Here is a 57671-nt window from a genome sequence, read left to right as displayed (position 1 = left end):
CTTTTACCTTTATCAAATAAGTAAAATAATTATTCCCCTTCCAGATACCTTTTACTTCATAAATTATTTCTCCTTTTTTAGATCCAAGTTGGAATGAGTAACTTCCGTAGTTATTTAAATTGTGGTCATAAATGTATGCTTTTTTAGTCCCACTGTGCTCTAATATTTCCACATTTTCGGGTTGTTCTGAAAAATATATCTTTAGAAACTGTCCTTCGAATGCTGTAATAGCTACTTCTTCTTGAATATTTTTATATGTACCATTTGTTGATTGATCTTTATCTAATAATTTTCCCCAAGAATAATTTGCTATTTTATATGGAATTGTTTTATCTGCTAGCTCAAATTTAACTTTCGGTTTTTCATCATTAGACAAAATTGTTTGGTTAATAATGACCGAAATCGTAAAAATTGCCACTAAATATAAGATCCCTTTTTTAAACATCGAACTTCCGCTCCATATTTTTTCATTTAATAAGTTTAATGTAATCTATTTCTATTAAATTGTATATTGGGAAAATTCTGTACATTTTCAATAAATTCTACCAATTAATTTATAAGACCACCTTTTTTAAATTTTCAACATATTTTTCATAGAATTAACAAAAATTAAGGTAATATGATGGGAGAAGTAATAGAAAGGATTGATAAAATGTTTAACAATAATCCAGAATATTGGATTTCTAAACTTGGACTAGTAGCACATCCAGAAGGGGGATATTACAAATCTACCTATCAATCAAAGGAGCAAATATCTGATCGTGAATTAACGGTAAATTATGATGATCATAGATTGCTTTATACTAGTATCTATTTTTTGCTACAATCACATGATATTTCTCATTTTCACAGATTAAAGTCTGACGAATTATGGTATTTCCATGCAGGAAGTTCATTAACTGTTCATGTTATACATGAGAATGGTCAATACGAAGAAATAAAATTAGGACTTAATTTAGAAAATGGAGAAGTTCCTCAATATTTAGTACCGAAAAATTCAATATTCGGTTCATCAGTTATGGAAGAAAATACTTTTTCATTAGTAGGCTGTATGGTTTCACCTGGATTTGATTTTAAAGACTTTGAATTATTTACCCAAGAGCAATTACATAATAAATACCCAGAACATAAAGAGATTATTAATAAGTTAGCTTATAAGGAACTTCCTTATTAGGTCAAAAAAAGAAAGTGAGTTTTTAGCTCACTTTCTTCATGCTGTTGAAAAACAACCTTGTCAATCGAATCACCAAATTTTCGTAAAAGGAGTAGTGTGATGTTGATTTCCACTACAGGATGCTCGCTTTCCATGGGGCGAGATTCTTTAGCCTCCTCGGCAAGCCTGCGGGGTCTCAGCCTTCCCGCTAATCCCATAGGAGTCGAGCACCCCTCCGCTCCAATCAACTTGTTCATCAAAAAAAGTCTGCAATAAAATCCAAATCAAATAGCCTTTTACTTAGAGTAACTTAACAGTTGTATATTAATCAGATTGTAGATCAATTAATATCAAACTTTAATTAAACTAATCAACTGAATTTGTTTTTTTAATTAATATTTTTAATTTCTGAAAAAATCATTACTAGTGATTATTGGAATCAAGAAATTGCTGAAAATATTAACATTTAAATCCATTAATAAATCATCCAAAAAATGATTATTTCATCAGAATAAGCTCAATTTAATGTCCTCTTTCCCAATTGAACATTTTATATTTAACACACTGAAAGAAAGTGAGCTTTTAGCTCACTTTCTTTTTTTGGGGGGAATAGATTAATGAAACAACTAACTCAGAGTTAAGATAATCTTATTGATGGTATTTCACTAGATTACTTCATATTTAAATAACTAGTACTCACAAATCCTTTTTTACCATTGTAAGAAACAATTGCCCACTTATAATCGATTTGAGTTTTTCCTTCAGTTTGATAACCAAGGAAACTGACTTTTGCACCTTTTGGTATCACTGTTAGAACTTTATATTTCGTACTTGGACCTGTACGTAAATTTAAATTAGCTTTTGTTGTAACAGTAGTTGGTACTTTTTGTAAATATTTAGTATTTACATAAGCTATACCATTTTTAGTAGTTGTTGTTTTAATTTGTGCCCAGCTAGCATTATAGAATTTTACTATCTCAATTTGATCTTTCTTTCTTAAAGTGTCTACTACTTTTGAACTTGTATTTGGAGCACTTCGTACGTTTAATACACTTGCAGTTACCTCATATACACTAATCGGAGCATTTAAAACCGCAGCACTAACATGTGTCGGCCCGGCTGTTACACCATTTGAAACTAATAATGCGCCAGATAAGGCCATAGTTGATACAAAAGCTTTTAATAATTTTTTCTTCATTTTAAATTCCTCCTCTCACTTTACATCTCAATAATATTGAATCAATGTTTCAAAATTAGCCATAAAATGTATCCAAATTGTAAACTTTTCGGTTGTTTTGAGTCGATACACCTAATTGGAAAAATTTGCATATCGTTCCAAATTTATGGACATTCTAAATTTTGTATTTGTATGAATGGAGGAAAACTATGGATAATCAAGAGAATAATGAAGAAATATTGACTAATCGGCAAGGCCATCCAGTAACAGATAATCAAAACGTGAGAACCGTTGGGAATCGTGGACCAACAACTTTAGAAAACTATGACTTTCTTGAAAAAATCTCTCATTTTGATCGTGAACGAATTCCAGAACGTGTTGTGCATGCTCGTGGAGCCGGTGCACAAGGGTATTTCGAAGCCTATGGAAAAGTAGGTGATCACGCAATTTCTAAATATACTAGAGCAAAATTATTTCAAGAGAAGGGGAAAAAAACACCTGTGTATGTTCGATTTTCCACAGTTGTAGGTGGTGGACATTCTCCTGAAACTTTACGTGATCCACGTGGTTTCGCTACAAAGTTTTATACTGAAGATGGAAATTGGGATTTAGTCGGTAATAATTTAAAAATCTTTTTTATTCGTGATCCTTTAAAATTTCCAGATATGGTTCACTCATTTAAACCAGATCCAGTAACAAATCTTCCTGATCCTGAAAGAATGTTTGACTTTCTTCATCTAACACCAGAATCCACTCATATGGTTACATTTCTCTTTTCACCATGGGGAATTCCAGCTAACTATCGACAAATGCAAGGGTCCGGTGTTAATACATATAAGTGGGTAAACAAAGATGGCGAGGCAGTTCTTATTAAATACCACTGGGAACCGCTAAAACAGGAAATAAAAAATTTATCACAACGTGAAGCAGATGAAATCCAATCTACAAATTATAATCATGCAACTCAAGACCTTTACGAGGCGATTGAGAAAGGCGATTATCCAGAATGGGAATTATGTGTACAAATCATGAGTGATGATGAGCATCCAGAACTTGATTTTGATCCACTGGATCCTACAAAACTATGGGATCCAGAAAAGTTTCCTTTTTTACCAGTTGGAAAAATGGTATTAAACAAAAATCCAGAAAACTATTTTGCAGAAGTTGAACAAATTGCATTTGGGACTGGTGTTCTAGTTGACGGACTGGATTTTTCAGATGATAAATTACTTCAAGGTCGTACTTTTTCGTACTCAGATACACAACGATATCGAGTTGGAACAAATTACTTACAATTACCAGTTAATTCACCAAAAAATCATGTAGCAACAAATCAACGTGATGGGCAAATGGAATATAAAGTTGACGCAGCGCCAGGTCAAAACCCACATGTGAATTATGAACCTTCATCACTAGGTGGATTAAAAGAGGCGCCAAAGAATGGAAAAGATCATGAACCCGCGTACAATAATAAATTAGTACGACAAAAAATTGACCGACCTAATGACTTTATCCAAGCTGGTAATACTTACCGTGCTTTCGACGAAACTGAAAAAAGTGAACTAATTTCAAATTTAGTCGATGCACTAAAAATATGTAAGCCTCATATCCAAGAAACGATGGTTGGTTATTTTACAAAAGCGGATGAAGAATATGGACGCAGAGTGCGTGAAGGTTTAGAAAAAGCGAATAGTAATCAAACTGAACACACTAGCACTGAAGCAGCTGATGTCGCGTCTGACAAAGCTAAAAACATGGGTCATGAATCGGATCGATATTAAAAGTATCAATTGGGATAGGCAGACGCCTATCCTTTTTAGCGTAATCGTTTATTATTTTTATCAATATCTTACTAAATTTTATTTTTCCATTAAAATCAAAAGAGTATTATCTGAATATTACGACTCAATATTCACAATTAAGAGATAACAGTTTAAAATAAGTTTGTAAGGACAATGATGATACATATGAAATTAATTGAGAGTGGGCTGATACTTAAATGAATAATGTGACTAAGTTTAATATTTTCAAACCAGCAAAAGACATATTTGAGGCATTTGTTGATCCAACTAAAATAGGTAACTTTTGGTTTTCTTCTAGCTCTGAGCGATGGGAAGAAGGAAAAGTCATTACTCTAAAATACGATCTTTACAATGCAGAAGGTAAAATTAAAGTCATCGAGATTGAGTCAAATAAGAAGATTGTGTTTGCTTGGGGACCTACAGAAGAAGGAAATATCGTAACGATTACATTAAATGAACAAGATCAAAATAACACAATTATTGAAGTCGTGGAAGAAGGCTTTAATGAAAGCAACCCAGAATATGTTCATCATTTAATCGATAATAAAGAAGGCTGGGTATTTATGCTTAGCTGTTTAAAATGTTATTTAGAATTTGGCGTCACTAAGTTAAGAGGCGGATTGGTGAAATAATTTTAAAATAATACGATTGTATATGGGGCTGTCTCATAAGTCAGGTTAACTGACTCTTGGGTGCCCCTTTTTAATCGTAAATAGTTCAGAATTCTGTAGCCATAACTATGAGGGGGTATCTCTGGGGTACTTATCATTTGTAGTTGGACTGATTAATCTTTTTTATAGATGATTAGCAGATTTTTATTCGGTTTAGTTAGTAAATGAACAGTTCTGCTAGTTTACCATTAGAAAGATACTACTTTTACACGATTCCCAACTTATAATACCCCTACCAGTATGGGTAACATATAAGTTTATTTGCGGTTCCTTGGAATTTAATTGCAGTATTATTAATTTTTTGCGATTCTCTGTTTTTAATTGCAGTTTCTCCAATTTTAATTGCGATTTTCAGATTTTATTTGCAGATAGCAGTTTAATTGCAGCATTTCACCATTTATTTGCACTGTTGGACTCTTTATTTGATGTTCTATTAAACTTATTTGCCGCACCAGTAATTATTTGCGATTCTCAGATTTTATTTGCAGATAGCAGTTTAATTGCAGCATTTCACCATTTATTCGCACTGTTGGACTCGTTATTTTGCTGTTCTATTAGACTTATTTGCAGCACTAGAAATTATTTGCGATTCTCAGATTTTATATGTCCCTTTTTGTTCCAACAATAAAAGTGCAGCTAAACTCATTAATAGAATTTTAGCTACACTAAGAATTAACTAAACCTTTTCAACCCTTCTTCAAGAAGGCCCACAGCAAACTCTAATTCACTTTTAGTTACAATTAAAGGTGGATGCCATGTTATACAATTGCCTCCAGAAAGCTTAAATGAAAGTCCATTATTTAAACAATAATAAAGAATTTTTTCGGCTAATTCATCATTCTTTTCTTTTGTATCGCGAGACTTTACTAACTCAATTGAGATTAATAGACCCGCAATTCGAATATCACCGATTCTCTCATACTTTTCATAAAGTTCATCTAATTTTAACTTTACGTATTCGGATTGTATTCGGCAATTCTCTTCCAAGTTGTAGTCATCTATATACTCAATTGTTGAACAAATCGCTGCACAACCTAATGACGGTTTCTCATGTGTATAATGTCCAAGCGATATTTCTTCGGCAACATCGTATTTTGTACGAGCTAGTACAGCCGCTTGAGGTATTACCGCTCCACCTAAACCTTTTCCTAGAACTAGAATATCTGGCTCAATCTCAAATTTTTGATGAACATAAAATGTACCACTTCTCATTAGAGCTGTCGGAACTTCATCAAAAATTAATAGAATGCCATGTCGATCACACATCTCTCTTAGTCTCTTAAAATAAGATTTTGTTGGTATATGTGTATCAGTTGCCCGAATTGGTTCTAATAGAATTGCTCCAATTTCTCCTTCATGCTCAATCATATATTCAATATGGTCCAAGCAAAAATTCGCTATTTCTTCATGTGAGTCAGTTTTTAATAGATTACGATATCCATTAAAAGGAATCGCTTTTAATGTACCCGGCATAAGAGGGCCCATATCCTTTTTAAAGACGTATTCTCCACCAACTGAAATGGCATCTAAACCAGCTCCATGAAATGATTCCCACATCGAAATGACTTTATGACGTCCAGTCACCTTTCGCGCAATTTTTAGGGCTAGTCCGAAAGCTGCACTCCCAGATGGGGTAAATAGAACCTTGTAATCTTTTGAAGTTGTTTTATTTACTAATGCATTAGCTGCCTTAATGACAATCTCAGACGTAAACCTTCTTGGAATAAATGGGAGTTCATCAACTTGTCTTTTGATTGCTTCAACTACATATGGATTTTTATAGCCAACTTGATGTGAGCTATTTCCATGAAAATCTAAATATTTGTCTCCATTCACACCAATTAGATAACTTCCATTAGCATCGACAATTCCATTAAGACAAGGCGTAGACATTGATTGTCTTGCAAAAACCTTTGCATCCTCTTGAATGACTTCTCGACTAATTTGATTTAATTGATCCATCCATTCCGTGCGAAGAGGGCTTGAGTTAATATCGCCCTCTCTTTTCAAATGAGTATTTAACATGTTACTTTCTTACCTTCTACAATTAAATCATTAATTTTGTCAATTAACATAGGCAATTCACTCATTGATTTAATTGTAAAATCTGCACCATTTTTTCTAAATGATTGTTCAGTTTTTGATATGATTGCTTCTTTCTCACTATCTGTTAAGCTACTAAACTCTTCTAAACTAAGTCCCATTTCTGAACTTCCGATAATGACGCCGACAGACCAAACACCTGCATTAATACCTTCTTTAATATCTGAAATTGTATCGCCAACTTTCACGACTTTCCATGGAGCTGTTAACTTTAATGCTTCCATGTTACGGTAAATCATATATGGATACGGTCTACCAAATGAATTTGTTTCGTCAGGAGTAATATAGAAGTCTGGATAATAGCCTTTAATCTCAGCATTTGGAACGACTACATCCATCATTTTATTTGTGTATCCTGTTGTTGATCCTATTTTAAGACCTTTATTCCTTAATTCTTGCACTACTTCGATTACTCCAGGAATCGGATCTGCATAATCAGATAGTGAAGCCATTAAAGCTGGCTCAAAGTTTGCGTATAGTATATTCACATCTTGTTCATTAAATGGTCTCTCATATTTTTCAATCCAAAGCTTAGAAATTCTAGGCATTGAAAGCATTTCACGAATATGATCGATTTTTAACATCCCCATTGGTGCACGAGCTTCTTCCATTGTTACTTCAATTCCAGCATTTTTAAAAATATCGATAAACACATTTACTGGCGCAAAACATCCAAAGTCAACTGTAGTACCAGCCCAATCTAAAATAATTCCTTCTACTTTATTCATTTTGTCACCACTCCCATATATTCTTCAATAATATTACATAAACTTTGGATGTCTTCTTCATAAATTTCTCCAATATTTCCTACACGGAATGTATCAGCATCTGTTAGCTTACCAGGATAGATGACAAATCCTTTTTCTTTTATGAAATAATAGAAGTTTTCAAAGCTAAACTGTTCACTTGGAAATAAAAAGGTTGTAATAATTGGCGATTGATTTTCCTCAGAAATATAAGCGTTGATTCCCACTTCTTTCAGTCTCATTCTTAAAACGCGTTTATTATTCTTGTAGCGAGCATACCTAGCTGAAATGCCACCTTCTTCAATTAACTCATCAATCGCTTTTGAAAATGCCGCAACAACATGCGTTGGAGAAGTAAATCTCCATTTTCCATCCTTGTCCATTTCCTTCCATTGATCGAATAAATCTAAAGATACACTTCGAGCAATTCCCTCACACTGAACGAGCTTATTTAGTTTTGCTATAACAAATCCAAATCCTGGTACTCCTTGAATACATTTATTAGCACTACTAATTAAGTAATCAATCCCCAGTTTTTGAATATCAATTTCAATGCCACCAAAGCTACTCATTGCATCGATAATTAATGTTTTATTATATTCTTTTGAAAGATCGGCGACCATTTCAATTGGGTTTAAAATTCCAGTTGTTGTTTCGCAATGAACCATTACGATGTGAGTAATAGCTGAATCTTTTTCAATAATATCTCTTAACTCTTCTTCTTTAGGTAGCTCATCATATGCAATGCTATATTGAACGAAATTAAGCCCAATATACTTAGCCATTTTTACAATACGTTCACCATAAGCTCCATTCGTTACAATCAATACTTTGTCATTTTTTGAGATTGATGAACTTATAACTGATTCAACTGAAAATGTACCACTGCCTTGCATTAAAACAACTGTATAATCTTCTTCTGAAGCATTTGCCAACTCTAGAAGTTGTGTTCTAATTTTTTGTGTTATTTCTTTATAATCGTTATCCCAAGTACATCGGTCAAAGAGCATTTCTTCTTTGACCGTATTTGTAGTTGTTAATGGACCTGGTGTAAGTAATTTATAGTTTTTCATAACCTTCATCCCCTTAGTAATTATTTTGCTGCATTAAAGAACTGTTGGTGCTCTTCTAATAATTTAACTGTTAATGGTTGACTAAATTTCATAGAATGAGCTGGTTTATGCTCGTCGCTAACGGTTTCGCCTTTGTATAAAGCAACTGGGTAATTTTTAATTAAATCTTTACGAGCATCTTTAATAATTACTTCTGCCATTTTCATTGCTAATTCATTTGATTTCTTATCTTTTTTAACAACTGCAACTGATTCAGTTAGTGAGAAGTTTCCTTCTGTTGGATCTACGTAGTCAATTGGTAAACCTGAATTTTTATCTAACACTGCTTGGTGACGTAATCCGATACCTGCTGCAACTTCTCCAGCTTCTACCTTCTTAATTGGACCTGAACCTGAGCTCTCTAAATGTGGACCACAGTTTGCGATTAAATCATGTAAAATTGTTTTACCTTCTACTTCACCATACTGAGTAATAATCGCTTGAATTAATAACCATCCAGTTGAAGAATCCATGATATTTGGAATTGATACTAAACCTTTAAATTCTGGTTTTGCTAAATCTTTAATTGATGTTGGCATCGGTAAGCCTTTTTCTTTCATTACTTTTGTATTTACAAAAATTGATCCTGTGTTAGCTAAAATTGGTGTATAAAATGAAGGATATTTCTCTAAAGAATTTGTTTTAAATGTTAAGTCTTCAAACATATTGTGTTTTTCCTGAGCACTGTCTAAAAAGTATGAACTCATTGTTACTAAATTTGCCTCGATTTTATCGCCTTCAGCCATAAGTTTTCCACCTAATTCAGAAGTACCAAATGTTTGGAATACGTATTTTCCTTCATAACCTGCTTTTTTCAATGCACTTTCCATTGATGTAATGGCTTCTTCATCACCATTCGTATAAATAACAACTTTTCCTGAGGCATTTGTTTTAGAACTATTACATGCAGTTAATGAAAAAACTAAACATAATGCGAATAATGACAACACAATCCCTTTGAATTTCTTAAACATTTGAAATAACCTCTCTTATTTTAATTTTTTATAAATTATTGATTATCCCTGAATAACACTTTTCCGTTGAAAATAGTCGCAAATGAATTTAACGATTAAGTTCGTAAAAAAGATTAATAGCGATAATACAAATATTTCATCATATTTTTGGAAGTGCTGAAGTTCTTTTATTTTGCTTGCAACTAAAGAAGTTTCAGCTGTTATTAAGAATATGATCCCACTTACCGTTACCATTGAATTGATAAAATAGTAACTAATCATTTCAAAAACTGTTGACTTAGAGTTCGGTAAGACAACTCTGTAAATTGTTTTAAACCAGGAATCCCCCATTAATTCTCCAGTTGTCTCCCAACCAGGATTCATTTTAGATAATGAGTTTTTCGCTAATAAATATGGTGTAGTAAAGAAATGAACGATGTTGCAAAGAATGATAATTGCAAATGTTCCTTTTAAACTACTATTATTGAAAAATAGTAAATACGATAAACCTAAAACCATTCCTGGAACAGTGTTTGTTAGCATCGAAATTAAATCAATGACTAGCTTAGATTTACTTTTTATAGCTGTTCTCACATTTAATAGTGCCGAGCTATATGCAACAAGAGTTCCTAGAATTGCTGTTACTACTGAAACATATAACGAGTTTTTATAAACTCCAATTAAATCTGTAGATTGAAAAGCATCTACGAAATGTTGTAGCGAAAAAGTTAATTTAAATGGATAACTAATAAAAAATGGTATGATGAACATTACTGCAAATACTGAAAGAATACCAACTAAAATGATTGTAGAAATGATCCCGAAACAAATATCTCGAACCTTGTTGGAAATCATTTCAACGTTTGTAAACTTATCATAATGAAAATTGAATTTTTCAAGATAGTTTAGCAATAAAACACCAAATACAGCTGGAACTAGCATCAATACTGCAATAACTGCACCATTATTAAAATTAGGAATTGATCCAAGCATAACTTGATATAGCTGGGTAGCTACAACGTAATATGTACCACCCACAGAAGCCGGTATACCGTAATCTGTGAAGCTTAAAATAAAGGAAAGAACAAAAGCTCCACCAAGCGTTCCAAGTAATGGGCGAATAATTGTATTTTTGAAGCTTCTAAATGGTCCGTCACCCATCAATTCAGAAACAACCATAAATTTTTTATCAATATATTTAAAAGAATTATTAATTAATAGAAATGCAGCTGGTAATGTATAAATTACATATCCAATTAGTAATCCATTAAATCCATAAATTTCGAATAGATTTTTTCCTATTAATTTTGTAATTAAACCTTGTTGACCAAAGGAATAAATAATCGCAAATCCATATGTGATCGTTGGAAGTAACATTGGAATGAGAATAACGACTTTCATAAATCCTTTTAAAGGTCGAATCAATTTCGTACAGTTAATTGAATATGCCAGAATAAAAGCTAAGACTGTACTGATACAAGCAGTAATAGTAGAAACCTTAATACTATTTCCAATTGCTTGTACTAGGTTTTTATCTGACAGTATTGTTATATAATTATTAATTCCAAAACCATAATCCGTTTCGAATGAGCGATAAAATAATGTGATTAATGGTACTAATAGAAATGAGACAAATAATATGAATATTGCTAAATAAATAATTCGCATTTCCGGTTTAACTTTATGCATATTTCTCACCAAACAAGTTGTAAATATTATGTCTCTTAATTTGAAGTTGCTTTAATATAAACTCTTCAACAAATCGATTATTTGGTTCGTTTATGATTTCGCTTGGCGTACCAAATTGTGAAATTTTACCTTCATTAATAATTAAAATTTTATCTGATAATGTTAATGCTTCTTCTGGATCGTGAGTTACGATGATAGTTGTTAGTTTAAATTCTCTTGCAATCGATTTAATTCGTTCTTTAATTGATTCTTTTATGACGCCATCTAGCGCACTTAAAGGTTCATCTAATAGTAAAATTTTTGGCTTCGTTACTAATGTTCTAGCAAGAGCAACTCTTTGTTTCTGACCCCCAGATAACTCTCCTATTTTCTTATTTAAATGAGGCTTTAATTCTAAGAAATCAATATATTCCTGTAATTCTTGATCCGATACAAGACCTTTCTTATTCCTTAATCCATAAACAATATTTTCATAAGAATTCAAGTTAGGAAAAAGTGCATAATCTTGGAAAACAATATTGAATCCTCTATTTTTCATTGGCGTTTTAGTAATATCTGCATCATTGAATATTATTTGACCTTGATCCATTTGCGTTAGACCTAGGATTAGATTTAGTAAAGTTGTTTTTCCACTTCCACTTGGACCTAGTAATGACACGATTTCTCCGGTTTTTATGTCGAGATTTATATCAGATAATACGACTTTTTTATCAAACTGTTTGCTAACGTTTTGTAGTTTCAGCAAACTGTTCACCTCCTTAAGTACAACCTTAGTATAAAATTCATATGTAAATCCAATTAGCTTTTTAAGTAAATAATATGTAAATTATACGTAAGTTTTGCATAACTTGTGCACATATTTACATTTTTTTAATCAAACATTTGCATTTCTACTATTGAAAATGTGTATTCATTTCAATTAAACTGTAAGCAAATAACATTAAATTACTGAATGGGTGAGGTTATGTTTCCACTTGAAAGACAACAAAAAATAATCGATTTATTAAAGGTAAATAACGTATTAAAAATAACTGAGCTAACTGAAGCTCTAAATATATCAACTGATACTTTACGTAGAGATTTAAATTTACTTGAAAAGCAAGGCAAAATAGAGAAAATATATGGCGGTGCAAAAATAGCTGAATCGAAGTTTTTTGAATCATCAATGGAAGAAAGAATGGTAAGTCACTTAGAGGAAAAAGAAAAGATTGCTGTCAAATGCGCTGAACACATTGAAGATGGAGATTGTATTTATTTAGATAGTGGCTCTACTACACTACAAATTGCGAAATATATTAAAGATAAAAAGAATTTAACAGTCGTTACGAATTCGATTCCAATCATCAATGAGTTAATGAATAGTTCGATTGAATTGATCATAATCGGCGGTAAAATTAGACGAAATGAACAATCAGTCGTTACGTACGATTACTTATTTAATTTTAACGAATTAAATATTCTAAAGACGTTTATATGCGCAAGTGGAATTACAATTGAAAAAGGAATTTCCGATTATAATTTAGAAGAGGCATTTACAAGGAAGAAAATAATTGAGTTATCCAACCTTAATTATGTAGCAGCTGACAGCACAAAATTCGGTAAGAATGTCACTGTTCACATAGCACCGCTTGAAAAAATTGATTATATCATTACTGATTCTCATATAAATAAAAGTTTTATTTCTAAATTTAATAAGACAAATACAAATCTGGTAATTACAGAATAAATAAAAGCAGGAGGATTCATTTATTGGGACCCTCCTATTTTCATTTAAGAGATGAGTAGTGTTGAATAATATCAGAGCTGAAAGTGCAATTAAATTCCGGGAATCGCAATTTAATTTGACAAATCTGCAATTAAATTCTAAGTAATTCTAATTAAAATTAGCTAATCTGCAATTAAATTACAAGGAACCGCAATTAAAATAAAATAATAACTATACTAGTAAGGGTACTTTAACCTAAAACTTATAAAAACAGGTACCTTCAAAAATAGAAAACTGCCAATTTGCTATTAATCTTTCTATATTGAATAAAAAATTGATAGAACCCGCTAATTATCTATAGAAGTGAGGATAATTTGCTAAGATAGCCCACTATTAACAACTTTCAGATCTTAAAACTGTTCAAATAAAAAAAGGGCTACCATATGTCACCCTCTGTGACCAATGGAACCCCCATAAGCTTACTTTAATCTTAAATTCTTTTTCCTCATTAAAAGTAAAGCCTTTTTATTCTCTTCTATTCAATGGTTACATATTAAAATCCCACTCGTCACAAGAGTAATTTTAGATCATTATGTCTATCTCCGCTGTTTCGCCCCTCTTACATAAAGGATAATAATCGCAAAGATAATCATTCCACAAACAATAAAAGGCATTAAGCCTGAACTGTAAACCATATATACTCGAATATGACGTATTGCATTTACAACTATAAAAAGCACCATGCATAACCATAAAATTACAATAAGAGCCGCATTCTTATTTCTTCGCATAAACATCAGCCCCTTCCAATAAAGCAACTACAAAAAATACTGTTTGTTTTATTATATAGTCGAATAAGCGAATCAATGACCACACGTTTTTGAGTATTTGTAAAAGTTTTAAAAAATTAAAAGGATAGCCAGTCTATAATAACTAGAGCTATCCTATGTTTTTAGCTTTTATAAAAAGTATAAAACTACATTAAAAATCCTGGTTGTGCTTCCTTTATTGATATATCGAAAAATCTGTGATATTTGCATATGGTAGATCATTATTAATCTTATTTTCTAAATCAATAAGTGTATATTTTTGCCATTCCTCTAATCGATTCAAATCCCATTTTTGAACAAATAAATGGTACAAAAATATTTCTCTCAATTTAAGAAAAACTGGGATTTGTTTTACTATGTCATTATGAAGTAAGTTTTCTAGTTTATATCCTTTAAAAAAGCGCGTCAAAAAAGTCTTAATAAACTGTTCATTCATTTGGTTAAAAGAGTTCTGTTGCCAATATGCATGATAAAAAGCTGTAGCAATATCCTGTGCGAACCAATTAAATGCACAATCATCAAAATCGATTATAAAGGGCGTATTACCAACTAGAATTATATTCCCTTGATGAAAATCATTATGAATAAGCCCAAATGTATCGGATTTCACTTGAAATTGTAATAGCTTTTCCATGTGTTTATCATAAATCTCTTTCATAGTAGGAACTAACTGATCTCTAATCCCAAAAACATCAACACGATTAGGTGACCATACAGGACGATGTACTTCACTTAATTTATACTTCTTGACTAAAGAGTGCATCTTCCCCAATTCTTTACCCCATTGTTCAAACAGTTGTATGTTCCAATGATTAGGATTTGTAACATCAATTAGTTCGCCATTAATATACTCAAAATAAGTTATGACTCTTTCATCTTCTTTTCCTAGATTATGATCCACTCTTGGGACATTTACTTCTTGCATATGTAAAAAATTTATAAACTGAATTTCCTGTAACACCATTTCTTTTGTTCTTCCTAATTTAGACTTTCTAACCACCTTATTATATTCTTCATCAAAAAAAACATCATTTTGAAGCCCACCGCTTAAACGGACTTGATTACTACGCTTCTTATTCATTGATAGTCCCCATCTCTCTTATAGACTTTCATACAATCCCCTTTTTGTGTTCACAACCAAAATATATTAAGATATTTTTAAGTGTTTAATTCTTTCTATATTAAATATTATATCTATTCAATTTAAGGAGTTTTCAAAATATGAGTATGCCATTTGAATTTAATTGGTTAATTGTAACGAACGATCACGCCGTTAGACAAGAAAACAATCTATTCTCTTTAGAACTTAACGGGTACCATTTATTTCCTATTGATACACCAATCAATGTCTCCCGAAAGAATGATGAAAAACCTTTTGGAGTAGCTGTTATTCAAAGCATTGAATGGCGGAATAAGAATACTTATATGGTTTATGAACTAAAAGCAATTGATACAGTGAACTAAGAAGTTCAAGAAATTTTATTAGAGCCCCAAGCCTATTGCTTCTTTTCCAAAATAAAAAACGGATAGCTTAGCTATCCGTTCTAGTGTGTAGACAAAGTCCTAAAAATCTGATTTTCAGACTGATTGCAAGCGCTTGACTTTCGAGGCGCGAAGCCTGGTGAGGAGCGGAGTTACCTTTGACGGTAATGAGCACCACAGACAGGCGAAGCAACGAAGAAAGCGAGCGTTTGTCAACAGTCTGAAACGGATAGCCTTAGCTATCCGTTCTTTTTAGGCCTTAAACCATCATAACTCGATAATCGATTGATATGCCTGTTTTGCTAAAGCATTATGACCAAGTTCATTTGGATGAACGCCATCAGTACCTTCAAAAAACTCCGAGTTTAGATTCTTATGTTGTTGAAATGGAATTCGAAAATCAATGAGATTAAATTGATTCACTTTTACCATTTTCTCGATTCGATTAGCTAACTCTTGTGCCTTCAACACAAATGTATCAAAACCAGCAATCGGTTCCCACACTTCTTCATGATTGATATGATCTATATGGATTGGTGGATGGATTGCTAAAATAGGTTGAATACCATTGTGCATTGCTTGCTTTACCATCGAATAAATATTTGAAAGTATATAGTTTATTTCAACATCCCACCACAAATCATTTCCACCTGCACAAATAATAACGTGTGATGGATTATTTAATATGACATCATGGTAAAATCGTGACAGCATTCCAGTACTTGTATCTCCTGAAATCCCTTTATTAATAATCTCGACTGATAATTCATTTTGAAGAATAGTTGGCCATGCATCAACTTTCGAGATTCCTAAGCCTTCTGTAAGGCTATCACCGATACATATAATTTTCATCTTCTCACCATTGTTCCTTTATAGTTTCTTGTCTCACTCTTGGTCTTATTTTTATTAAATAAGTAATTCCACTAACTCCAAACATAAAGACAATATTAATCGTGAATGCAATAAATCCTGAATCAAAATCTTTCAAAAATTGAGGAGCATGAGGGAATATTGTTCCAAAAGTTGTATTTTTTATTGTTACGTATGCTACTGTAACTAGTCCAGATAGTATCCCTGCAACTGCTCCTATTTTTGTAACTGGATTACGTTTAAAGAACGTAACAATTAGTGCAGGGAATAATTGTAAGACGAAGCTATATGCCATTAATAAAAGAGAAAGCATTGTTTTTCCACCATAAAATGTAAAAAATAATGCGATTAAAGCAATGATCGGGACTAAAATTCTTGTAAGTCCTGCTAACTTTGCATCGCTTGTTTCCGGTTTTATTGCTTTATAAATATTTTTAGAAAGTAAGGTTGAGGCAGTTAATAATAACAACGAACTAGGAACTAAAGCTGCTAGTAAACCAGCCGAGCCAATTACACCAATAAACCAAGGCGGAAGTGTTGCTTTAGCAATTTCGAATAAAACTAAATCAGTACGTCCATCTGGTATATGTGGCATTTGTAAAAGTGCAGTAAAACCAATAAAAAGAATAAAAACCATCAAAATTTGATAAAGAGGTATAAGTGCCGCATTTTTACGTAATGTTTGTGAGTCCTTTGATGATAGACTTGCTCCGAAAACATGCGGCCACATATATTGACCGAGCGCAATAATTAAACAAACTGATACATACCATGAGATACTATAGCCAGACTTAGGTAATAATAGGAACCCGGGTTTAGCGGCATCTAATGTTCTAAACATCGGTTCTACACCACCGTAAAAATGGAAAGGTAAATAAATCCCTAAAAACAAAATTGTTATGAGCATCAAAATATCTTTTAATATAGCTGTAAATGCTGAACCATGAATTCCTGAAATATAAACAAAGATTGTTACAACAATTACACCAATCCACACTGCTAAATTTGGAGAAATAGCGCCGTAGGAAGCTTCAGATACTATTATTTTTATTCCATTTAGTTGGAGGACCATATATGGAACAATTGAAACAACTCCAACTAGTGCAACAAGTAGTCCTAATGATTTACTATTATATTTTTTAACAAAGAAATCTGGCTGTGTTAATAAATTATGTTTTTTTGCATAGCGCCAAATATGAGGTAAGATCCAAAATGGAATAATATAAGTAACAGCACAGAAAATATAGATTACTGGACCACCCATTGAATAAGATGCACTACTAGCTCCTAAGAAAATAAACGTTGTAAACATTTCACCTGCCATAAGGACGAACATGACAATACTACCAAAATTCCGATCCCCGACTACCCATGATTCCATATTCATTTCTCTTCCTCTTCGGGCACGGATACCTAAATAAAGAGCTATTAGAAACGTAATTCCAATTAATAGAATGCTCATTGATTTTCCTCCTGTTTCTCTAATATTGCATTACTAATAAAAAGGCAAACAGATGTGATTACTAACCAACTCGCAGACCAAAATACAATAAATGGTAATCCTAATATGTAAGGCTCCACTCGATTCACAACACTTAATGATCCTATGAAAGCAAAAATAGTTAAAAAAATTGCTAAATATTTCATTCCGTTTCCTCCTTGTCTTTAAGTTGATTATTTAAAAAATTCTGTTAATATTTTATAGACTTATGTTAAACTCGTTTTATAAAATAGTAAAATCTTACTCTCTTATTGTAAGCGCTTAATAAAGGAGCATAAATGATGAAAAGTTATTCTAATCTTTCAGAAATACTAGAATTTGATAAAGAAGTGTTGCTAAATATTTTAAACTATTCTTCAGATGAAATTTATATTTTAAACCGAAATCTTGAAATCATTTATGTTAATAAAATGTGCGAGCAACATTACGGTTTACGACAGAACGAAATTATAGGAAAACATAATGACATTTTTTTGGAAAAAGGGTATTGGACCCCTTCAATTATTCCAATAGTTTTAGAGAAAAATAATACCGTTACAATCAATCAGACTACACATACTGGTAAAGAATTAGTAACAACTGCCATTCCAATTTTCAATCCTATTAATAAAAAATTAGATTTCATTTTTATTACATCTCGCGAAAAGAATTATATTTCTATAATTCATAATAACACTTATGAAATGCTTGATTCGAGCAAACATTTTAATTCAAATGGATTTTTAACAATTGACGAAGAAATGACAAATATCATTGAATTTTGTAAAAAGATTGCTCCTGTTGATACAAATATTTTAATTCAAGGTGAATCGGGAACAGGAAAAGGTGTACTAGCAAAATATATTCATGATTTAAGTAATCGGAATGCCGGTCCTTTTCTCGCCATTAATTGTGCTGCCATTCCAGAAGATTTATTGGAATCTGAACTATTTGGCTATGCAACGGGCGCATTCACAGGAGCCTTAAAGAATGGTAAAATTGGCTTACTCGAAACTGCAAATAAGGGAACAATTTTTTTAGACGAAATCGGAGAAATTTCTTTGAAATTCCAAGCAAAATTACTCCAAGTATTACAAGATCGTAGCTTTTTTTCAGTAGGTGGCAGAGAATTAAAAAAGGTTGACGTTCGTATTATTACGGCGACGAACCGTAATCTATTAGAAATGGTAAAATCAAAACAGTTTAGAGAAGATCTATTTTACCGATTAAATGTAATTGATATTCAAATTCCTCCACTTAGAAATAGAAAAAAAGATATTCCTATATTAGCTGATCATTTCTTAACTAAATTCAATCATAAATACAAAGTGAACCGCACATTCTCAACAAATGTAAAAAATACTTTTGAAGCTTTTCAATGGCCAGGTAATATCAGACAACTTGAAAATATTATTGAAAGACTTGTTATTACTAGCGAATCAGTCATACGATTGTCTGATTTGCCGTCGCAATTAATTCCTGAAAATCATCCAGTTACAATCCAAGAGGATAATTCATTGGAAAATATTTTGGAAGAAACTGAGAAAAAAATGATTATCGAATCTTACAGGATTCATAAGAGCTCTCGAAAAGTTGCAAAGGATCTTGGTTTAAGTCAAACAAAAGCAAACAAATTAATCCAAAAGTATTGTAAAAACGAATAGATTTTGACTGATTAAACTAAAAGGGAGATACTTCTATAGTATTTCCCTTTTTTTGTGTAGACAAAGTACTAAAAACTTGCTTTTCAGACTGATTGCGAGCGCTTGTCTTTCGAGCCGCGAAGCCAGGTGAGGAGTGGAGTTACCTTTGACGGTAATGAGCACTGCGCTGAACAGGCGAAGCAACGAAGAAAGCGAGCGTTTAACAACAGTCTGAAATAATTAATTTTTTTGAGTCTGTAAAACATTCATATTAGAAGCTATCAATTCAACAATACAATCCCCTACTTCTGAAGTGGAAGATGAACCCCCTAAATCAGGCGTTAAGACATTTTTTTCAATTAATAATTGTTCAATCGCGGTAAGAATTACCTTACCATATTGTTCATACCCTAAATAATCGAGCAACTGGCTAGCTGACCAAATTGCTGCAAGTGGATTTGATAACTGTTTTCCAGCTATATCTGGAGCTGAACCATGAATTGGTTCAAACATCGATGGATATACTCTCTCGGGATTTATGTTTGCTCCAGCCGCAAGTCCCAAACCTCCTGCAATAGCCGCACCTAGATCGGTTAAAATATCACCAAATAAATTAGAAGTCACTACTACCTCAAATCGTTTTGGATCTTTAATCATGAGCATAGCAGCTGCATCAACAAGATAAGAATATGTTTTTACTGAAGGATATTCTTTACTCACTTCATCAAATAGTTGATCCCAAAATACCATTGAGTAATTTAGAGCATTACCTTTACTTATGCTTGTTAATGTTTTCCCTTGTTTTTGGGCTACTTCGAATGCATATCGAATGATTCGTTCAGTACCTTTACGTGAAAAGACGCTATTTTGTAAAACTACTTCATTCTCTTTTCCTCTATATAGCCAATCTCCTGCACCTGCATATTCACCTTCTGTATTCTCTCGGATGAATAACATATTTATATCTTCAGAATTGAAATTAACGAGAGGGCACGGTGCTCCTTTTAATAAAGTTATAGGACGTATATTCACGTATTGATCGAAGCTCTTACGAATTTTTAATAGCAAGTCCCACAATGAGATATGATCAGGTACACCAGGAAATCCAACAGCTCCTAAATAAATTGCTTCAAATTCTTTTAATCTTTCAATCCCATCATCATCCATCATTTTTCCGTATCGCGCATAGTACTCACAGCCCCAAGGGAAAGACGTAAATTCAAATTGAAAAGTATGATCGAGACTAGCTATTTTATTTAAAACTTTCACGCCTTCATTAATTACTTCCGGCCCTATTCCATCCCCTGGAATAACTGCTATTTTATGTGTTTTCATACCATATCTCCTACCTTACTTAATTCAGTTTTGATTCCAGACAATTAGCTTCATCTCTGTCATTTCTTCAACTGCAAACTTTATCCCTTCTCTTCCAGTTCCGCTTTCCTTCACACCACCATAAGGCATATTATCCACTCGGAACGTTGGAACATCATTAATGATTACCGCACCTACATGGAGCTCGTTTGAAGCAAGTAGTGCATTCGATACGCTATCCGTATAGATTCCAGCCTGTAGCCCATAGTGTGAATTGTTTACGTGGGAGATGGCTTCACGGATTGATTTCACCTTAGTAACCGTTACAATTGGAGCGAATACTTCCTGACAAGAAACCTTTAAACTAGGTGTACAATTAGCAATAATTGTTGGCTCTAGTATATTTCCTTGTGCTTTACCACCTGCTAGAATAGTTGCATTGCTTTGTTTAGCTTCTTCAATCCAGCTTAACGTTCGATCTAATTCATCTGGTGTTATTAATGAAGAAAGATATGTTTCATGGTCGAATGGATTACCAAGTTTTAATTGTTTAGCTGCCTTTACAAATTTATTAGTAAATTCTTCATAAATCTCTTCATGAACAAAAATTCTCTGTAAAGAAATACATACTTGACCTTGATTTGAAAAAGCACCCATTATACATCGATCAATAATTTTATCAATGTTAATATTTTTATCTATAATGACAGCAGCGTTTGATCCAAGTTCAAGCGTTGTTTTCTTTAGCTTTGCTTTATTTCTTATATTAATCCCAACACTAGTACTACCAGTAAATGTAATCATGTTTACTCGATCATCTTCAACAATCGTATCGCCAACTGTACGGCCAGGACCCGTTACAACGTTTAATACACCATCCGGTAAGCCAGCTTGTTTGAATAGCTTAGCTATAAATAGTGCCGAAAGCGGCGTTTGCGATGCCGGTTTTAAAACCACCGTATTTCCAGACGCAATCGCTGGACCAACTTTATGAGCCACTAGATTCATAGGAAAGTTAAATGGAGTAATCGCTCCAATTACACCAATCGGATTTCTTACTGTATATCCTACTCTTCCTATACCACCAGACGCAGCATCAAACGGAATTGTTTCTCCATGTATTCGCTTTGCTTCCTCTGCTGCAAATTTATATGTTTCAATTGTTCGCGTTACCTCTCCCAATGAAAATGTAATTGGTTTAGCAGTTTCCCTTGTAATAATTTCCGCTGCTTCATTAAAATTTTCTTTTAATAACTGTACGACATTTTCAAGAATTTGTGCTCTCAAAAATGCAGGCATTCTAGCAAACTCGTCTTTCGACTGATATGCTGCTTCAATAGCCTGTTCTGTTTGTTCTTTAGTTGCAACAGCAATCTCTGAAATTACTTCTCTAGTGTAAGGGGAATAGAGGTTTGAATACTCTTTTGTTTGTACCTCTTCTCCATTAATAAATAAATGCTTTTTTATCGGACTCACTTTGTTTATCATCATTCTTCCTCCAAAGCTCTTAGGACCGTTTCATGGAACTGTACAATTGCTTTCTCTGACGATGAATAAAAGCCTTTATTAAATGCTCGTGAACGGAATCCAACTTGTTCTAATTCAACTAGTTCAACATCTTCATTTCGTACCACTTCTGCAAATTCAACTAAGTCTTTTTCTTCTTGTGTTAAATTTTCATCTCTAAAATAGTAAGTATAGATTCCAAGTGTTGTCTCATGGTCGATAGGAACCATTTGGATCGTAGCAATATTTCCTGGGCCAGGATAAATGGTCATCATTAAATTTGGCCATAACCAATAGAAAGTACCACCTTGCATTTCTACTTCATTAAAATCTAATGATCCCATTTTCTTATTTGCTTTTACGACCGAACCTTGAACAGAATAATTTTGACATGTAATAATTTGATAGTCTTTCATATCTAGCGTAGCAACAAAGCTCGGATGCGCTACATGACAATGATCACACTCTAAATAATTATCAATGAATGCTTTCCAGTTTGCTTTAATTATTCTCGATTTACTGCTCGTTCTTTTTAATTCACTTAAAAAAGGAAATTTACTTAGCTTTTCAAAAAAGTCTCCATATGTCTCAATTAATGACGTAGCTTGATCATCTAAATTAACGAAAATAAATGACTCAGCAATTTCCATCCTTACAGATCGTAAACAAGCATTTGATACACAAGCTAAATCTTCCCCTCTAAAGTTAGGAGCTTTATTTAATTTACCATCTAAATGAAAAGTCCATCCATGGTAACCACATTGTAGAATTTTTTTATTTCCACTCTCATTTTTCTCTAGCTTAGTTGCTCGATGAGGACATACATTATAAAAAGCTTGAATAACCTCATTCTTGTCGCGAGTTACAATAATCGGTTCACCCGCTACCTCGGCAGTGAAGAAATCTCCAATATTTTCTAACTGACTAACATGCCCAACTAATTGCCAAGTCTTTGAAAAGATTTTTTCTTGTTCTTGTTCTAAAACCTTTGGATCAGTGTATAAATCATACGTTAAAGTTCTTTCGAAGATTTCAGTTGTTGCATTTTGTACTTTATTAAAAGTCATTTACAAAAACCCCTCTCATTTCCCTAATTTTTTCCCCTATATCTTTTACCTTGCAATAACCGTGCCAGGATTAAAGAACTCCAATAAATCAACATTTATTGAGTCTTAACGACTCAAATTAATAAAAAAAGTGAACTGAATACAACTCGATTGAGTTATTTTCAGTTCACTTTTTGAGTTGGATAAGAGCAATTAATAAATTCAATTACTTACAATGTGCATTATCTTGATTTAATACTTGAATTATATTAACAAGTTTCCTTAAAATTAAAAAACTCGCAATGATTTACGAGTTTTTCAACTTAATTTATCGGATTTAAATACTTTGAATATATTATAGGTACATTATTTTTATTAACCAATTCAATAATAGCAACCTTTTGTAACTTCCCAGCCAATGTGTCATTTCGATGTAAACAATAATTATACGCTTCTACTAGTTTGTTCGGTGACAATCTATTAGCTAATGTACAATGTGGTACCCACTTACCAGGCAAATACATAGAATTTGGATTATCATTAAATTGTTTAAAATAAGTATGATAATCTTCATGAAAATCAATCAACTCTCTTGAAACAATTGGTGAAAAAAACAATGTCCCAGTATTTAGAAATGAACCAACTGAATTAAGCGTAATATTTATCTCCGGCATATTCTCATAAAATTTATCAAATTGATCAAAGAAGTTTTTTCTATCTAAACTATGATAACTTGCTAAAGTAATATGCGGTTTACGATCTACTACTTCATCCGCATAGAAAGAAATCGATTTCTCTCTTAACTCTGACCAAATATCTTTAATAATTTGTTCGGTTTCTGCATCAAATAACGCGACAACTCCGTACATCAATCTTCCCTCTTTCTATACTTATACTAGATCCATATGCATAATAAAGAGCTCACCTTTTCTCCCCATTACTCTCTTTCCGCTATCAATAAATCCGCTTTTTAAATAAACATGCTGTGCAGCAGTATTTTTATGATTCACGCCCAAAATGATTTCATCTCGTTCAGGGAAATTCGCTTTTACAAAAGAAGGCAATAAATTTAAAGAGTGTTTTGCAATCCCTTTTCCTTGAAAATTTGTATCAACAGAATAAGCCCTTAATAGAATTGCATTTGTATTATCACTATATTGTCTAACTCCTTCCCAACCATGCAAAACAAAAAATCCTGCAACATCATTGTTACTCAAAATTAAAATCGCATGACGATCAGCCTCTATTACACATTTCTCTATATTATCAATAGGCAGACCAGTGAACTTTAGATGCTCATCAGCTAGAAAATAGTTTTTTAATTGATCATCATATTGATCATTATAAAATTGTAAAGAAATAGTATTTGTCGTCAATAAAGAATTAGACATGAAAATATCCCCCAATAAAAATAGAATTACAAGAATAGTACAACAATTATTATCGTATTTCCACATTGTTTTTTTAACTAATTTATTACGATTCTTAATCAACTATTTTGAATTCATGGAGGGTTAAATACTAATATGTACTCATTTTATAAACAAAAAACCACCTTTTTAGTGGTTTTTCCTCGACAGTTTTCTTTAAAACCTATTTTTGCTCAAATGGTTCTGGATATTTTTGCTGAAAATACGATAATAAATCGCTTTTTTTAAGAAGGAGATTTAAACAAATTTGCTGGCTGATTGCAGATTTAAATACAAGTTTATTGCAAAACTGACACTTTTCCTTTTCAATAAATGCATGTTTAATAGACAAAGGGAAAATCGTTTTTTGTTTTCCGGCTAATAATATGTAGCTTTGATGATTAACTGAAAAGCTTATTTTATAACCGTCGTATCCTCCAAGCTTACTAATTATTACGTTTTGAATATCTAAGTCTTGAATCACCATGTGTAATAGCACCTCCGTTTTCAACAAAATATATGACGAAATGCTATTTTTATGACTCATTATCGTTAAATATTTTCATAAAAAAATAAAAACTACCCAAAAAGTAGTTTTTTATCACGATTTCTTTATTAATTTATTATTTTACTTTGGTCGATGATTGTCAAAAGCCATTTTAAGTCTGTTTAAAATTGTTCAGAATAATGTTCTTGGAAATAAGTTAATAATTCTTTTCTTCTATTAAATAATGTTGGACAAACTTGTTGACTAATATTTGATGGTAAAACTAGTTTATTGCAAAGCTTACATGTACCTTTGTCATTAAAAGTATGAATTAGAGACAAAGGAAATAATATATTTGTTTTACCGACTAAAAGGACATAATGCTGTTGATCGATCGAAAATCTAATTTTATAGCCTTTATAATCCGTATGTTTTGTAATGAGTATGTTATGAATATCAAACTCAAGCTTTGTCACTATGGCTAGCACCTCCGATTAAAGGGTTGGATTAAGATTTTAATAGACTTTTTTACGCTTGTATTATCTATATTATTAGTTTAATTAACAAAACTTTCATAAAGCAATAATCTTATAGGTATTTACTGAAATAAAAAAACTATTACAGTTTTTTCACGTCGTTGAATAATGAGAATGCAATGTTTCTTTTTTGTTTTTTTTGTTAAATTTTGATTTAATTTTACTTTTTCGGAAAAATTTTACACTAAATAAGTGAAGCCACCCATGTTATTATGTTAGAATTTAAACTAAATGTGATCTCACATTGTAAATATTTTAATTACCAAATTCATGTAATCTAAGATTTGCCCTTACTATCAAATGAGGTAAGGGATTTTTCTTTGTTATTTCAGTTATTGGTTAGAGGGAAGGTTAGTAATGAAATCGAAATCAGCAAGTACCTTAATAAAGTTAAATTTGAAAGGAGAAAGAAATAAAAAAAGAGCATTAAACTCAATGGCATTAGTTGGACTTGCATCAACATTAACAATTCAAATTCCATATAACACTACTGCAGCTGCAGCCTCTATTGATTCCAAGAAAACTCTGCAATCTAGTAAACTTTATTCAAATAATAATATAAGTACATATAAATCAATCGGCAATGGTGTCCGTGTAAGATCTGGAGCTGGGACTTCTTATCAAATTTTAGGTAGTGTGAATAAAAATCAAAAATTAGATGTAATTTCATTATCTAATGGTTGGTATAAAATAAAATTTAATGGATCAACAGGATATATTAGTGCAACTTATGTTGGAAAAGTAATCGAATCGAATAATACTAATATTAATCAAGTGGTCAGTTCGGGGAACTACATTTCTACTGGTAATGGTGTCCGCATAAGATCTGGTGCTGGAACTTCTTATCAGATTCTAGGTAGTGTGAATAAAAATCAAAGACTAGATGTAATCTCATTGTCTAATGGTTGGTATAAAGTAAAATTTAATGGAACAACAGGATATATAAGTGCATCTTATGTTGGAAAAGTAACCGAGCCGAATAATAGTAATAATAATCAAGTAGTCAGTTCAGGAAACTACATTTCAACTGGTAATGGCGTCCACATAAGATCTGGGGCTGGAACTTCTTATCAGATTTTAGGTAGTGTGAATAAAAATCAAAGACTAGATATAATCTCATTAGCTAATGGTTGGTATAAGGTAAAATATAATGGGACAACTGGGTATATTAGTGCATCTTATGTTGGAAAAGAAACAGGTTCAAATCAGACAGATCCAAATAAGACTGATTCAAACAATGTGAATTCAAATCAGGTTGATTCAAATAACATTCAATCATTTGATGTACAAACTTTAATCACCATATCAAAAAAGTATTCAGGTGTACCATATGTTTGGGGTGGAGAAACTCCAACTGGATTTGACTGCAGTGGGTTTATCTCTTATGTATTCAAAGAATCTGGAATGTCACTTCCTAGAACAAACGTTGCAGGTTATTGGTACAATAATTCAAATTTAAAATCCGTAGATGACTTTCAACCTGGGGATTTAATCTTTTTCGAAAACACTTATACTTATGGACCGTCCCACATGGGTATCGTGATTAATAATAATGAGTTTATCCATGCAAGCAGTAGTTCAGGAGTAACTATTTCTAAAATAAACAATTCATATTGGAACCAACATTTTTTAGGATTTAAAAGATTTAAATAAGTTTTGCAAACATCTTACTTGAAAAACACCTATCATGGGTGTTTTTTTTTAGCTTGTCGACGTAAAACTTAATCTAACTTTCTCTTAGTGGGTTCATGAGTAACTATATTTGCAAATTATTGACTTTTACTTACTTATAGCGGGTTCATGAGTAACTATAATCCCAATATGTTGATTTTTACTTCCTCATAGCAGGTTCATGAGTAACTATAATCCCAATATGTTGATTTTTACTTCCTCATGGCGGGTTCATGAGTAAGTATAATTGCAAAACGATGATAATTACTACTCATTTTTCACCACACAAAAAAACACCTTTCACAGGTGTTTTTTTATTAATTACTCTCAATGATCTCTTTTAATTCTGACCAGCAAGTAATACGTGGGATGTCCAATCCTCGATTATATGAAGTATCTTTCACGTATGCCTTTAAAGTTAATTCTGAGAGTGTGTTCAATATTTCTGGTTTATCATCAAAATAGTAATCTAAACCTAATTCTTTTATTATATGAATTTTTTCTAAATCTTTCATTCCACAATAGAATCGATCTTGATGAACTGGAAATCCGTTTTTTATTAACCATTCTTTTGTTCGTTCACCATATTCTTTATTTCTTGCTGTCACATAATAAATTTCGTGTCCCTGCTTTTCTAATTCTTGTAATGTTTCAACTGCATATGGAAATGGAGGACAAGTCGTAAAGTATGTCTCTTCTAGATTACTCTTCCACATTTTGCTTCCTTCTTCTGCCGTTAAGCCAAAAGGTTCATGAATTTCAACAGTTTTTAATTCATTGTAAGCTTCTATAGGGATGTTTTTATTTAATTTTTTATTATAAATGTGAAAAGCATGTTGTCTTAAATCAATTAAAGTATCGTCAATATCGAAACCGAATTTCATTCTAAAAGTCCTTCCTCATGAAGTAGTATATTTTGGATAGCCTATGAATTTATAATCAGGACCAATTTTCGTTAATTCGATTTCTTCAAGTTCAATCGCTTGTCCCATTTTATCAATCCCAGTACCTTCTAAAAATGTAGGTGCATTTTTTCCTCCTATTAATTTAGGAGCTAAATAGACAATCACTTTATCAACTAAATTTTGATTCATAAAGGAAGCATTCACTTCCCCACCACCTTCTACTAATAAAGAAGAGATTGAATGTTCACCTAGAATTTTTAGCATTTCATTTAAATCAACTCGATTTAGATCGCTCGTAACAAATACTTTTACACCTAAATTTTCTAACTCTATTCTTTTCTGTTCAGAGTGTTTTTGACTTGTGAATATCCATGTTTCAGCTTGCTGATCTGATACTACTTTTGATTCTAAAGGAATTTTTAAAGTTGAATCGAGAATCACTCGTACTGGATTACGACCGTTTGGAATTCTAGTAGTTAATTCTGGATTATCTTTTAAAACTGTGTTAACGCCAACTAAAATCGCGCCAATTTCATTTCTTAATTGATGAACATCATTTCGAGCCTCCGCTGAAGTGATCCATTTACTATCAGAAGAATGGGTAGCAATCTTCCCATCTAATGTAGACGCTGATTTCATTACGACAAAAGGAATGTTTTTAACAATATATTTGTTAAATACTTCATTCATTTTGATCGATTGCTCTTCGCAAACTCCGATGGTTACTTCAATTCCCGCATCTTGAAGAATTTTTACTCCTCTTCCTGCAACTAGCGGATTTGGGTCAAGTGTAGCAACAACAACTTTTTTCAAGCCTGCACGTACAATCGCCTCTGCACATGGACCAGTTCGACCATGATGAGAGCATGGCTCAAGCGTTACATAAATTGTTCCACCTTCAGCTTTATCGCCTGCCATTCTAAGCGCATTAATTTCAGCATGAGGTTCACCGGCTTTTAAGTGAGCACCAATTCCAACAATCCGATTATCATTTACGATTACAGATCCTACTAATGGATTGGGGTCGGTTTGACCTTTCGTAGCTATGGCATTTTGAATAGCTAAATTCATATAAAATTCATGATTACTCACTTGTACGTCCTCCTTTAAAATGACCAGAACGAACAATTTTAGTCTCTAAATACTTTTCGTTATACTTTGATTTGTCTCCCCATAATTGAATTCTTCCAGATAAATTAGCTCCAGATTTTTGAAGGGCATCCAATTTTCTTGGGTTGTTTGTAATTAAAGTAACCTGCTTTGAGCGAAGTGTTTTTAATACTCGAATAGCATCTTCATAGTTTCGTGCATCATCTACAAAACCAAGCTCTTCATTTGCCTCAACAGTATCATATCCTTGCTCTTGAAGAACATATGCCATTGCTTTACTAAATAAACCGATTCCTCTTCCTTCATGGTTTGCTAAATAAAATAATGCACCTGATTCATTTGAAGAAATCATTTTCATTGCTTCTTTTAATTGGAATCCACAATCACAACGTTTACTTCCAAAAATATCACCTGTATGACAAATACTATGCATTCGAATTAGTGCATCCTCTGAATTTTCAAAGTCACCATAAACTAATACGCTTGATTGTTGCATTTCTGCTAAATTTGATGAAGCTAATTTACTAATAATTTTTTCAGTGTTATATGATCCATCGCTACAAAAATCTCCTTCAATATCCTCACAGCGTAGCCAACAATACCATTGAAAAATAACTGTTTCTCCATCTAAATTTACTGGAAGTTTAATTGGTCCAACTAAATAAATTGATTTATCATTATTTTTTATTACATTAATTTTCTCTTTTAATAGAGAAACTACTTTTTCATTGATCATGAGGCTTCCTCCTGTTTTCTTACACGATTTCATATTGATATAATAAAATTCTTAATTTTTACTTGTCCATTTTTAAACTTAAAAGGCATTCTTATCTAATCACATCAAAGTGATGTTTAAAAGTACTTTCCTGTGTTAGTTGTTGCTTTTGTAAGCTTTCAACTTCTTCTCGTCTTGCATGTTCAAATTTCTTTAACACTATTGTACTAGTATCTTTGTTTCGAATAGCATCTTGAATGATTTCTGCTAAAATATCTGCATCTTTCATTGCAATATTTACACCAAGTGCAGCAGTAGGACTCATCGTATGTGCCGCATCTCCCATTATAATTAAGCCGTCTTTTACCCATGTTTTGCTACGGCTACTTTGAACATTTAATAATACAAAATCGTTCCAAGATTTTATATTTTCCTGAACAGTTTCAGTCAGTTCTGGAAATGCTTCGATTAGCTGGTTTACAAAGGGATTGAAAGATTTATTTCTTAAGATTGGAAAAGAACCTTCTTCTATATTCCATCCAATTTGAATAAACCCTCCTGCTTGAGTAAACAAAGCCAATTGTTGTTTATTAATCAAGGTTAATCTAACTGTTGGATCCCAACTTGCTGGTCTTGGTACTTTAGCCCAAAGTAAATCATATCCATGTTTTATAATATCCGTTTGTATATTTGCTAATTTACGGATTGTTGAAAATCGACCGTCGGCACCAATTATAATCGAACTATTAATTGTTACTTCAGTACCATTCCTTATTGCTTTAACACCAATATAGCGACCATCTTGATCTTCTATTAATTTAGACACACGTGTGCCCATTAAAAGCTTAAAGTTTTCATATTTATTTGCTTCGTTTAAAATAACATTTAATAAATGATTTTGTGGAACATGCATACCAACATGTTTTGAACCTTGTGATGGAAAAATACTTTTTATTACTTTATTATGTTTCCAATATTCCACACGATCCATTAGCAGTAGTCCGTATTCTTTTACTTTTTCATAAAGATGATGTTTTTTTAATATTTGTTCACCATCAGAATTTAGATGTTCCCCTCTAAATTCTTTATCAATTCCGCTATGTCGTTCCACAAGGACTGTCGAAATATTATTTTTTGCAAGTAAATATGCTAATAGTGCACCACCTGGTCCTGCACCTACAATACATACATCTGTATTCATATTCATGTTGTTTTGCCACCTATTTATAGACATTTATTATTTTTCTAAAAAAATTATTTAGTTACTTTATGTAAGTAAGTTTAATTTAGTAATAAACTTACGTCAAGTAATAAATTTATGTATCGTAATCTTGTTATTAATACAAATTTAGTTATAATATGGATATAGGTGAGGTGGTTTTAAATGGATTTTTCTTTATTATGCCCTCGGTTTGAAAAAAGCGTAGAATTAATTAGTAAACGCTGGGCAATTCTTATAATTTTTCAACTTCTTTCTGGATCACAACGATTTTGTACAATCGAATCAACTTTGCCAATTAGTGGGCGCGTCCTTTCAGAAAGACTAAAGGATTTAGAACAAGCAGGTATTGTAAAACGAGATGTTTACCCAGAAACTCCAGTTCGAATCGAATATTCTTTGACAGAAAAAGGACTGGCTTTAGAACCAGTAATTAAGGAATTAATGAAATGGTCGCAAGATTGGACAACGATCGATTAATAATGGTTTTTGTTTTTGCTTCGCCTTTTAATAATTTTTTAGCATTCAAATACAAATAAAGGTGATGTCTCATCAGTTGGAATTTTAACTATGAGACATCCCTTTTTTATTACAATAAAAAGGCTGCCTCAAAAGTACTTTGACTAATGAGACAACCCTTATTAACAGTTAAATAAATTTCTTACTTTACTCAAAACTTGCTCGTTTATTGAATGCCTAATTCACTTTTAATCGTATCAATTGTCTTACCTTTTGAATTCTTCACTGGTTTTGGCGCATTATCTACAGCTGGGTTTTGCATTAAATAGTTCTTTTCTACAAATGCAAAGTCCTTTGCATCAACTGTTCCATCAAAGTTGATGTCAGCTGAACGTTTGTTAGTACCCCAGTATGTCTCAATTGCTAACGCGTCATTAAGATCGATTACATTATCTTTATTAATATCTCCTGCAGTTGCTTTGTCTACAGTTTCTGTACCGATTCTCTTACCAATTCCGTACATAAAACCATCCATCGTGTTGTAAACTCTGTCAAATTTACCGTACGTATTAAAGTGACCAGGAATATCTGTGATTACTGTAAATTCGTCCTTCGTAACCGGTAAGCCAGTAATATAGAACTGTCCAATGCTATCCATTGTACCTGTGTAAGATTTTCCTTTACTATCTACAATTGTTACATTTGCACCGATTTTTGTATAATCTGCTTTTTTCAGAGTTCCATCCGCATTTTGGAAGCTTTCAGGGTGAATATAACTAATTACGCTTGAGAAACTTGGCAAAATAGAGATTGGTGCAATATAAGTAAATGGTTTCGTTATTACATTATCAACACTTGTAAAAGTTGATGTAACTGTTCTAAAGCTAGAAGTAGTATATACATCCTTCATATCTGGTATTTTAATCGTCACGTCAACCATTGGTAGATCACCTGATACTTCTTTTGAACCATCAAACGTTACATTAACGTCAGATTTAACAGTTGTACTAGATGGATTTGTCGTTGTCACATTTAATTGTCCACCAAGTTTCGCCGCTGCAGGATTTAATGTAATACCCACGATATTTGTATCAGCAATATTCGTCGTAAAACTATATAGCGCTTGTTTTAATTTGCTTACATTATTAGCAGTAAGTGTAATTGTATTTGTCTCGCCAGGATGTGTAATAAGTTTATTTAATCTAGTTTTAGCATTTGGTTGGCCGTAAACATATTGCGTTCCTTCTTTTACGAAGTAATACTGTTTATCACCAAATGCATTTGATGCTAAGTCTCCTCCAATGAATCGAAGTGATGACGTTGCAAGACTTGGTACCATTTCAATTTCATCTTTGGCAGCATTTCCATTTTCGTCTAATTCAAGTTTTCCACCCATAAAAGGACTATTATAGAAATAACCAATTGTATTCGTAGATTGGTCTGCTTTTATGCCCGCTGCATTCATGATCTCAACTGACTTATCAGTGATTTTAGCAGTATACGGAATTGACTTTTGATCTTCTTTATACTCAATAAATGGACTTCCTTCTTTTTCACCTTCTACGTGTATATCGAATTGATTTGGCATTGTCGTATCAACTAATAAATCTTGTGAGATCGTATATGAATTTCCTGCATCATCATAGCCGATTAGTTTTACTTTGTATAATCCTTCTTTTGCTAAAGCTGCTTTTGAACTAATTGGATTATTTACATCATTTGTAAATGGATAGTAGACGCCTTGTCCAGCTGAAATTGTGTATTGTACACCTTCGTCAAATGAAACACCGTCGAATGTATTCATAATACCTAAATCCTGACCAGTTACTGCATCAGTTAAAACTACATCGATATATCTCATATGCGACTTTAATGAGAATTTAGCGCTTAAAAAAGGATTAAATAATGGACTATTTAAATTATTTCGATCAGTCGTCATAGCTTGACGAGTAATACTTAAGTCTTGGAATCCTTTTTCTACAAAATGTACACCAAATGGGACTCGATATGTTTCAGATGGATTATCTTTATTTGTATAAACTACATATCCTTCATAAATTCCTTTTTCAGCTGTTTTAGGAATATTTAATGTAATATTTGTTTTCTTTTGGCTAATTCCTTTTAACGTAACTGATGCTGGGGACTGTACTGTTACACCGTTTGCTACTGCATCTTTTGAACCGCGTAGATTCGATTGGAAATTAACTTTTACATCAAATGTTTTCGTCTTTTCGCCTCTGTTCATTAATGTGACAGAACGCGAATCTGAATAATCTTTTCCATCAAAAGCTACATTCCCAAAGCTTAGCGCTCCTGTATCTTCATTAATTTGTTTTTCTTTTCCATTAACGATCATTGGCGTTTTTTCTTGTACTTTAATTTCAATTGATGAATGGATTGCATTATACGGATCAATTCGTCCCGCACCTTGTTCAAACACACTGTATGGCTTGCTTAATGAATCTGCTGAATTCATTAAAATCGCTTTTATATCTTCTGGTTGTAAGCTATGGTTAGCTTGTTTTAATAAGGCTGCAACACCAGTCGTAAATGGAGTAGCCATTGATGTACCTGACATACGTTGATACGCATTTTTGTAATCTGTCGGATTATCAGGATTATTAATAAATCCAGGTACAGTTGATAGCACACTCACACCTGGTGCAGTGATTTCTGGCTTAATATCGTATGTTAATCTAGCAGGTCCTCTTGAACTAAAGTCTGCTATAGTATCTCCTTGCGTTTTTACTTCACTCATATCTGAGATCGTAAAATTAGCTGAGCCTGATTGTAATTTTTGTTTTAATGCAAGACCCTCAGCATTTGATAAACTAAATGATGGGATGAAATTTACACCTTCACCTAAGTAGCTTGGAATAAATCCTTCAGTTGGATTATCATTGTACATTAAAACCGCAACTGCACCTTGTGATTTAGCTACAGCAATTTTAGAATCCAATGTATAAGTACCACGGCTCATTAAAACAATTTTGCCTTTAACATCTTTACCAGTGTATGCTTCTCCTAGATTTACATCTACTACCGGTAAAGTTTGTCCTTTTAGTTTTGTAATGTCATCTCCATAACCATTTGCCATTAATTGTAAATTAGCAGATACGTTATCCATTGAACCTTTAGCAGACATTGTTGTAATTGGTACATCACTAGCTCCGACTGTTAACGCTAAAGCTGCAGTTCCTGGGGATCCTAATGTATACATTTTATTCCCTGTATTACCAGCAGCAACTACTGCTGTTACGCCACTTAGTACGGCATTATTAATCGCAATACTCTCAGCAAGTAGTGGATCATTGTAATTTGCACCTAATGAAAGGTTCATAACATCCATTCCGTCAGCAACTGCTTGGTCAATTCCTGCAATGATATTTTCAGTTGTACCACTTCCACCCGGTCCTAATACACGATATACATAAAGGTCAGCGTCTGGAGCAATACCAGTTGTCGCGTACTCACTTTCATTTTTCCCTTGACCCACAATTGCTCCAGATACATGCGTTCCATGTTCCGTTACATAACTTGCTGCACCTGAAGTTCCTCCTGGCTTACCAGCCTTTACCCAATCAGCATAGCTTGTTTCCATCGGATCATTATCATTATCAACGAAATCGTATCCACCTTTAAATGCTTCTTTAATGTCAGGGTGGTTGTAATCAATACCAGTATCAAGAACAGCTACCTTTACTCCTTTACCTGTATAACCTTCTTGATGTAATTTATCAATTTTAAGATAAGTACGCTCGTCTGCCATTCCTTTACCAGTTGAATTCGATGTTGCTTCCTTTCCTTCAACTGGAAGTTCTGACTTAACTGTTGCGTCACTATAAATAGCTTGTACTGCTGTTGATTTCATTAGTTTTTGTAGCTTATTAGCAGGGACTTCCAAAGCTACCCCGTTAAAAGCATGTTTATATTCTCGTTTAATTTTATAGTCGCCATCAGCTTTTGTTTTAAATAAAGAGCTCAAATCTTCTTTAAACATTGAATGATCAGCATTTGCATTAATTTTCGCTTTTTCCTCTGATAAAGCTTCACCCTTTAAAGCTGCTTCTAATACAGCAATTTTTTGTGGCTTTTGTTTAAATGAAACAATAACAGAAACAGTTTCCGGACTATTTATGTTCACACTTGAATCTAGAAAAAGTCCTGATTGATCAGTAGATGAAAGCTTCTGCAATGCTTCTCTTTGCTGTGGAGTTAATTTAGCTAAAATTGATTCTGCTGTTGAAGCATTTTCAGCTTTCGTTATATTAGATACATGACCTAATGAACCTAATACAAAACTAGATGATAAAACTGCTACAGATAAGCCTTTTACTAGTTTACTATTACCCGTTCTTTTTAACATACTCTTCCCCCAAATATTCTAGTTATCAAAATAAAGTTTTTAATGTGAGAGGAAATATGAATCTAAAATGATTTGTTTTTATATTCGATATCACTCTTCATTAAATCTTTCCTTTGCAAACTAATTATCTAGAATATTCTAATAATTTACAATTGGGTTATTAACTGTCAATAAAATCAATGCTTTTTACAATTTTAGGTTCTTTTTCGACAAGTTTCTACTAAAAACACCACAAAAACTTGACACATTATTATACTTTCATAGCTTTAATGACCTTTTTAGTTTAATAGATTTAGAAATTTTTTTATATTTGAACCTTAAACAATAAAAAGGCTGCCTCAAAAGTACGCTGACTAATGAGACAACCTTTATTCACTATTCTATAAATTTCTTACTCTACTAAAAACTTACTTGCTTATTGAATACCTAACTCACTCTTAATATCTGCTAGTTCTTTGCCTTTATAACGCTTCACTGGTTTAGGTGCATTTTCTACAGCTGGGTTTTGTTTTAAGAAATTCTTTTCTACATAAGCAAAATCTTTTGCATCAACTGTTCCGTCAAAGTTGATATCAGCTGAACGTTTGTTTGTTCCCCAGTATGTTTCAATTGCTAATGCATCGTTTATATCAATGACATTATCTTTATTGACATCACCTGCAGTTGCAACATCAACGCTTTCTGTTCCGATTCTCTTACTAACACCATACATGAAACCATCCATTATACTGTATACATTGTCAAACGTACCAGATGTTGTAAAGTGACCTGGAATATCAGTAATTACAGTAAATTCATCACTAGTAACAGGTAATCCTGATACATAAAATTGTCCTCTTTTATCCATTATTGCATGATATGATTTTCCTTTACTATCTACAATCGTTACATTCGCTCCTATTTTTGTGAAATCAATTAGCTTCATAGTACCATCAGCATTTTGGAAGCTTTCTGGGTGAATATAACTAATCACACTTGAGATATTTGGTAGAATTGCAATTGGTGCAATATAAGTAAATGGCTGAGTCACTGTATTATCTATACTTGTAAATGTCGAAGTTACATAGTTAAAGCTAGAGCTAGGAATCGGATCTGCTAGTTTTGGAATTTTAATCGTTACATCAACCATTGGAAGATCTCCAGATACCTCTTTAGAACCGTCAAATGTAATATTGATATCTGATTTAACAGTTGCACTTGTTGGATTAGTCGTTGTAACGTTCATTTGTCCACCAAGCTTTTGTGCCTCAGGAGTTAATGCAATATTTACGATATTTGTATCAGCAGTATTCGTTGTAAAGCTAAAGCCTGCTTGTTTTAATTTGTTCACATTATTAGCAGTAAGTGTGATCGTATTTGTATCACCTGGATGTGCAATTACTCTGTTTGATCTTGTTTTGCCACTTGGTTGACCGTAAACATACGGAGTTCCTTCTTTAACAAAAAGATATTGCTTATCACCATAGGTATTCGTTGCTTGGTCTCCACCGATGAATCGGAATGATAACATTGATTGGGTTGGATCCATTTCGATTTCATCTTGAGCATTTCCATTTTCATCTAATTTAAGAGTTCCACTTAACCATGGACTATTATAGAAATATCCTATTGTGTTTTGGGATTGATCTGCTTTCATACCTGCTGCTTTCATTAACTCAATTGACTTATCATTAATCGAAGCAGTAAACGGGACGGACTTTTGGTCTACCTTATATTCGATAAATGGATTTCCTTCTTTTTCTCCATCAACTTTTACATCAAATTTATTTGGCATTGTATTATCGACTAAAAGATCTTGTGAAATTGTATATGCTTTACCAGCATCATCATACCCAATTAGTTTTACTTTGTATAATCCTTCTTTTGGTAGAACAGGTTTTGAACTAACTGGATTATTTGGGTCACCAGTAAATGGATAATACGCTCCAACAGAAGCTGCAATTGTGTATTCTACTCCTTCATCATAAGCAACACCATCGAATGAATTTGTAATACCTAAGTCCTGGCCTGTAACCGCGTCAGTAAATACAACATCAATGCTTCTCATATGAGATTTCAATGTAAATTTAGCCGTTAAATATGGATAAAATAATGGACTTGCTAAAGTATTTCTATCAGTTGACATTGACTGACGAGTAAGGTTAAACGAATTGAATCCTTTTTCTACATAATGTACACCAAAAGGAATTCGATATGATTCAGATGAATTGTCTTTGTTTGTATAAGTTACATATCCTTCATAGATTCCCTTTTCCGCTGTCTTTGGAATATTCAATGTAATATTTGTTTTCTTTTGACTAATCCCTTTTAAGGTAACTGATGAAGGTGCTTGTACAGTTACTCCATTTGCTGCATCCTTTGAGCCTCGAAGACCCGATTGGAAACTTACTTTTACATCAAATGTTTTCGTTTTTTCTCCTCTATTCATTAATGTAACAGTGCGTGAATCAGAGTAATCATTGTTATCGAATGCTACATTACCGAAGCTAAGTGCTCCTGTTTCCTCACTGATTTGTTTTTCTCTTCCATTAACAATCATTGGTGTTTTTTCTTGGACTTTGATTTCGATTGTTGAATGAATTGCATTGTATGGATCAATTCGTCCTGCACCTTGCTCAAACACGCTATATGGTTTGCTTAATGAATCAGCTGTATTCATTAAAATCGCTTTTATATCTTCTGGTTGTAAATTATGGTTAGCTTGTTTTAATAAGGCTGCCACACCAGTAGTAAATGGAGTAGCCATCGATGTTCCTGACATGCGCTGATATGCGTTTTTATAATCATTTGGATTAACTGGGTTATTAACAAAGCCTGGCACTGTCGATAATACACTCACGCCTGGAGCTGTAATTTCTGGCTTAATATCGTATGTTAATCTTGCAGGTCCCCTAGAACTGAAATCTGCCAATGTATCCCCTTGAGTTTTTGCTTCTCCAATGTCTGTAAACGTAAAGTTAACAGATCCTGTTTGTAGCTTTTGTTTTAATGCAAGTCCTTCTGCATTTGATAATGAGAAAGATGGAATGAAGTTAGCACCTTCTCCAAAGTAAGTTGGGATAAATCCTTCTGTTGGATTATCATTGTACATCAGAACTGCAGCAGCACCTTGCGATTTAGCTACAGCAATTTTAGAATCCATTGTATAAGTTCCACGGGACATTAGGACAATTTTGCCTTTTACATCTTTTCCATAGTATGCTTCTCCTAGATTCACATCTACAACTGGTAAAGTTTGTCCCTTAAATTTTGAAATATCGTCTCCATAGCCACTTGCCATTAAGCGTAAATTAGTCGATACATCATCAATGTTACCTTTCGCAGACATCGTAGAAATTGGAACATCACTTGCTCCAACTGTTAACGCTAAAGCTGCCGTACCTGGAGAACCTAACGTATACATCTTATTCCCTGCATTTCCAGCAGCAACTACTGCAGTTACACCATTTAATACTGCATTATTAATCGCAATACTTTCGGCAAGTAGAGGGTCATTATAATTTGCACCTAATGATAGATTCATAACATCCATACCATCTGCAACTGCTTGATCAATACCCGCGATGATATTATCTGTCGTTCCACTTCCACCTGGTCCTAGTACACGATATACGTATAAATCAGCGTCTGGCGCAATACCTGTTGTAGCATCTTCGCTTTCATTTTTACCTTGTCCAACAATTGTTCCAGATACGTGTGTTCCGTGTTCTGTTACATAATTTCCAGCCCCTGAATCCCCATATGGTTTACCAGCTTTTACATAATCAGCATAAGTTGTTTCCATCGGATCATTGTCATTATCTACGAAATCATATCCACCTTTATATGCATCTTTAATGTCTGGATGATTATAATCAACGCCTGTATCTATTACCGCAACTTTTACTCCTTTACCTGTGTATCCTTCTTGATGTAATTTATCAATTTTTAGGTAAGATCGCTCATCAGCCATTCCCTTACCTGATGAAGTTGTAGACGAATCTTTTCCTTCAACTGGAAGTTCTGATTTTACAGTTACATCGCTATAAATCGCTTGTACAGCTGTTGATTTCATAAGTTCGTTTAGTTTGTTTGCAGGCACTTCCAAGGCAACACCATTAAATGCATGTTTATATTCACGTTTAATTTTATAAGAACCATCCGATTTTGATTTAAATAAAGAACTTAAATCTTCTTTAAAAGTCGTATGATCTGCATTCGCATTACTTGCTGCTTTTGCATCAGATAAAGCTTGTCCCTTTAAAGCTGCTTCTAATACGGCGATTTTTTGTGGTTTTTGCTTAAATGAAACGATAACTGAAACAGGCTTTTCGCTATTTAAATTAATATCTGAATCTAGAAAAAGGCCAGTTTGATCAGTTGCTGTAAGCTTTTGTAATGCTTGTCTTTGTTGTGAAGTTAAATTAGCTAAAATTGATTCTGCTGTTGAAGCATTCTCAGCTTTAGTTACATTTGTTACATGACCTAATGATCCTAAAATAAAACTAGATGATAATGCTGCAACAGAAAGACTTTTTACAAGTTTACTCTTACCCGGTCTTTTCATCTTACTTTTCCCCCATTTTTAGTATATTTCTAAAGTTGAAGTATGTAATGGTAGAGGAATTTTGAATCTAAAATACTAGTAGTCTTTATATTCCTTCATCGCTCTTCATTAGCACTTCTTATATTTAATTATTAAAAATATTCTAAAAATACTCAATCGGGTTAAATTTAATCGATTAATTCAATGTTCACTCCGTTTTTATACACAATTCGACAAAATTCGAATAAAAAGTTTATAAACTTCTGTTAATTTGATAAGTTTTTCTTATATTTTTATAGATTAGCTTTGCATAAATTTTTCACATATTTTCTTGATTGATCTCAAGATTTTTTAGCTAATCCAGCAGAAAACAATTCATCTAGACATATCTTAATAGAAAAAGAGAAGCCTATATTTAGCTTCTCTTCAACCTTTGTTTATTGTAAACCTAATTGAGTTAATACATCATCCAACGTAATGCCTTTATAAGCCGTTTTTGCTTTTGGCGCATTTGAAACTGTCGGATTTTTTAATCCAAAGTTTTTAACAATGTAATCCATATCCTTTTTATCTACTACTTTATCAAAGTTAAAATCTGCAGTTGCTTTATTTGTTCCCCAATATGTTTGGACTGCTAATGCGTCTAGAATATCGATCACATTATCTTTATTTACATCACCAGCTGCGGCAGTTGGTAAATTCCAAGCTAATCTCTTTCCTACGATTTCCCCACGTACATTATTAGATAAAACAAGTTGTCTTTTCATAGTGAAATGACCTGGTACATCAACTGTTACCGTATAAGGATTTGCTTCAGCTTTTAGGCCATCAATGATATATTGCCCGCTCTTATTGAAACTCGGCGCACTAACACTTGTTTTTCCATCATAAGAAGTAACGGTTACTTTCGCACCGATTGCACTTTGATTAAGCGCATAATTTAGCTGACCTGTTGTTGGGTCATTTGCACCTTCAACTCGTATTGTTCCATCTAATCTTGAGTATGTTGGTTTGTATTTAATACTTTCCATGTAAGAGTAGACATTATTAGTCACTACATCTGATTGATCAGTCGTAGAGGCTGTCATTGTATACCAATTGAAAGCAGATCCTCCATAAACACCATCTGTAAATTTTTTAGCCGTTTTAAGGTCGAAATTAAATAATTGTAAGTCTTCTGGTAATACTTTATTACCTAAATAAGTGAACGTAATTGTATAGTTTAAGTAACTTCCTGATTGTGCTGTAGATACTGACACCTTTGCATCTCCATATTGCTTTACTGCATCATTCACAACTACATTTTCAATTGAAGCAAGGTTAGGATCCACCGGTATTGTAATTTTACTTGTTTTTAAATTTTTAATATTATTTGAACGAACACTATAATTTACTGTATCTCCTGTTGTTACAATTTGTTTATTTGCCTTTAAATAGTAATAAGGTAAATTGTGATCCACAAAAACAACTCTTAACATATTAAAAGCATTTCCAGTAAAGTTTCTTGCATAATCCATTCCATAAAACTGAACTTGTAAAGGTGCAGACTGTTTTCTAACTACAAGTTGATCAGTGTAATTTCCATTTTTATCAGTTTGAACAGGATTTTTTGGCCATGGACTATTAAAGAATGTTACAACTGAGTTGTTTGATTGATCAACTGGAAAACCTAGTTTACTAGCTTCTCCTGTTTCAGGATCATTTAAGTTAATGTTAAAATTGTATAAGAATTGTCCATTTGAATCAAATTGACTATCATTCGTTTCAATAACTTTTTGATCCAATGAATCAAAGCTAGAAGTCATAGTTGGTGCACCTAGGTCATAGATGAAATCAGCTGATTTTGTAAATGTTTTTCCTTGTTCATTTGATCCAACCAGCTTAATTTTATAGCGTCCTGGTTGAGCAATTTCTGGTTGATAGCTAATCGGTTTTGCTGAATCACCAGTAAATGGATAATATGTTCCAGTAAATCCTCTTGAAACATAATAAGTTTGATTTTCATTCAATGTAATCGGAGACAACGAACCTACTAATCCTAGGTCTTCACCAGTTGTAGGGTCTTGTAAAATGATATCTAATGTTTTCATATGTGATTTTAATGAGAATGAAAATGATTCGAAAGGCCACGCATTTTCCGGCCAAGCTGTATCGGATGAATACATTGGTAATGCGTCTACTGAATCAATGCCTTCATATACTACACGTCCACCAAACGGTATTTGATACGTTTCTGTAGGATCCCCTGTATTTGTGAAAATAATATATCCTTCATATGTGCCTTTTTCAGCTGTTTTTGGAATATTTAAATCGAACTTGATTGATTTTTGGCTAATTCCATTTAATTTTACAGATGTCGGACCGGATAACGTTACATTATTTTGAGCTGCGTCTTTTGATCCTCTTAACCCAGTTTGGAATTTCACATCTACACTAAATGTTTTTCCTTTTTCGCTACGGTTCTTTAAAGTAACAGTACGTGAATCAGCGATATCCTGATCATCAAATCCAAATGAACCAAAGCTCATTCCACCTGTTAATTCTTGAATTGATTTTTGTTTTCCATCAATAATCGTAGGTGTTTTATCAACTACTTCTAATTCAACATTAGAGTGGATTGCTTCATAAGCATCTACTCGTCCGCTACCTTCTTCAAATACACTATAAGCCTTTGAAAGTGGATCTGCAGTATTCATTAAAATTGATTTGATATCTTCAGGTTTTAAATCTTTATTTGATTGAAGTAATAATGCCGATACTCCTGCTACATATGGTGTTGCCATTGAAGTACCTGATAAACGTTCATATGCGTATTTGTAATCTTCCGGTTTTGATCCATCAACTGTTTTATCGTTGACATAGAATGGTACTGTCGAAAGAATTGATACTCCAGGAGCAGTTACTTCAGGTTTAATGTCATAGTTCACTCGAGTTGGACCTCTAGAACTGAATTGTGCTAATTCATCTGAAGCTGTTTTTAATTTCGTTAAATCACCAAATGTAAAGTCTGTTTTACCAGCTTGAATTGCTGCTAAAATCGTATTTCCTTCATCATTTGTGACAGAGAAAGCTGGGATCGCATCGACTGATTCACCAAGAAATGATTGAATTGGACCTTCTGCCTTATTTGTTTCATCGTTATACATTATTACGCCGACTGCACCAGCTACTTTTGCATTTTTGATTTTATCAATTAATGCAATTGATCCACGTTTAATGAACGCAATCTTACCGTTCAGATCTTTTCCAGTAAAGTCCCATGAGTTAGCTAATCCAACATCAACAAGCTGATATGTTTTACCTTTTAATGTCGTTAAATCATCTTTATAATTTCTTGCTAACTGTCTTAATGTGTAGTTTTTACCATCTTGAATGCCTGCATATTGATAAATATCAAGTGCAATGGATGAGGCACCGACTGTTAAAGCTAATGCTGCAGCACCTGGTGCACCTACAGTATACATTTGATCCCCGCTATTTCCTGCCGCAATGACTGTAGTAACTCCACTTAAAACTGCGTTATTTACCGCAATTGAAGTCGCAAATAGAGGATCATTTAACGTTGCACCTAAAGACATGTTAATGACATTCATACCGTCTTTTACAGCACGATCGATTCCGGCCATGATTGCATCAGTTGTTCCACTACCACCTGGTCCAAGTACTCTGTAAGAATAAATTTCTGATTCTGGAGCTGCTCCAACAGTTTTATACTCACTATTGGCTACACCACGGCCACCAATGATTCCGGCAACATGCGTTCCATGTTCTGTATAGTAATCAGCTCCATTAGCAGTGCCAGGTTTACCTGCTTTCACCCAATCAGCGTATGTTGTTTCCATTGGATCATTATCATTATCAACAAAATCATATCCACCTTTAAAGGCATCTTTCAAGTCTGGGTGGTTATAATCAATACCTGTATCTAAAATTCCAACTTTAATTCCTTTACCTGTATATCCTTCTGCATGTAAACGATCTAATCCGTCATACGGTGTATAGTTTGAAACATTTGCTTCATCCGCTTTTAATTGATCATTTTCCTTAGGAGGATCAATTGAAAAAGTTCGGTTACTCCATACTGCTTTAACAGCTTTTGATTTTAATAGATTTTTAATTTGGTTTGCCGGTAGACTCATCGAAACACCATTAAAGGCATTCTTATATGAACGATTAATCGTATAATCTACTTTTTTAGTTTTGCCACTTTCTAATACTTGACCAACATCTTTAGCAAATGTCTCATGATCTTGATCGACTAAGTTTGCTGCTTCAGATGTAGTTAATGATTTACCTTCTACACTCGCTTCAATTTGAGCAACTTTAGCAGGTTTATTTGCAAACTCAACAATAACACTTGTTTGTTCTGAAGAGTTTAAATTAATATCTGAAGAAATTTGAAGACCTGTTTGTTCATTTGTTGAAAGCTGTTCAAGAGCCGCTCTTTGCTCAGAAGATAAATTTGCTAAAATATCTTCTGCTTTACTTGGACTTGCTGCTTTCGTACTAGATGTTACTTGTCCAAGCGAGCCTAGAATAAAGCTCGATGTTAAAGCTAAAACGGTAAAGCTTTTTAAAAACTTTTTCTCTGTCTTTTTCCCCATTTCTCTTCCTCCTAGTAAATTTACGACAAGGTAGATTTCTACATTGAAGTACAAAATTAGACTTTCTTTGATAAAACTCTGTACTATTTCCCCAAAAATAAACAAACAATTTGTCTATTTATTTAACTTCATTATTGAGAATTTTCATTTCTTTATCAATCGGGTTATAGCGAGCCTTTATCACTAGGTTTATAGAACAATTTTAGCGAGTTTCGACAAACTTCTTGTCTAATGTTTATAAACATTGAGAGCAAAATTTAATATTTATGATAAATTTCAATTTCCTAGATAATAAAAAAAGCCTTAGATAACGAGATCTCGTTATCTAAAGACTTTTAATTTAACACCTGAATCATCAATTTAAAGCTTTGGTCTATTTCAATCGCTTTTTCATATTCCTTTTGCTCAACATAGTGACTGTATAACATCTTTCCATATTGCTCAAAAAATGAAGTATTATTAGTTGCTATAATCTGTGGAACGACTACTTCAGTTAAAAATTGATAAAATTGACTTTGATTTTTTTTACATTTCAATGCTAATAGTTTATAAAGATTGAAATATATTGGGCATTGTTTTTTTGCTAATTTCGTACCTGTTTCTATTTTTTCTAAAATAGTTTCCTTATTCAATAACTTTCCATCTAAACATGCTTCAATAAAATGATATAAACGTCTTATATATTTTATTGAAGATTTATCAGTTAGTAAAAAAGCTTGTTCAAAATAACTAACAGCTTGTTCATATTTCCCTCTTTTATAAAACTCTTCTCCTAGATTATATAAAATATTGTTTTTACTTTCTTGAGCACCTAATATCGAGCAATTGTGTATTAAATTCTTATAGTTTTCAACTAGGTCTAAAAAATCAATATCACTTTTACTATCGAATTGCATTAGCATTAAAATTTGAGCATTCATAGCACTCACATGATTATATGTTCGATTAAAAAATTGAAGAGCTTTTTTGGCATATGTAAAAGCAGATACTTTTGCCTTTACATGATGGTATGCTAGCGCTAAGTGGTAGTAATATTCCTCATTATTATACTCTGCTATATTAATTTGTTTTAATAAATTCACAGCAGTTTGACTGTCTTCACCTTGGGCAGTTCTAAATGTACTGATACAGTATATTCCTTTAATGTGTAGAAGAAGGTTTTTTTCATAATTAGATAACGTTTGAAACTCTTTTTCTACATTCTCAATTATATTTTTTGCTTCTTTAAACAAATTTTTGTAAAGATAATACCTCCCAGTTAATAGCATATAGTTTGCCGCATGTTTAGAAGCCATAATAAACGGATTTTGATCTAACTCTATTTTAATTCCTTCAATTTGTGTTGTTCTTTGCATAATGATTGCCTGATTCCAATCATTTAAGTGCTTTTCAATAAGATATAAAGATTCAATTTCTTTATTTATATCAATTTCTAACTTATTAGCTAATTTGTAGATAATTTCAGGAGACAATGTAACTTTTCCACTTTCAAACCTACTAATATACGCTTTACCACAAATTCCTTCACCTAATGTAGATTGACTAATTCCCTTTTTCTCTCGATAATATTTGATGATTTCCCCTACTAGCATGATCAGCCTCCTCTATATTAGGTAACGTTCAAATTGAACAAAAATGTATCATTTAATGTAAATTTTTCTAAATTTTAGAAAGCGCTTGAAAAATTGTATGTTTTGCTTCAACATTAGAAAGTATTATTTTTCAATTAAATTAGACTCAGGTTGAAAAATTAGATTATACTTTTAGTTAAACCCAATTCTATAATTGCAAAATGATTAAGTAAATTTACATTTTTTAAATATATCTTCACGATTTGTAATATAAAAACCGAAATAAAAACCCTATATTAAAATAGTTTTATATCTTGAATGAAAGATAAAGGTGGTCAATGTAATGCATCTAGAAAAACTAGAGATTTTAGTAGAAGTCGCTAAAACAGGTTCGATTTCAATCGCTGCAGAAAATCTTCATGTAAGTCAGTCAGGTATCAGTCAAGCGATCACAAAAATAGAAGAAGAGCTAGGAATAAAAATCTTCACTCGCTCTAGATTAGGAGCTAGCTTAACAGAAGATGGGGTAAAAATAGTAGAAAAATCACAAGAAATCCTCTTAAAATATACAGAAATAAAAGAAATAGCACAGAAAAGTAAGGATACCCAGATTAGTGAACTTAGCGTTTCAATGGTGCCTGCATTTATTAATTACTTATTAACGCCGTTAGTGGAATTTAAAAGCCAACATTCAAATTTGCATATAAACATTTTAGAAAGCACTACTGAACGTACAATTGAAATCGTTAAAAAAAATCAAATAGATATAGGAATCATCTGCCTTTATGAAGGCATTGTGAAAGAATTAGAAGAGTTTCATTACGAAGAATTAGTAAATGGTAAGATGAAAGTATATGCAAAAAAAGATTCTCCTTTTGCCATTTCTAAAAAAATAACACCTGAAGAAATACTTCAGCAAAAATTCGTCCTATATAACGGTGATTATATAAGATGGTTTACAAATAACTTCCAACATAATATAGGAAAATTAGATATTTTATTTTCTTCCAACCATCTAGAAGAGTTATTACGAGTAATTTTAAATGGTAGTGCTATAACTTGGGGACCAAATTTTTCTATAAAAAACCATCCATATGTATTGAATGGCGAACTTGTTGAAATCGATATCATTAATTATGAACCGATAAACTCAGAACTTGGAGTAATCACTTCAAAAAAGAAAATATTATCAAAGGTTGAAAAACAATTTATCAATTTCTTGAGAAATGAAATCATTTCATATTAATAAAAAAGGCAACATTTCAATGTAGAAATGAGCCTTTTTAATTTATCAATATATCAATCACTTTAAGAGTAATCTCTTAAGGCATCGGATTAATACAATTTACTATTTCAAAAAATCATTCATTATTATTCGATGGGACTTTTTCCTTCTTTCTTTTTAGAAAAACAATTAAACAAATGATCCCTATTAAAAGTAATAATCCGCCTCCGATATAAAACCAATAATGATTATTTTTTATTTCAACTGCTTTATTATTCAAATCTGTTGCTTCTTTTCCAATCGTGAATAACTCATCCCATTCCCATACTTGAGTTCCGATGATCGCTTTCATCTTTAATCGGTAAGTTCCGGGTTCAATTGGATTATTTTCTAAATCGATTGCGTAATCAAAATTTGAATTAGGGGCCATGCTCATCTTAGTTTTTTTCGAACTATATAAAACTTTATTGGAACCTTTTTTAAAGATTTGCGCATCTATGCTCATATCCTTCACAATGGAGGATTCGCTGTTTTGGATTGTTGGGGCAATTGTTGTACGATAATTTACTAATTTAGGTTTAATATCAAGTAAATGTAGATCAGGCTCGACTTCCTTTGTGTTTTCCGATAATTTTATTCCAACCACATATGCGTACTCATTTTTTATATTAATGCTCTCACTTTTAGAACTTTTTTCAGTTTCATCGATCTTTTTCTTAAAGTGGGCTGCTCCTAAAATAACTCCATTATATTCATATTTCGGCATTGTAATCGAAAATGACACTACCTTTGATTTACCTGGTGGAATAACAACTTCTTTTTGAGGTTCTTTTATTAAGCTAGTTAATGGATACTTTAAAGTTTTATCTGCATCCTTACTATTCGATTCAGAGTAATCAATCAGTCCATTATCACTTGTCGTTGCAAAAGTAATATTCCCTTGGATTGTTTCTTCTTTTTTACTATTATTAAAGACCTCAATTTTAAGATCCTGTTTTTGTCCTGGAGACATTTTTAAATCAAAATATGATTTCAGATGATCAATTTGATTTGTTGGAATGATTGCTTTTACAGAAAAATCGATAGTATTTTCTGCTTTTACAGCTAGAGGGATGAACGATAAAGTTAACAGAATAGCAGAAAAAATTAGCAATAATTTTTGCCGTAAATGATCCATTTTGTCTTCCCCCTTTAGAATAGAAACTTTATATCTTTTCACTATAAGACATATAAAAAAGTTTCATCTGATAGATTCAAAAAATATAAAATTCATTCCATTAATTGTTATTTTTCAATTTAACTACTATAAACCCGGAGCATCCGTTAATGTCCATGTAATAGTTGCCTCATGATTACCAATCGTTGCTGATCCTGCTGGTATCGTCAAAGTGACATTATCATTTAATGCCCCATCATTCACTTCTGGATTTGGCCCAAGCCAACGAGTTACCCATGTACCAAAACCATTACCTGGAGTTGCGGAAACAACAGGTGATGCTGTACTTCCGTCTGTATTTAAGGCAATTGTTTCAGTTGCTACCGGAGATCCACTTGTACTTAAAGATATAACGGAACCATTTTTAAATGTAATGATTGCACCAGGTAGAGAATCTGCTGTTCCATTTGTAAATTTACTTGCTTTAGCAGTTACAGACCATCCAGCACCAGTACCACGGCGATCCGAAACTTGAATAAATGGCTTTTTAGATTTAGCTAAATAAACTTCTGTTTTATTTGAAATCTCATTTACTCCGAAATCAACAGATGAAACATAATCTAATGTTAATGAACCAGCATTTCCAGTTGGTGGATCTGTTGGATCAGTAGGACCTGATGGTTCTAATGGTTCAATTGGGTTTGTAGGATCAACAGGTGTAACTGGGCCTGTTCCAGCAACAAATGTAATCGACCCTTTTGAATTACCAACGGACGATACCTCCGCAAAAGTTGAGTGAGCAGCTCCAACTAATGATGACATCCCTATTACACTAAAAAGCGCGACTTTTGTAAATTTCATTTCACTTTACTCCTTAAAAATTATTTTTTTGTTTCAACAATGTCATTATATCGCTGGAGCAAAGTGTTTCCCATGATGTTTTTTACCTTTGATTTAGGTAAAAATAATATCCTGTCTTCAATAAAAATTCACATTTAACTCTAAAAATCGCATTAAAAGGTGTTTTCCAATAGATGAAATAAACTTTCTGAATTAAGACGGAACATTAAAAGCAATAATAGTAATAAATTGGACAAAATTTTGGAGATTTTGAATGGATAAATCAACTAAACGGAAATTACAAATAATTAATATTTTAAGTAAACAAGATAAGTGGTTTAAAACAGAAGAATTAGCAAATGAGTTACTTTGTACTGAAAAAACAATTCGAAATGATTTACAGGCAATTAACACACATCTACCAAAAGGATGGCAAATTGAAACAATAAAAGGTAAAGGAATTTATATTAATAAACCGATTTCTTCATCGATTAATGAAATTCGTTCACTTTACGTAAAAAATTCATTGAGTTTTCAAGCTATTATGCTAATACAATTTACTCAAATTAAAAGTATTGCAGAATTAGCAAATGCGCTTTATACACAGCAACCAGCTGTCTATTCAGTACTTGATCGAGTTGAGGAATTATTGGGTGCCTACCATTTAACTTTAAAACGTGGCCCGCTAGAAATTGTAGGAAGAGAATTTGAAATTCGGCTATTGTGTGGTGATATACTAGATGCTTTATCGGCTTATTCGGATGATCAAGAATGGCCATTTGAAGCATTCTCATTTCAAGATATAAAAAAAGTTGTACTGGACACAACTGAAAAGTTTAAATTATTTCTATATCCTTCTACTGCCAATAAGTACGTCTATTTACTTGGAACGATGTTATATAGAATCGATAAAAAAATGCAACTTGAATTAACTGATCAATCAATCAACAAGATTTTAGAATCAAATTTTTTTAAAATTGCTAATGAAATTTGTAATCATTTAGAACATCAATATATACAACATATTTGTATGAATGAACGAATTGCGTTTTCATTATTAATATCAACCCTTCCATATTATAGTTTTGACAACATGGAAAAAAATGAATTTCTTTATTTATATCAAAATCAAGAAACAAGGTATTTTAAGGAACTCTATCACTTAGTAGAACTATTGAAGGAAAAAACAGGTATATCGTTAGATGAAGACGAGGAGTTTCTTTACACATTACATGACCAATTCCAAAGATACTCGTTCATTTTATACTCAATCGATAAAAAAGAACCATCCTATTCAATGGACCGTTATGTTAAAAATCAGTATTCAGACCTATTTAAAAATGTATCAAAAGCCTTACAAATCTGGACGAAAAAATTTTCACACCCTGAAATTACTAGAGATAAAATTGCGAAAGTTGCATTAAATGTTCAAGCTTCTAAAATTAAGTTCTCATCATCAAGGAAGAAGGTTTTATTATTAACAAGTAATGGTCCAGGGGTTCATCGTTATATTGAAACGAAATTGGTTACTGCTTTTGGACATAAAATTGATTTTATTCTTCCTAAATTAGGTGAGTTTGAATCAACAATTATAAATGAACTAAACATTGAATTTATTATTTCTGATTTCTTGCTTGAAGGGGAAATCATTCACCCAATCATTACAATTGACCCTGTTCTTACACAAAGAGATATTGATCAAATTTCAAATTTCTTAAATTCAAACTCGACATAAAAAAAGTAAGGCCAAAGTAAACCTTACTTTTTTTGTATTTTCACTATCTATTCCCCAAGTATCGTTTAATAAACTGTGCAATTTCAGCGTTCGCTTGCTTACTGATACTCGAAGCCTTGTCCATTAACTGAAAATCATGAAACATTCCTCTCCAAACTTTACATGTAACCTCTACGCCTTGAGAATTTGCTTTAGCCGCATATGCTAAAATATCATCGATTAACTCTTCCCTTGCCCCGACATGAATAAGCATTGGAGGTAAACCTTTTAAATCACCATAAAGTGGTGAGATTAAAGGATTTTTCCGATTATTTTTCCCTACGTATGTATCAACAATATTGATATCATTTCCATGATAACTTGCATGAATACTATCAAAATCTGAAGTGTATAATTGACTTTCTTTCGTTAAGTCAGTCGCTGGAGAAATCCCTACAACAGCTGTTGGAGCGTTTCCATTTGAAGATTTTATTTTATTTAACAAAGCAAATACTAAATTACCACCAGCACTATCCCCAACGATAACAACTTTAGAATTGGGACCATAATTTTTCCCTAAATAATTATAAACTTTTTCAACATCGGTTAAAGCTGCTGGATATGGATTTTCAGGTGAAAGGCTGTACTGTATCGTTAGTACCCTAAATCCTGTCTCTCTAGCTAAGATAGTTCCTAAATTCCTTGAAAAACCTAACCCGCCTCTAGACCAACCTCCGCCATGTACATAAAAAACAATCTTATCTTCTGAAGATCTATCCGGAATTAACCATTCCACTTTTGTTCCTTCAATATTATCTCCCTTAATTTTAATATTTGAAGGAGTTGGGACTATTTGTTTTTCAATTTCGATTCGTTTTTGCTCTAATGATGTCGTTCTTCCTTCTTTTGCTTTTTTTATATTTAATGCTCTAAGAGCTTCTGAGGCTTTATCGGGTTTCTCATTTTGATAGATAAGGGAAGAATTACTTTCACTTTTCACAGTATTTTTTGAAGCAACTAAATAATTTCCGATTAACAAACAAGTCACTAGTGAAAGAAATAAAAAAGGTTTTTTCAAATTAGCTCCCTACTTTACTGGTATTTTTTGTATTCTAATATTAAATTTTCCATTTTCTCATGAATTACTCAGAAATAAAAAAGGTGCACAGACTTGTGCACCTTTTTAGTGTATGGACTTTAAAAAGTAGGTAAGTTACTTAAATTATTTGTAGGATCGCCATCAGGATAAGAACGAAGTGTTTTATGTGGATTATCTCCACGAGTTAGACCTGTGTTCACATCTTCAATTTGTTCAAGTTCTGCCATCGCAATTGCTTGCTCAATCCCGACTATTTCACCATTTTGAAATTTTACATCTGTAATATCACCATCGCCATTTTTTCGTACTGCCACGATATGTAATTTATTTGGATCATCTTGATGTTCAGGATGTCCGATACCACGATTTTGAAACGACATACCAACACACCTCCATTTATTAAACACAAAAATAGTATGGCGAGATGAAAATATGTTTATCCTTCCAATTATTACAAATAATCTTAAATAAGATTGTTAGATATTTCACAAATTATACACAGACAAATTTGCACAAACACTATACGATAATTATGTAATCATTAATCCAAACACTTTCGAAAGAAGGGAAAAATATGACTACTGTTTTAGGAATGACAAGAGAAGGAAGATTAATTCACAAAATTGGTGAAGGTTATTACCGATATACAAAATTAAACAAAGACGAACTAAAAACATTAAATATACTTGTTAGTGAAGGGATGGCGACTGTCATAAAAAAAGGGACCGGATATGCGGCTCTTGTTAAACTGACTGAACAAGGTAAAATTATCAATCAAGAATGTTAACTTTCATTGATTAGAATAATACCCCTTTAAATAAAATCTGACATAACTAAGCATACTTAAAGGGGGATTGTTTTAATGAGGCAACTATGTTTTTGATACATTCTTTTGTGAATCATTTGTTTATGCAAATGGCATAATAGAAATGATAACGCTTATTATTGACGCCATTTATTCGCCTACTAAGCCGTCACCATCTCGATCATCCATATATTTATAGAGCCATGAATCGCGCGTAATTGGCATTTTAAAGCCAGCAGCTTTGGCTTCAGCGATCGTAACACTTCCGTTATGATTGGTATCCACTTTACTAATATCTTCTTCATTACTATTTTTCGTGTTGTTTGTAGGAACATTGACTGTCTTCGGCGGCGTACTGCTCTTACCTGTCGTTTTCCTTAAATTTTTGTTCACTTCATCTGGGTTTACATTGTCAAATTCATCTGTAATGGATCTGCCCTGAATTTTGTATGTGAATTTATAATGGCTAGGAATTTGCGTCTTAGTATTTGGATATTGAATTACTGCTACGAAATCAGTACAACCTCTTGCATCTCGAATCACTTTTTCCATGTAAGCTTGATCACCGTGCCTATTGAGATTACTGTTCTGAGGTGTAATGTTATATGCGTTTGAGACTCCCCCAAGTGAGTCAGCAATCACATGCCCTTTATCCAAGGTCGGACTCTCTGTACCAGGAACATTTGCTTCATCAGCGTAGTATCTACCTGAGGACAAAACATGATCAGTATTCGAATTTTGAAGTGTTATCTTTTTCGCTTCAACACGTATTAGCTGACCGTATTCATTTGTATACGCCCAATATTCTCGCTCTCCAAATCCAACATCTACTTTAACATTCGGCTGTCTATCTCCTGACATATCCCCACCGTTTATTACAATTAGGGTATATTTGCTGTAATCAAATCCACCCGTTGTACCTGTTGCCTTTGAAGTGCTAGATGCAGGAACACTTTTGTTAGGTTCACTATCACTCGTTGGTTTTTCTGTGTCTCCGTCAGATGTACTCTTATTGGTTTCAACAGTCTTAGAAGCCGTGCTCGCTTTCGATTGCACTTTTTCTGACGAAGTCTGTTCAGTGATTTTTCCGCAACCCACAAATACAAATAGTAAAATCACAGTAAATAAATTCAAAAATATTCTTTTGTTCACACTTCTGCACACCTTTCTCATTTTTCTACTCTAGAAAAATCATATTTAAACGATAACATATTTTGATCTTTTGTTGGAAAATATCTATTGTTGGTTTTGAATCATTATGCAATTTATCCTGCCAGTTAGTTCCATAAAAAAAACGACTTTTTCAGCCGATCAAGTTGTTCAACTAAAGCATGAGTTAGTTACATAAGAGTTTCAAGGTTGTCTAATTAGACAACCTTTGTTTCTGTACAATAACCTTCAAAGTATTTTTCAATTTCATCTTTCCAATAGTTTGCGATTTCACTATCTTGTGTACGCATACCGTTAAGATTTAAAAATTGCCAATCTATATTTAAGGTTGTTTTACAGATTATTATAAATCCCTTAACCGATTTAACCAAACCAAACGATAAATGGTATTCAGATGATGTATCTTCACACAGGTCCTTTAATTCTCGTAATAGCTTATACCTCTTTGGATATAATTTCTTATTATACAGATTTTCACTTCCACAGCGTACACATGTATGAACCTCTACTACTTTATCAGTTATTCGACTTGTTATCTCATGAACAACAGTTTCATCACATTTCTTACAATGTTCATTACAAGGATTCTCGGCATTTTCCCATTCTGAAAGGTGTCTTCTCATTTTCGGATCATCACTTATATATTTACCGTTTAAATCATAACCCATTTCACATTTTCTCCTATTAATTTACTTAGTATTTTGGCAAGGGCATACTTTTACATTTGTTTATTAGTAACTAATAACAGTTCCAACAGCTCTACATTTAGAAGCAAACGGAATATATGTAATGCCACAAACCGCCTTAGCTTCTGTTCCATACTTAATATAAGCTGCTCTTTTAAGTTCATTTTCAATATAATTAGGGTCAACCATTATATCTAGAGGGTCACCAATAACTAGACCCATTACCGTATACTTTAAATCATCATCTGGCTTAAAGGTCATCAATTGGATACCTTCAATTGCGATTTCTTCCTCACTTTTAGTTTGTACTACTTCTTTTTGCTTTCCAAACAGGTTCTTCATTCAAATTTTCCCCTTAGTATTGTTTAGTATATTTTTCCCCTTACTAATTTTATCATAGCTATTCAAAGTCGTATCAAAAAAAAACACCCCAACCTAAAACGGCAGGGGGAAACTTTTACTTATCATTAGTTCGATTAATTAACTAAGCCATTGTTTTCTAAGATTTTATAGATTAAATAAACTGCAAAATAAAATAGTAAGAAGTTAACAATAAAATCTCCTATTTGAAAGTTCCAATGTCCTGTTTCGGTTATTCCATAAACTCGGTACGGTTTTCTTCCATACCAATGATAATATGGTAACTCTTATTGTGCCGTGGGAATAAGAGCAGTTATCATTGTTATTATCAAACTAATTAACGGTAGATGTTTTTCATAATACCAAAAACTCATCGTAAATCATAAGCAATATAATAAGAATAAAAGCAACCTTATACCATGGATATTTTTTCATATACAACTAAACTGCCGTACCAGTCATTCATTGTTCAACTAAAGCATGCGTTAGTTACATAAGGTTACTGGAGGGTCTTTCTTATTATTTTAAATAGAAATAAGGAATAGTATAAAAAAAGGTTGCTAATGTAACAAATAATAAAACAAAAATCCCATAAAAACTTATAGCATTTTGACCAAAAATATAAGTGAAGATGGGAAGTGAAAAAGTGCCAAGCCCAATAATTGTAGTGATTATTCCTATTCTTTTGGCAAGTTTCTCTTTATCACCCAAAAACGACTTTTCGTTAAATCCGATGAGTAAAAATAGCATTTTCTTTTTCCAAATCATATAAGCAAATGCAAAAATCACCAAAGCTGCTAATAAATATATTAAATTATACACTTACATACCTCCATCTAATTCCTTCAAATTAATTGTTTTCTTAATGGTATAAATTTCCATTTACATTATAATATTCCACTATAAATGATAGAAACCTTTTTTATTCACAAATGCTGATAATTGCTTGCTTCAATAAAAAAAAGAACATATTGTTATTCAACTAATCTGCCATTATGTTGAATAAGAAAAAGCGACCTTCTATTGAAATACCGAGTGCTTTAATTCAATTAAGCCCCATTAACTACAATAACTTTCCCTCATTAGCTAATGCACTTTCAAACAATTCTTTATAATAATTTACACCAAGTCTTTTTTGAAGTGAGTTTATTTGACCCCAAAATTCAGCTTCATTCATTCCTTCAAAATCTTTTGTCAGAAAGAGTGCTAGATTGTGGAATACGTGGGCGATATGGAAAGCTTCTTCATGAGTAGTATTATTTTTTATATCTACAAATGCTTGATATATTAAAACTTTATAAGCGTATTTCTTCTTATTTTCCATTCTACACCTCCAATATGATATAAAATATTTCAATTTTCTTGTTCAACTATCCTGCCATTTTGTTGAATAAGAAAATGCGATCTTCTATTGAAGTATCGCATGCGTTAGCCACCCATGAAGCTCAAAAACGGAGCTTCACCACAGTGAATGAAAATGTATTGAATCCGACCATACTGATTCTAAGGCTAGGAGAAGAAGGTCGATCAACTATGGTGCCATAGAGCCCACGCGTTAGTCTGACTCCAACGACCACGGTGCACCACTGACTGTTGCTCCCTTGCGGGAAGCACTAATAGTAGATTAATCCTAATCTGATTGTTGCACTAGCCTCCATTTATGAGCCTAGAAAGGAAGATTTCAATGGATGTAATCATTGAAAGAGCGTGTGGTTTAGATGTTCACAAGGACAATATCACTGCTTGTATCATGACAT

The 57671-nt window shown here is 32.6% G+C and carries 48 protein-coding genes and 1 pseudogene (1 of these 49 running past the window's edge); 11 read left to right on the top strand and 38 right to left on the bottom strand.

The features are described 5' to 3' along the window. Positions 1-445 carry the 5' portion of a hypothetical protein gene (locus tag BM319_RS19355; RefSeq protein WP_069033324.1) on the bottom strand. It extends 8 nt beyond the left edge of the window, so 445 of the gene's 453 nt are visible here — the first part of the coding sequence; the start codon lies at positions 443-445; its stop codon lies off the left edge, out of view. A gap of 207 nt (positions 446-652) precedes the next feature. Here BM319_RS19355 and BM319_RS19350 point away from each other — a divergent pair, with 207 nt between their 5' ends. After that, the gene (locus BM319_RS19350) at positions 653-1174 is read left to right on the top strand and encodes a cupin domain-containing protein (protein ID WP_069033357.1); all 522 of its coding nucleotides are present in this window, start codon (positions 653-655) and stop codon (positions 1172-1174) included. On the opposite strand, the gene BM319_RS19345 is transcribed toward BM319_RS19350, so the two are convergent. Then, positions 1171-1371, bottom strand: coding sequence for a hypothetical protein (locus tag BM319_RS19345; RefSeq protein WP_069033325.1), 201 nt, complete (start codon positions 1369-1371; stop codon positions 1171-1173). The two genes, BM319_RS19350 and BM319_RS19345, sit on opposite strands and share 4 nt — an antisense overlap. 452 nt (positions 1372-1823) lie before the next feature. Continuing rightward, complete coding sequence (locus BM319_RS19340; RefSeq protein ID WP_069033326.1) at positions 1824-2351, bottom strand: SH3 domain-containing protein; 528 nt, start codon at positions 2349-2351, stop codon at positions 1824-1826. A 197-nt stretch (positions 2352-2548) separates the two neighbouring features. Between BM319_RS19340 and BM319_RS19335 the strand changes: the two are divergent. Next, positions 2549-4111, top strand: a pseudogene (locus BM319_RS19335) (catalase); the annotation flags it as partial. A 218-nt stretch (positions 4112-4329) separates the two neighbouring features. After that, complete coding sequence (locus tag BM319_RS19330; protein WP_069033328.1) at positions 4330-4764, top strand: SRPBCC domain-containing protein; 435 nt, start codon at positions 4330-4332, stop codon at positions 4762-4764. Positions 4765-5475: 711 nt separating this feature from the next. On the opposite strand, the gene pbfA is transcribed toward BM319_RS19330, so the two are convergent. From pbfA to BM319_RS19300, 6 genes are read right to left on the bottom strand one after another with little or no spacing between them, the layout of a single operon-like run. Next, the gene (gene pbfA / locus BM319_RS19325; RefSeq protein WP_069033329.1) at positions 5476-6828 is read right to left on the bottom strand and encodes a (R)-1-hydroxy-2-aminoethylphosphonate ammonia-lyase; all 1353 of its coding nucleotides are present in this window, start codon (positions 6826-6828) and stop codon (positions 5476-5478) included. Further along, entirely contained in the window at positions 6822-7634 is an 813-nt protein-coding gene (phnX, locus tag BM319_RS19320) for a phosphonoacetaldehyde hydrolase (RefSeq protein ID WP_069033330.1), read from the bottom strand. Before phnX ends, pbfA begins: the two co-directional genes overlap by 7 nt. Next, positions 7631-8725: a 2-aminoethylphosphonate--pyruvate transaminase gene (gene phnW, locus BM319_RS19315; RefSeq protein ID WP_091024257.1), complete on the bottom strand. Its 1095-nt coding sequence runs from the start codon at positions 8723-8725 to the stop codon at positions 7631-7633. The genes phnX and phnW overlap by 4 nt, the downstream gene beginning before the upstream one ends. 20 nt (positions 8726-8745) lie before the next feature. Further along, positions 8746-9738 carry an extracellular solute-binding protein gene (locus BM319_RS19310; RefSeq protein ID WP_069033332.1) on the bottom strand — a complete coding sequence of 331 codons (993 nt, stop codon included), beginning with the start codon at positions 9736-9738 and terminating at the stop codon, positions 8746-8748. Between the two features lie 42 nt (positions 9739-9780). Beyond that, on the bottom strand, positions 9781-11406 hold the full coding sequence (locus BM319_RS19305; protein ID WP_069033333.1) for an ABC transporter permease subunit: 1626 nt from the start codon (positions 11404-11406) through the stop codon (positions 9781-9783). Beyond that, positions 11399-12151, bottom strand: a complete 753-nt coding sequence (locus BM319_RS19300) for an ABC transporter ATP-binding protein (protein ID WP_091024255.1) — start codon at positions 12149-12151, stop codon at positions 11399-11401. Before BM319_RS19300 ends, BM319_RS19305 begins: the two co-directional genes overlap by 8 nt. A 219-nt stretch (positions 12152-12370) precedes the next feature. On the opposite strand from BM319_RS19300, the gene BM319_RS19295 reads away from it, so the two are divergent. Then, a complete protein-coding gene (locus BM319_RS19295) occupies positions 12371-13132 on the top strand; it encodes a DeoR/GlpR family DNA-binding transcription regulator (RefSeq protein ID WP_091024253.1) in 762 nt (253 codons plus the stop codon). A 575-nt stretch (positions 13133-13707) separates the two neighbouring features. On the opposite strand, the gene BM319_RS19290 is transcribed toward BM319_RS19295, so the two are convergent. Both BM319_RS19290 and BM319_RS19285 read right to left on the bottom strand, forming a co-directional pair. Beyond that, a complete protein-coding gene (locus BM319_RS19290; protein WP_069033336.1) occupies positions 13708-13902 on the bottom strand; it encodes a hypothetical protein in 195 nt (64 codons plus the stop codon). Between the two features lie 214 nt (positions 13903-14116). Next, the gene (locus BM319_RS19285) at positions 14117-15022 is read right to left on the bottom strand and encodes a phosphotransferase enzyme family protein (RefSeq protein ID WP_091024251.1); all 906 of its coding nucleotides are present in this window, start codon (positions 15020-15022) and stop codon (positions 14117-14119) included. Between the two features lie 140 nt (positions 15023-15162). Between BM319_RS19285 and BM319_RS19280 the strand changes: the two genes are divergently transcribed. Beyond that, complete coding sequence (locus BM319_RS19280) at positions 15163-15405, top strand: DUF2584 family protein (RefSeq protein ID WP_069033337.1); 243 nt, start codon at positions 15163-15165, stop codon at positions 15403-15405. A gap of 285 nt (positions 15406-15690) precedes the next feature. On the opposite strand, the gene BM319_RS19275 is transcribed toward BM319_RS19280, so the two are convergent. Genes BM319_RS19275 through BM319_RS19265 form a run of 3 tightly spaced genes read right to left on the bottom strand, consistent with a single transcriptional unit; the run spans position 15691 to position 17940 of the window. Continuing rightward, complete coding sequence (locus BM319_RS19275; protein ID WP_091024249.1) at positions 15691-16275, bottom strand: GDSL-type esterase/lipase family protein; 585 nt, start codon at positions 16273-16275, stop codon at positions 15691-15693. Between the two features lie 4 nt (positions 16276-16279). Next, positions 16280-17755, bottom strand: coding sequence for a sodium:solute symporter family protein (locus tag BM319_RS19270; protein WP_069033339.1), 1476 nt, complete (start codon positions 17753-17755; stop codon positions 16280-16282). Then, a complete protein-coding gene (locus tag BM319_RS19265) occupies positions 17752-17940 on the bottom strand; it encodes a DUF3311 domain-containing protein (RefSeq protein ID WP_069033340.1) in 189 nt (62 codons plus the stop codon). Before BM319_RS19265 ends, BM319_RS19270 begins: the two co-directional genes overlap by 4 nt. Positions 17941-18075: 135 nt before the next feature. Between BM319_RS19265 and BM319_RS19260 the strand changes: the two genes are divergently transcribed. Then, the gene (locus BM319_RS19260) at positions 18076-19437 is read left to right on the top strand and encodes a sigma-54 interaction domain-containing protein (protein WP_069033341.1); all 1362 of its coding nucleotides are present in this window, start codon (positions 18076-18078) and stop codon (positions 19435-19437) included. A 219-nt stretch (positions 19438-19656) separates the two neighbouring features. Here BM319_RS19260 and BM319_RS19255 read toward each other — a convergent pair whose 3' ends face one another. From BM319_RS19255 to BM319_RS19225, 7 genes are all read right to left on the bottom strand, one after another. After that, entirely contained in the window at positions 19657-20751 is a 1095-nt protein-coding gene (locus BM319_RS19255; RefSeq protein WP_091024248.1) for a tartrate dehydrogenase, read from the bottom strand. A 24-nt stretch (positions 20752-20775) separates the two neighbouring features. Then, entirely contained in the window at positions 20776-22218 is a 1443-nt protein-coding gene (locus tag BM319_RS19250) for an aldehyde dehydrogenase family protein (RefSeq protein ID WP_091024246.1), read from the bottom strand. Then, the gene (locus tag BM319_RS19245) at positions 22218-23303 is read right to left on the bottom strand and encodes an aromatic ring-hydroxylating oxygenase subunit alpha (RefSeq protein WP_091024244.1); all 1086 of its coding nucleotides are present in this window, start codon (positions 23301-23303) and stop codon (positions 22218-22220) included. The genes BM319_RS19250 and BM319_RS19245 overlap by 1 nt, the downstream gene beginning before the upstream one ends. Before the next feature lie 302 nt (positions 23304-23605). After that, positions 23606-24151, bottom strand: a complete 546-nt coding sequence (locus BM319_RS19240) for a 2'-5' RNA ligase family protein (protein ID WP_069033345.1) — start codon at positions 24149-24151, stop codon at positions 23606-23608. A gap of 21 nt (positions 24152-24172) precedes the next feature. Then, positions 24173-24673: a GNAT family N-acetyltransferase gene (locus BM319_RS19235; RefSeq protein ID WP_069033346.1), complete on the bottom strand. Its 501-nt coding sequence runs from the start codon at positions 24671-24673 to the stop codon at positions 24173-24175. A gap of 202 nt (positions 24674-24875) precedes the next feature. Continuing rightward, a complete protein-coding gene (locus BM319_RS19230) occupies positions 24876-25178 on the bottom strand; it encodes a hypothetical protein (RefSeq protein ID WP_091024243.1) in 303 nt (100 codons plus the stop codon). A 182-nt stretch (positions 25179-25360) separates the two neighbouring features. Next, positions 25361-25654 (bottom strand): hypothetical protein, encoded by a 294-nt coding sequence (locus tag BM319_RS19225; protein ID WP_069033348.1) that lies wholly within the window; start codon positions 25652-25654, stop codon positions 25361-25363. A 417-nt stretch (positions 25655-26071) separates the two neighbouring features. On the opposite strand from BM319_RS19225, the gene BM319_RS19220 reads away from it, so the two are divergent. After that, positions 26072-27367 carry a C40 family peptidase gene (locus BM319_RS19220; protein ID WP_091024241.1) on the top strand — a complete coding sequence of 432 codons (1296 nt, stop codon included), beginning with the start codon at positions 26072-26074 and terminating at the stop codon, positions 27365-27367. Between the two features lie 335 nt (positions 27368-27702). Here the strand turns inward: BM319_RS19220 and BM319_RS19215 are convergent, their stop codons facing one another. From BM319_RS19215 to BM319_RS19200, 4 genes are all read right to left on the bottom strand, one after another. Further along, positions 27703-28269 (bottom strand): 5' nucleotidase, NT5C type, encoded by a 567-nt coding sequence (locus tag BM319_RS19215; protein ID WP_091024239.1) that lies wholly within the window; start codon positions 28267-28269, stop codon positions 27703-27705. Positions 28270-28284: 15 nt separating this feature from the next. Beyond that, positions 28285-29382, bottom strand: a complete 1098-nt coding sequence (gene ribD / locus BM319_RS19210) for a bifunctional diaminohydroxyphosphoribosylaminopyrimidine deaminase/5-amino-6-(5-phosphoribosylamino)uracil reductase RibD (RefSeq protein ID WP_091024237.1) — start codon at positions 29380-29382, stop codon at positions 28285-28287. Beyond that, entirely contained in the window at positions 29375-30136 is a 762-nt protein-coding gene (locus BM319_RS19205) for a GTP cyclohydrolase II (RefSeq protein ID WP_069032922.1), read from the bottom strand. The genes ribD and BM319_RS19205 overlap by 8 nt, the downstream gene beginning before the upstream one ends. A 91-nt stretch (positions 30137-30227) precedes the next feature. After that, entirely contained in the window at positions 30228-31322 is a 1095-nt protein-coding gene (locus BM319_RS19200) for an FAD-dependent monooxygenase (protein WP_069032921.1), read from the bottom strand. 177 nt (positions 31323-31499) lie between these two features. On the opposite strand from BM319_RS19200, the gene BM319_RS19195 reads away from it, so the two are divergent. Beyond that, positions 31500-31814, top strand: a complete 315-nt coding sequence (locus tag BM319_RS19195; RefSeq protein WP_025671317.1) for a winged helix-turn-helix transcriptional regulator — start codon at positions 31500-31502, stop codon at positions 31812-31814. Between the two features lie 205 nt (positions 31815-32019). Here BM319_RS19195 and BM319_RS19190 read toward each other — a convergent pair whose 3' ends face one another. The 4 genes from BM319_RS19190 to BM319_RS19175 all read right to left on the bottom strand — a co-directional run bounded on the left by BM319_RS19190 (position 32020) and on the right by BM319_RS19175 (position 46880). Further along, entirely contained in the window at positions 32020-36159 is a 4140-nt protein-coding gene (locus BM319_RS19190; protein ID WP_091024235.1) for a S8 family serine peptidase, read from the bottom strand. 415 nt (positions 36160-36574) lie between these two features. Next, positions 36575-40705, bottom strand: coding sequence for a S8 family serine peptidase (locus tag BM319_RS19185; RefSeq protein ID WP_091024233.1), 4131 nt, complete (start codon positions 40703-40705; stop codon positions 36575-36577). A gap of 416 nt (positions 40706-41121) precedes the next feature. Then, a complete protein-coding gene (locus BM319_RS19180) occupies positions 41122-45288 on the bottom strand; it encodes a S8 family serine peptidase (protein ID WP_091024230.1) in 4167 nt (1388 codons plus the stop codon). A gap of 335 nt (positions 45289-45623) precedes the next feature. After that, positions 45624-46880, bottom strand: coding sequence for a helix-turn-helix domain-containing protein (locus tag BM319_RS19175; protein WP_091024228.1), 1257 nt, complete (start codon positions 46878-46880; stop codon positions 45624-45626). Between the two features lie 322 nt (positions 46881-47202). Here BM319_RS19175 and BM319_RS19170 point away from each other — a divergent pair, with 322 nt between their 5' ends. Continuing rightward, a complete protein-coding gene (locus tag BM319_RS19170) occupies positions 47203-48105 on the top strand; it encodes a LysR family transcriptional regulator (RefSeq protein WP_091024226.1) in 903 nt (300 codons plus the stop codon). 115 nt (positions 48106-48220) lie between these two features. Here the strand turns inward: BM319_RS19170 and BM319_RS19165 are convergent, their stop codons facing one another. Both BM319_RS19165 and BM319_RS19160 read right to left on the bottom strand, forming a co-directional pair. Then, positions 48221-49261 (bottom strand): WxLIP family cell surface protein, encoded by a 1041-nt coding sequence (locus tag BM319_RS19165; RefSeq protein WP_091024224.1) that lies wholly within the window; start codon positions 49259-49261, stop codon positions 48221-48223. Between the two features lie 126 nt (positions 49262-49387). Next, positions 49388-50101, bottom strand: coding sequence for a WxL domain-containing protein (locus BM319_RS19160; RefSeq protein WP_091024222.1), 714 nt, complete (start codon positions 50099-50101; stop codon positions 49388-49390). 253 nt (positions 50102-50354) lie between these two features. Between BM319_RS19160 and BM319_RS19155 the strand changes: the two genes are divergently transcribed. Continuing rightward, on the top strand, positions 50355-51815 hold the full coding sequence (locus BM319_RS19155) for a BglG family transcription antiterminator (protein WP_069032913.1): 1461 nt from the start codon (positions 50355-50357) through the stop codon (positions 51813-51815). Positions 51816-51858: 43 nt separating this feature from the next. Here BM319_RS19155 and BM319_RS19150 read toward each other — a convergent pair whose 3' ends face one another. Further along, on the bottom strand, positions 51859-52872 hold the full coding sequence (locus tag BM319_RS19150) for an alpha/beta hydrolase (RefSeq protein ID WP_091024220.1): 1014 nt from the start codon (positions 52870-52872) through the stop codon (positions 51859-51861). A gap of 119 nt (positions 52873-52991) precedes the next feature. Continuing rightward, positions 52992-53273, bottom strand: coding sequence for a DUF3892 domain-containing protein (locus BM319_RS19145; protein ID WP_069032911.1), 282 nt, complete (start codon positions 53271-53273; stop codon positions 52992-52994). A gap of 194 nt (positions 53274-53467) precedes the next feature. On the opposite strand from BM319_RS19145, the gene BM319_RS19140 reads away from it, so the two are divergent. Further along, positions 53468-53680, top strand: coding sequence for a hypothetical protein (locus tag BM319_RS19140; RefSeq protein ID WP_091024218.1), 213 nt, complete (start codon positions 53468-53470; stop codon positions 53678-53680). A gap of 168 nt (positions 53681-53848) precedes the next feature. Here BM319_RS19140 and BM319_RS19135 read toward each other — a convergent pair whose 3' ends face one another. From BM319_RS19135 to BM319_RS19115, 5 genes are all read right to left on the bottom strand, one after another. Further along, on the bottom strand, positions 53849-54850 hold the full coding sequence (locus BM319_RS19135; protein ID WP_286143837.1) for a DNA/RNA non-specific endonuclease: 1002 nt from the start codon (positions 54848-54850) through the stop codon (positions 53849-53851). A 215-nt stretch (positions 54851-55065) separates the two neighbouring features. Next, positions 55066-55536 (bottom strand): hypothetical protein, encoded by a 471-nt coding sequence (locus tag BM319_RS19130; protein ID WP_091024214.1) that lies wholly within the window; start codon positions 55534-55536, stop codon positions 55066-55068. 63 nt (positions 55537-55599) lie between these two features. After that, complete coding sequence (locus tag BM319_RS19125; protein WP_091024212.1) at positions 55600-55896, bottom strand: hypothetical protein; 297 nt, start codon at positions 55894-55896, stop codon at positions 55600-55602. Positions 55897-56433: 537 nt separating this feature from the next. Beyond that, complete coding sequence (locus tag BM319_RS19120; protein WP_091024210.1) at positions 56434-56736, bottom strand: DUF3784 domain-containing protein; 303 nt, start codon at positions 56734-56736, stop codon at positions 56434-56436. 241 nt (positions 56737-56977) lie between these two features. Next, positions 56978-57238, bottom strand: coding sequence for a hypothetical protein (locus BM319_RS19115; RefSeq protein ID WP_091024208.1), 261 nt, complete (start codon positions 57236-57238; stop codon positions 56978-56980). Between the last annotated feature and the right edge of the window lie 433 nt (positions 57239-57671).

The organism is Bacillus sp. UNCCL81, from assembly GCF_900112535.1.
GTDB classification, from domain to species: Bacteria; Bacillota; Bacilli; order Bacillales; family Bacillaceae_G; genus Gottfriedia; species Gottfriedia luciferensis_B.
The sequence above is the reverse complement of the archived record's forward strand: the minus strand, read 5'-3'. Positions and strand labels throughout refer to the sequence as shown.

Coding starts and splice junctions, on each gene's coding strand:
- BM319_RS19350 (WP_069033357.1), top strand. CDS start 653: ATGTTTAACAATAATCCAGAATATTGGATTTCTAAACTTGGACTAGTA.
- BM319_RS19345 (WP_069033325.1), bottom strand. CDS start 1,371: ATGGGATTAGCGGGAAGGCTGAGACCCCGCAGGCTTGCCGAGGAGGCT.
- BM319_RS19340 (WP_069033326.1), bottom strand. CDS start 2,351: ATGAAGAAAAAATTATTAAAAGCTTTTGTATCAACTATGGCCTTATCT.
- BM319_RS19330 (WP_069033328.1), top strand. CDS start 4,330: ATGAATAATGTGACTAAGTTTAATATTTTCAAACCAGCAAAAGACATA.
- pbfA (WP_069033329.1), bottom strand. CDS start 6,828: ATGTTAAATACTCATTTGAAAAGAGAGGGCGATATTAACTCAAGCCCT.
- phnX (WP_069033330.1), bottom strand. CDS start 7,634: ATGAATAAAGTAGAAGGAATTATTTTAGATTGGGCTGGTACTACAGTT.
- phnW (WP_091024257.1), bottom strand. CDS start 8,725: ATGAAAAACTATAAATTACTTACACCAGGTCCATTAACAACTACAAAT.
- BM319_RS19310 (WP_069033332.1), bottom strand. CDS start 9,738: ATGTTTAAGAAATTCAAAGGGATTGTGTTGTCATTATTCGCATTATGT.
- BM319_RS19305 (WP_069033333.1), bottom strand. CDS start 11,406: ATGCATAAAGTTAAACCGGAAATGCGAATTATTTATTTAGCAATATTC.
- BM319_RS19295 (WP_091024253.1), top strand. CDS start 12,371: ATGTTTCCACTTGAAAGACAACAAAAAATAATCGATTTATTAAAGGTA.
- BM319_RS19290 (WP_069033336.1), bottom strand. CDS start 13,902: ATGCGAAGAAATAAGAATGCGGCTCTTATTGTAATTTTATGGTTATGC.
- BM319_RS19285 (WP_091024251.1), bottom strand. CDS start 15,022: ATGAATAAGAAGCGTAGTAATCAAGTCCGTTTAAGCGGTGGGCTTCAA.
- BM319_RS19280 (WP_069033337.1), top strand. CDS start 15,163: ATGAGTATGCCATTTGAATTTAATTGGTTAATTGTAACGAACGATCAC.
- BM319_RS19275 (WP_091024249.1), bottom strand. CDS start 16,275: ATGAAAATTATATGTATCGGTGATAGCCTTACAGAAGGCTTAGGAATC.
- BM319_RS19270 (WP_069033339.1), bottom strand. CDS start 17,755: ATGAGCATTCTATTAATTGGAATTACGTTTCTAATAGCTCTTTATTTA.
- BM319_RS19265 (WP_069033340.1), bottom strand. CDS start 17,940: ATGAAATATTTAGCAATTTTTTTAACTATTTTTGCTTTCATAGGATCA.
- BM319_RS19260 (WP_069033341.1), top strand. CDS start 18,076: ATGAAAAGTTATTCTAATCTTTCAGAAATACTAGAATTTGATAAAGAA.
- BM319_RS19255 (WP_091024248.1), bottom strand. CDS start 20,751: ATGAAAACACATAAAATAGCAGTTATTCCAGGGGATGGAATAGGGCCG.
- BM319_RS19250 (WP_091024246.1), bottom strand. CDS start 22,218: ATGATAAACAAAGTGAGTCCGATAAAAAAGCATTTATTTATTAATGGA.
- BM319_RS19245 (WP_091024244.1), bottom strand. CDS start 23,303: ATGACTTTTAATAAAGTACAAAATGCAACAACTGAAATCTTCGAAAGA.
- BM319_RS19240 (WP_069033345.1), bottom strand. CDS start 24,151: ATGTACGGAGTTGTCGCGTTATTTGATGCAGAAACCGAACAAATTATT.
- BM319_RS19235 (WP_069033346.1), bottom strand. CDS start 24,673: ATGTCTAATTCTTTATTGACGACAAATACTATTTCTTTACAATTTTAT.
- BM319_RS19230 (WP_091024243.1), bottom strand. CDS start 25,178: ATGGTGATTCAAGACTTAGATATTCAAAACGTAATAATTAGTAAGCTT.
- BM319_RS19220 (WP_091024241.1), top strand. CDS start 26,072: ATGAAATCGAAATCAGCAAGTACCTTAATAAAGTTAAATTTGAAAGGA.
- BM319_RS19215 (WP_091024239.1), bottom strand. CDS start 28,269: ATGAAATTCGGTTTCGATATTGACGATACTTTAATTGATTTAAGACAA.
- BM319_RS19205 (WP_069032922.1), bottom strand. CDS start 30,136: ATGATCAATGAAAAAGTAGTTTCTCTATTAAAAGAGAAAATTAATGTA.
- BM319_RS19200 (WP_069032921.1), bottom strand. CDS start 31,322: ATGAATATGAATACAGATGTATGTATTGTAGGTGCAGGACCAGGTGGT.
- BM319_RS19195 (WP_025671317.1), top strand. CDS start 31,500: ATGGATTTTTCTTTATTATGCCCTCGGTTTGAAAAAAGCGTAGAATTA.
- BM319_RS19190 (WP_091024235.1), bottom strand. CDS start 36,159: ATGTTAAAAAGAACGGGTAATAGTAAACTAGTAAAAGGCTTATCTGTA.
- BM319_RS19185 (WP_091024233.1), bottom strand. CDS start 40,705: ATGAAAAGACCGGGTAAGAGTAAACTTGTAAAAAGTCTTTCTGTTGCA.
- BM319_RS19180 (WP_091024230.1), bottom strand. CDS start 45,288: ATGGGGAAAAAGACAGAGAAAAAGTTTTTAAAAAGCTTTACCGTTTTA.
- BM319_RS19175 (WP_091024228.1), bottom strand. CDS start 46,880: ATGCTAGTAGGGGAAATCATCAAATATTATCGAGAGAAAAAGGGAATT.
- BM319_RS19170 (WP_091024226.1), top strand. CDS start 47,203: ATGCATCTAGAAAAACTAGAGATTTTAGTAGAAGTCGCTAAAACAGGT.
- BM319_RS19165 (WP_091024224.1), bottom strand. CDS start 49,261: ATGGATCATTTACGGCAAAAATTATTGCTAATTTTTTCTGCTATTCTG.
- BM319_RS19160 (WP_091024222.1), bottom strand. CDS start 50,101: ATGAAATTTACAAAAGTCGCGCTTTTTAGTGTAATAGGGATGTCATCA.
- BM319_RS19155 (WP_069032913.1), top strand. CDS start 50,355: ATGGATAAATCAACTAAACGGAAATTACAAATAATTAATATTTTAAGT.
- BM319_RS19145 (WP_069032911.1), bottom strand. CDS start 53,273: ATGTCGTTTCAAAATCGTGGTATCGGACATCCTGAACATCAAGATGAT.
- BM319_RS19140 (WP_091024218.1), top strand. CDS start 53,468: ATGACTACTGTTTTAGGAATGACAAGAGAAGGAAGATTAATTCACAAA.
- BM319_RS19130 (WP_091024214.1), bottom strand. CDS start 55,536: ATGGGTTATGATTTAAACGGTAAATATATAAGTGATGATCCGAAAATG.
- BM319_RS19125 (WP_091024212.1), bottom strand. CDS start 55,896: ATGAAGAACCTGTTTGGAAAGCAAAAAGAAGTAGTACAAACTAAAAGT.
- BM319_RS19115 (WP_091024208.1), bottom strand. CDS start 57,238: ATGGAAAATAAGAAGAAATACGCTTATAAAGTTTTAATATATCAAGCA.